The sequence below is a fragment of the Dolichospermum heterosporum TAC447 genome (genome assembly GCF_024584745.1).
Taxonomy (GTDB): domain Bacteria; phylum Cyanobacteriota; class Cyanobacteriia; order Cyanobacteriales; family Nostocaceae; genus Dolichospermum; species Dolichospermum heterosporum.
In genome coordinates this window covers 1,095,758-1,153,428 of the sequence record NZ_CP099464.1, presented here as the reverse complement: position 1 = coordinate 1,153,428, position 57,671 = coordinate 1,095,758, and the positions used below count along the sequence as shown (strand labels likewise).

The following is a 57,671-nucleotide window of genomic DNA, read 5'->3' as shown; positions in this document are numbered from 1 at the left end:
GAATGGTGATTGCGCCCAGTCAGCAAACAAGAACGGGTGGGAGAACACAGTGCCGTTGTGTGGAGATTATTGTAGCGCAATCCATTCGCGGCTAATGTGTCTAGGTTGGGTGTTTTGATGGGACTTCCGTAACTGCCAAATTGTCCAAATCCTGTATCATCAAAAACGATAAATAGGACGTTTGGTGTATTTTCTTTTGCTCGCAATGGTTCTGGCCAAGCTGGACTGGATTTATCAACTGTCCTACCGATGACTCCAGGGAAGGTAGTTCCAGGTTTGTATTCACGCAGAGACATAAATCTAAACTCTTGAGAATATTTAATTTTTAACAAAAACCCTGAAGTTCTATATCCTCTTTAGGAGGGGGTAATTTATAAATTCATGGACTGAATTACCATACTGAGAAAACTAATTAAGGGACTTCCAGTAAATAAATTATCCCATCTCAATAAATGAACAAACGAACCACAGAGGCACAGAGAACACAGAGAGAGAAGAAATAGAGAGGGTTTTTGGCAAAAAGGGCTATTTAGTTATGAAAAACATCACTCAATTAACTCAGCTAGAATTTGTTTTACTCAAAATAGTTGACAAACGAACAGCTCATGTGTAAAATGAAATTACATAACCTAAGATAGCCCAACTATACAAAATGCTTTCAGAAGACCAGCCTAGGACTAATACTGAGTTTGGGGATATTTTAATCAAGATAATTAAGAATCCTTGTATCCCTGAATCAAAAGACCTGCTTATACACGAAAAACCAGCATTTGGCTATAGATTACAGAAAAGCAAACTCTCCGATAAAGAATATTCCTTAGAGTTCATAAAACTGCTATATGAGGATACGGATAGCTGAAATGTCGGTTTTTGATTCAGATTCCTCTCTAATTATCCAAGGATGATCAGCTAAAACATAATCCCACTTTTTTTAACTCAGGAATCACTAAAATCACTGATTCTTTTTTTTCGTCAGACACTGATGGTACTGGAGATGCAGACTGTATTAGCCTAGCCATTTTGTCTAGTAAAATATTTTTTTCTTATTTCTTTGAAAATTTTAATAACATATGTTATCCTCTAGAGGAGGGGTTAAAACAGCCTAAAATGTTTGGTTCATGTGTGGTTATGGCAACCAATGGATCTCAAGGTAGCTTTAATTCTGATGAACTTAGAGATTTTGGGAAATCCTGTTTTTTACAACTGATAGACCACCTCCGAGGGAGGGAAGGTTTGACTACAGACCAACGCATCAAGTAAGACAATCACCCATTGAAACAAATCACCTAATTGGAGTAAAATACAATGACCACAGACCAACCAAAAGAAACAGAATTTGGTGAGTTATTAGTCAAAATAATAAAAAAACCATATATTCCTGTTTCAAAAGAAGTATTGGTACATCCCAGTCCAACACCTAATAAACCTGGACAACCTCACAGACTAAGACAAAGCAAGCTGTCCAATCATGCCTATGCAGAAGCTAGGGAAAAATGGACTAAAATAATTGCTGAACGTAACTTATACCCTGACTCTCATGGACTATCTTATGATCTGTTCATGAAGATGTTACGTGACTTATATGGCTGTGACGACGTTCGAGATCCTGAAATGCCTATAACACGCGAAGCTGTGAATCATCTAGTCCATACTGGCAATCCTTGGATTAAATCTAAAGCCGCTGCTACCGTTCAGGATTATAATTTGCAATTTATTTGCTGCTTTACTCAGGAACATAGTTTTGCTGAGTTAAAAGCATTAGGTGAGAACGTAGTGGCGGAATATCATAATCTGCGACACACTACTAAAATTGTTGAACCCGTGAAGCCCAGTTTAGATTTTTCACTACCGCAGAACAATATATCCGAAGAAGACCTTTATATGAGCCATAAAGGTAAAATAACAGATGATAAAGAGAGTGCAAATAGTTTGCGATCACTTATCTGGAATACTTTGATAGAAAAAGGAAGAGATTATTTTCTATGCGCTGGTATTTCAGCAGAAGAAATTTTAACTTTGATTGCAGAAAAAGACCCACCAATCCGTTCTTCAACTATGAGAAGTCTGTCATCACTTCTAGGCTTGTCTTTAGAAGAAGTATTAAACTTACTTACTAAGGATACAGATAATCTAAATGTCGGTTTCTAATTTTTTAACCCAAGGATGACCATTTAGAATAGAGTCCCACATAACTTTCTAGAGGCTATGAACCTGTAATCATTTGTAATCCTGAATAACTTATAGAGAGGTAAAATTTATGTGGGAAGATCCAATTGTGGAAGAAATTCGTCAAACGATGGAAGCACATTCTCAACAATTTAACTACGATTTAAAGGCAATTTATCAAGATTTAAAAGCACAAGAAAAGAAAAGCAAGAGACAATTTGTGTCTTATACTCCCAAAAAGATTAGTTTAGTTTAATCAGAACAAGGAATTACAGGATTAAATCAGGAGCAATAAAAATGCAAATAACCAAAGATGGAAGCATTACAATCCCACTGGATATTCAAGAAGAGCTAGGATTTTTACCGGGTACTGAGGTTGAGTTAAAAATTATGGGGAATAAATTACAACTTCAGAAAAAAAATAGTCCCACCAGAGAGGAGACTTTAATCAATCTTATGCGAGGAAAAGCCACCACCCATCTAACCACTGACGAAATTATGGAAATCACTCGCTCCACTTGTGACTGATATTTTAGTTGATAGCAATATTATTCTCGATATTATTACCGAAGACCCAAATTGGTTTGAATGGTCATCCCTGCACCTCATAGAATGTGAAAGTAGAGGAAATCTCCTCATCAACCCCATCATCTATGCAGAAGTCTCTATTGGTTTTGTCCAACTAGACGAACTTGATAGCGTCATCCCCCCAAACTTCTTTCAGCGCGAACCCTTACCTTGGGAAGCTGCTTTTCTTGCAGGTAAAGCATTTCAGCAATATCGTCAGAGTAAAGGCGATCGCCGTTCCCCTCTACCAGATCTTTATATTGGCGCTCATGCAGTCATCCGACAAATTCCCTTACTAACTAGAGATGCAAAGCGAGAACCTATTTTCCTAACTTACAGCTAATTGCACCCTAAATCTTTATAAATTTATTGCCCGAATTAGTACACCAATAAAACTAACTAAGCCAATTACCAGTAAAGCCACTCCGATAATTTCCACACTGTGAGAGGTTTCGTAGGTATAGCGATTATTTTGAATTTGTTTAAGTAACTGACGGTGTTCTCTCAAGCCTAAAACCATTCCCAACATTCCTGTCACAATAAAAGACAGTCCCACAATCACTGAAAATCTGACTGGGTTAAGATGATGACTAATGTGAGTATTTTCGATCGCCCTAACGATAGTGGGAATACCAAAACCAAAACCAATTAAGGAAAGACAGGTGCGTATCCACGCCATTAATGTGCGATCTGCGGCTGCCCGACTGCGGTATTTAGCTAGTTCTGTTCTATCTGCTGCTAAATCATTGGTAGACAACTGTTCAGGTGTTTCTGGGTTTATGGGTGGCTGACTCATTGTGGTAAGATGTGCCTGTAAATTACTTCTGAATAATTACTTTTATTGTTGTTTATTGAGTTCTTGACTCAGAAAATAATTAAGGAAAGTTCTAATTAAGGCAACTATTCCTAGTTTTCCTAGAGACTCAAAGGTTGAATGGTAGGTTGTAGAAAGAATATCTGCTCCTAATTGAAACTCTAATGCCAGCACTAGCCAAATTCCAAAGTTGAGCCGGATTTGCAGAAATCGGTTTTGACCATAATTATGGTTTCGAGTAATCGCTATTTTTCCGGTTTTTAATACACCCAATAAAATACAAAAGACAGAAATTAATTCTAGTAAGAATTTGAGCAAAGTCACGAAAAATGCTAACCCGCTCTCTAGCTGTTCAAATAATACCATAATTTAGCTTTTTTCTCACTTAGAACCCACATTCCGCACCCTAAACTGTCATATAACGAAAATTGGTCGTTTGGGGATTTGGGATTGGCGAACTGCTTGCAGCAGCGCTTCGCTATCGCTATCTGAAATTTCCCAAATTCTGCATAAAAACTGTCCTCTAAGGTATTCAAAAATCCGATAGCGGAGCGTGGCGTTAGCCATAATTACCGATTGTAACACCAGGGGGTGCGGAAGGTGGGTTGAAAAATTGCATTTATTAAGAGGATGTTTGAAAAGTCGTATCCCGTAATTTTCATCACATTGTTACCCCCTTTCCCCTTATAAAGGGGGGTAACAATAAAAATCCAGTTCCCTCCCCTTACTAAGGGGAGGGTTAGGGTGGGGTAAAAAATATTTGATACATCAACCATAACTTTTAAAACACCCTCTAAGTAGCCATCATGAACTTCATACACCAGGACACATGAAAAAAACTTCTTATTCCCCTCCTCGCTTGCGGGGAGGGGTTAGGGGTGGGGTCTTATTTTCATGTCAGGTTGTTTCTCTAATTTGCGTTTATTCCAAATTGAGTAAAAACCACCTAGAACTGCTCCTACAATTACATAAGCTATGATTGTGGGAATTACTTGTTGTTGTACGTCATTCAAAATAGCGATAAACAAGGCTAATCCGACATTACGAGCAATACAGGAAATTGCTAAAATTGGTTGTGTATCATCATTATAATCTCCTAAACTGTGTCCTATTGCTAGGGAAACAATTATCATGATGGTAATCACAACCATTGGTAATCCCCAAACTTTAAAAAATAGGGGAATCCCTAAAATACCAGCCAAAACAACCAGCAGTAATAAAAGAATATCAGCAATAAAATTTAAAGGTTGGGCGATATTTTCGGCAAATTTAGGAGTAAATCTTTGCAGCAACAGACCGATACTGACAGGCAACAACTGTACCATGATCACCTGTCTAGCGACTTCTAAAATTGTCACTTTTTCTACAAGATGCTGAAATAGGCTGAAAAAAATGCCCAAGGTGACGGGAGTAACGCAGACTGCAAGTATGGCGAGGGTTAATTGAAGACTGGCTGCGTAACAGAATCTGCCTCCAGCCTTTTGCGCTCTTTTTGTGGTCAGAGGCGCACCTGGAGAAGCCGCTAACAAGGCTAATCCTGTGATTACTTCGGGGGGTAAGTTAAACAGTTTTAGCAGGACAATAACCACTAAAGGAACTAGCACGACAACGGCTAAAAGCGCGCGGAGTAGTAAAGCCGGTTTTCGCCACAGGGAGAGCATTTCTTCAAAACAGAGATTGCTGCCTATGGCTAACATTAGAGAAAAAATCGTGATTTTAACGAAAATCAGCAATAAAGGATGGTGCATGGCTTTCACTACATAACTTGCTCCCTAGAAAGATATGAAACGAAATAAGTAGGTGAACACAATAAAACCAAACTGTGTAAAGAAACGTAAAATCTCCCAAACCCTCTTCACTCTTGCCTCTTGCCTCTTGCCTTTTGCCTTGCCATAACGACAATTTTCAACGCCAACCTACTTAAAGCGATCGCCAGGATTTAAAAAGCGGTTAAAACCTCATGAGTCGCTTTCCTCTCAGCACTAAGGGACTTCCAATTAAAAAAATCCCCAAAAGTTTCTTGTGTTGCGGGCATCTTGCCCGCTAATTACCAAGGACAGGCAGGATGCCCATCCCACAAAATTGGGTAATTTATTTTTTGGTGATCCCTAAAGTGACTGAGTTTCCCACTTACCACGAGGTCTTATGATATCTCTAAACACAACCCCTATTACTATCTCTGGTAATAAGCTTTATTGCTGTAAATATTTTTGTCCAATTACTTAATAAAGCCACCTTCAAGCCCGCAGGTTTTAATCTGTAGGTGAAAGTGGCTTTAAAAATCAGCTTATTAACAGGTTGTTATGGCGATGCACTGACAACCCATCTATTCTCTAACTGTCGGTAAACCTAACTTTTGGTTACTAGGACTAGGAGAAGATTCATGGTGAGTGATTTTCAACTTGGGTTTAGGACTACCGCCACCGCTGCTGCGTCTGTCGTCGTTGCCTTTACCTTCTTTTGACCAAGAGGAACGACCACTGCGACCACCACCGGAACTGCGTTCACGTTCGCCACTATCACCACGTTTGTTGATTCTGGGTTTGGGAGTTGGGCTTTCCTCAACGGGTAGGTCTACTCCTGATAGTAACCAAGCGGGGCGGGTTTGATCGTAGGCGATTTGTAAAGCAGCAGCAGCGATCGCATGAGCATCATATTCCTCAATCATTTCGCTGATAATTGGCAAGAAGGAAGCTAACCGTTCCCCAGTTAAAGCTTCAGCAACTTGTCCTCTTAACTTCTGAATATGTTGGGCTTCAATCTGTGCCTTGGTAGGAATAGACAGAATTTGCCAAGTTTGACGGTTATGGCGTTCAAATGCCTGTTGTTTGCGGCGTTCAAATGCCTGAACTAAGGAAATTGCCGTTCCTTCTTTTCCAGCCCGACCAGTCCGACCAATCCGGTGAACATAAGTTTCCACGCTATCGGGTAAATCAAAGTTGATCACGTGGGATAGTTGGTCAACATCCAAACCACGCGCTACAATATCAGTAGCTACCACCCAACGTACTTGACGGTTACGGAAACGGATTAATAGGCGTTCCCGGGCTTGTTGGGACAAATCACCATGATATTCATCCACACTATGACCAGCAGATTGTAATTGACTGGTTAATTCGGCGGCTGTGCGGCGGGTGCGAACAAAGATTAAAGCTGTTTCTGGATCTTCCATTTCCAGAATTGGTTGTAAAGCTTTAGCTTTTGTCCAATGACGGGGAATCATGTAAGCCACTTGATTGATTTTATTCGGTGCGGCTTTGGGTTGTTCAACGGTGACAGTTACCGGTGAATTCAAAAATTTATTTACCAACATCCGAATTGACGGTGGCATTGTCGCTGAGAATAAGGCTGTTTGTCTTTCTTCAGGTGCTTGAGAAAGAATTCTCTCTACATCGTCAATGAAGCCCATGCTTAACATTTCATCAGCTTCATCTAAGACAAACCATCTGACTTGATCTAATTTTAAGTTACCACGATCTAGTAAGTCTATGACCCGTCCTGGTGTACCAACAACGACTTGCGCCCCACGTCTGAGTTGCATAATTTGGCGGTCAATTGATTGACCACCATAAATAGCCGCTGCTTTCAAGTAACTGTTACCAATAAATTGGGAAATAGCCGCATGAACTTGAATTGCTAACTCACGGGTTGGGGTTAAAACTATTGCTTGTACAGCTTTTAAGTTGGGATCTAGTTTTTCTAAAATTGGTAGAGAAAAAGCTGCGGTTTTACCTGTTCCTGTTTGGGATTGACCAACTACATCCCGACCATTTAATAGTTGAGGAATTGCTTGGGTTTGAATATTTGTAGGTTCAGAAAAACCCATGTTTGCTAACAGTTCAGCCCGTTCTTGGGAAATGCCTAATTCTTGAAATGATAAATTCATTAACGCTCCTAGATTTGATTGTAAATTTTGAACTTGTGAGCCGATACTTATTTGTAAATTAAGTCTTATACAACAGCAGATAGCAGATAGGAAGATAATCTATCACTATTGATAACTTGACCATAGAGGTCATACTCATCGGCACTTTGAATTGCTACTTTGACGATGGTTCCTAGCCTAGCCTCTCCTTTAACATAGACTTGACCATCAACTTCGGGAGAAAATCTGCCGGAACGACCGATTAATTCTCCACCTTCAGGATTTTCTTGCTCAATCAGGACATCAACTATTTTGCCGATTTCCTGTTGATTTTTCTGGAAGGAAATTGGCTGTTGTAATTCCATTAGTTGATTACGGCGTTCCGTCATCACTTCTGCGGGAATTTGATTGGGTAGATTGTAGGCGGGAGTTCCTTCTTCTGGTGAGAAGGTGAAGACACCAACATGATCAAATTTATGTCGTTGGGTAAACTCTAATAAATGTTGAAAATGCTCTTGAGTTTCTCCAGGAAAACCAACTATAAATGTGGTTCTGAACACTGCTGATGGTAGGGCGATTTTCAGCCGTTCCATAATCCCATCATTGATTTGCCCTTGCCAAGGACGATTCATGGCCCGGAGAATTTCTGGATGGGAATGCTGTAGAGGCAAATCCAAATATGGTAAACAGTTGGGGGTTTCTTGGATGGCAGCAATTACATCCGGTGTGAGTCCAGTGGGATAGGCGTAGTGCATCCTAATCCAAGGGATATCTACTTTGCCTAATGCCCGTAGCAATTCGGCTAATTTGGGTTTCCCGTAAATATCTAAGCCGTAATTGGTGGTGATTTGGGAAATGAGAATTATTTCTTTGACACCTTGACTTGCCAGTTGTTGGGCTTCGGCGACTATTGATTCAATGGTACGCGATCGCTGGTTTCCTCGCAAATGGGGAATAATACAAAATGCACACCGATAATCACAGCCTTCTGCCACCCGTAGGTAAGCTACCCCTTCAGTGGTTGTCCGATAACGGGGTGTGGTTTCATCGGCAATATAGGTAGGTTCGGCAGTAATTTCTTTAACTCGCTCTCCCTGTTCTACTCGCTCGATGACATCAACGATTTTGTGATAATCGCCTGTCCCTACTACCGCTACTGCTTCCGGCAATTCTTCCAATAATTGTTCTTGAAAGTGTTGCGCCATGCAGCCAGTAATGACGATTTTTTTATTGGCTTCCGCTAGTTCTACTAGGGTTCTTACTGATTCCTGTCGAGCCGCTTCAATAAAACTACAGGTATTGACAATTACGTAATCTGCTAATTCTTCGTTACTATCTACACCATAGCCTGCATTTACTAGCAGCCCTAGCATATGTTCTGTATCAATTCGATTTTTCTCGCAGCCCAGGTGAGAAATGGCAATCGTTGGCTTTTCAACCATATTTTGAATAGATCTTCCGTTTTTCCTTGTTAATTAACATTCAAGCGTTGGGTTAGGAATATACAATCACCAAAAGACAGCAGGTAAATGAAGCACGAAACTTCAATCAAAAATCAATCGGGTTTTACTCGGTGATTTCTGACTGGGCGCAGTCCCTGCTCCCCTACCTCCTGAATTCTGTTGTCTTTTCCACCCAACTACCCGCTACTAATTACCAGATTTAACCTATATAACTAGCAACTTTAACTAGTAAAAGCCAAATTACGACCTTCAGCTATCATGTTGATAGGATCATGGCATGATACTTCTACTAATTTGTTTCCCAGGGTAATCTCAAGTGTCTTTGGGTAAGTCCGACACTCATTATATTTTTAACGATTCGCTTAATGGTATTTTGCATTACCGCAGCGTGGGCGTTGTTAATTTACCCGTTGGGAAGCCGACCAAGAGGTCTGTTGTGAGAAGCCGCTACCCAACTGGGGAAATCGCATTGGCGACTACGCCTATCAAGCAGTAATGCTACTCGGACATTTGCAATTAAATGCCGGGAAGCTGCCTTGCATCTTGTGAGTGGCAAACTCCTCTTGTCATTAGATTCTATCTTAACATATCTTATGGAAGGTTGAAAGTTAATTTATATCTTCAGGAGGAGGCAATAATTTGACCATGAAAAAGGTGGGTTCATGGGCAGGGAGATGGGAAAAATTACTAAATTACCCATTCCTAATCATCCATTCCCTGTTTTCTGTTCCCTAAAGCAACTTATATTATTAGTATAAAAGGCAGAAGGCTGTAATGCCTAAAGAATCTGCATTTTTTTGTGTGATTCTTCCTGTCTAGTTATTGATGCCATTTTGTTACCCCCTCGTCTGGAGAGTGGGGATAGACAATAACTCCAGACTGTGACAAGTAAATTAAAGACGTGGACTTACATCAGTTATTTAAAACCCGAACACCAATTATTGGCGTAGTACATCTGCTCCCTCTTCCGACTTCAGCCCGTTGGGGAGGTAGTCTCAAAGCAGTGATTGACCGCGCCGAACAAGAAGCCACAGCCCTTGCCAGTGGAGGTGTAGATGGGATTATCGTTGAGAATTTTTTTGATGCCCCATTTACGAAAAATCAAGTTGACCCCGCAGTTGTGAGTGCTATGACTGTGGTTGTGCAACGCATCCAGAATTTGGTGACTGTGCCTTTGGGCTTAAATGTCTTACGTAATGATGGTAGAAGTGCGATCGCTATTGCTAGTTGTGTTAATGCCCAATTTGTCAGAATTAATGTTCTTACGGGTGTGATGGCAACGGATCAAGGTTTAATTGAAGGGGAAGCTCATCAATTATTACGATATCGTCGGGAATTAGGATCTGATGTGAAAATTTTTGCTGATGTTTTGGTCAAACACGCCCGTCCTTTGAGTTCTCCTAATCTGACGGTTGCTGTTAAAGATACTATTGAAAGAGGTTTGGCTGATGCGGTAATTTTATCTGGTTGGGCTACTGGTAGTCCTCCTGACCAAGAGGATTTGGAACTAGCTAGTGCTGCGGCGGCTGGTACTCCCGTTTTTATCGGTAGTGGTGCAAGTTGGGACAATGTGGGTACTTTGTTACAAGCCGCAGATGGGGTGATTGTTTCTAGTTCTCTCAAACGTCATGGTCAAATTCAGCAACCCATAGATCCGATTCGCGTCAGTCAATTTGTAGAAGCTGCCCGCAGACCTCTATTGTCTAAACTATGATTCTTTTGATTTTCTTGATTAGAAATTGTCTAAACTATGATTCTTTTGATTTTCTTGATTAGAAATTGTCTAAACTATGATTCTTTTGATTTTCTTGATTAGAAATTGTCTAAACTATGATTCTTTTGATTTTCTTGATTAGAAATTGTCTAAACTATGATTCTTTTGATTTTCTTGATTTAGATGATTAGGAGGATCTTGAGATTCTTGTCACCAATTACCAATTACCAATTACCCATTACCCATTACCCATTACCCATTACCCATTACCCATTACCCATTACCAATATTATGATTCGTCGTCGTTCTACTCCTTGGATTCATAAATGGTCGCGTTCGGCGATCGCAACTATTGCTGGTTTTGGTATCCTAAATACAGGTTATCTCACCTATGAAAAGCTGACTGGCAGCACTCCGGTTTGTACTACCCCAGAAAATGTTAAAGGTTGTGTGGATGTCCTTTCTAGTCCCTGGGCTACGGTTTTAGGTCAACCATTACCTGTATTTGGTCTATTGGCATACATGGGGATGTTGATATTGGCTTTAGCTCCCTTAGCATTGAACGCAGGGGAAAATCACAAAAGTCAGAAACAACTAGAAAATTTAACTTGGTGGTTGCTGTTTGTGGGAGCGATCGCTATGTCAGTTTTCAGTGGATACTTAATGTATGTCCTGGCATTTCAACTCAAAGCTATTTGTCTGTACTGTATTGCCTCTGCCTTGTTTGCATTAACTATGTTAGTGTTAACCATCATGGGTAGAGACTGGGAAGACATCGGACAACTTTTATTTACGGCTGTGATTGTGGCAATGGTGACGCTAATTGGGACTTTAGGAATTTATTCTCAAGTAAATCCATCAGGTAACATTACTGAATCAAATGATGGTAAACCAACAGCAATTACCTTTACTCCTAAAGAACAACCCAATCCTCAATTTGGCTGGGAAATTACCACTAAATCTGGTGCAGCCGAAATAGCCCTAGCCCAACATCTTGTCAAATCTGGTGCTAAGGAATATGTAGCCTATTGGTGTCCCCACTGTCACGAACAAAAGCTACTTTTTGGTAAAGAGGCTTATCAAATCATTAATGATAATTCTAAGGTAGAGTGCGCTGGCGATAGTCCCAATGTTAAACCAGAATTATGTAAAGCTGCAAAAATTGAAGGTTTCCCCACTTGGATTATTAATGGTAAAAGTTATAGCGGAGTCCAGACTTTAGAGGAACTAGGAAAGATCACTGGTTACACAGGTCCGAGAAACTTTAAATATTTCCGCTAGAGATTAAGACTAAGGAATGTGAATTAAATAAACTGCAAAAGTCAAAAAGTAGGGTGTGTTAGCGACAGCGTAGCGCACCATTCCACATCAGAATTAATTGCAGGTTATTAAATTTGCGTTCCTAAATCCAAAAAATCATTAATCAAGCATCGAGAGTAGTGGGTTAGCATTGCGCTTTACCCCTACTGGATATTTATGTATGTAAATCATTCACAAAACCTCCTTTTTGTCAAGCCGCAAGGCATCCCGGATATTTATTGCGGAAAAATTGGGTTTAAAGCCCCGGTAGTATGTAAATTAGTTGTCTATTTCACTCGAATAACCCACAGTCCCCCTGATTTGGGTTTTTTTTAATTTCTCTTTTTCAACTTTCTCAACTTGCCGGGGAGCTTCCGCCGCTGTAAATAATATTATGGCTTCATCAAAATTGATCTGACTATTTTTAAAGTCACCCATTTTCTGATATGTTAAACCTAGTTGAAAGTAAGCTTCTGCTAAATCACATCTGTTACTGCTAATTTTATAAAATATTTCTATTGATTGTGAATGTTTGAAAAGTGCTTCTTCAAAATTATCTTGGATTCGATAAAGTTCTGCTAAACCAGTTAAAATCTTAGCTACAGGGGGATTATAGTGAGAATTGTAGTTAAGTTCCTTAGCAGATTCTATCCATCCATAGGAACTTTCTTTTTGAGAGAATTCTATCGCTGTATTATATATTTTAAAAGATTTTTCAATGTTCCCTAAATTTTTGTAAATTAGACCTAACTTTAATAAAGCATATATTTTACGCCATGTGCAAAAATTCACTTCAGTTCCTAATCCTGCATTAATCAAGAAAGTTTCTAAATTAACTATAATATAATATACCATTTCAGCAAAAATTCTTGTGAAAAACGAATAATATACTTTTTTAGCAAAAGATTTAGGAAAAGTGTATTTTTCTCCTGCATTAAAGTATGAGTATAACAAAGCTAAATGTAGCCACACGGTTACTTGATATTTTTCTATTTTTAACTTTAAATTTTTATCTCCCTTTTGTACTATGGTTTCTATCCATGATTTGGTCGGTTCTAAAATATCTATGGCTGCTTCCAGTTCCCAACTGTCTATATAGTAAAAGGATGAATGGATTTGATTTTTGACTATCAATAATATAATCTCATCATAACTTATATCTATTTGATGATTTTCAAAATTATTTAAAATACAATTTGCTATTGCTAGTGATTGATTCAGATAATTAATCCCTATACGCATATTTCCTGACACTAAATTTATTATGCCTTCAATACTATAAATACTTGCTAGTAGATATTCAGATTCTACCTTTTCTTTGAGGAAATTCAGGATAGATATTACTTGTGTTAATGCTCCCATTCGGTAGTAAGAAAAAGCCAGCATTTCATCAAATGACCAGCAACCATTTCTCCGTTCTATAACTATATATCCAGATTGTTCAAAGTCATGAATACATTCATAATGATAATAGGCTTCAAACGCTTTCTTAGCATCCTCCATTGTGCGAATATTTTTCACACTACCTCTCCAAAATTCGGCTGCTTTTCGGTTAACTTCTTCCCATTCTTGACTTGATTTCAACCTTTTTATGCTCTCTTCTTTAATCAGTGTATGCAGCCAATACTTCCCCTTAGCAAATTCAAACAAACGCAAACTTTTTAAACTTCTAATTACATACATACACTGTTGCTGGTCAGGAATATCCCACAACAAAGCCAGTAAGGCATCTTCAGTAACTTGCGGTATATCTTGATAGCGATAACACCCTAACCGACACAGTAATTTATAAGCATTTGGATTTAAACTTTGCAATCGGTTAAATTGGTTAACAACTAAATTTTTTAATCCTCTTTCCACCAAAGTACAATTTTCTTGCCAATAAGCAGTTGCATCTCCTTGATAATCTGTTTTTATTGATCCAACTAGGACGTGCATAGCTTTTGCATTACCCCCATATTTTATGTGCATTTCTTCTAGTAAAGAAATATCAACCTCAACTTCGTGAAATGCAAAAAATTCTTGCCACGTTGATACACTTAATTCACTTAAATAATAATGATAAATTATATCAACACGGTCATCAAATAAATGTTCTCTACTAGTAATTATCGTAAATGACTGGACAGTTACATCAGCTAAAACCCTGAATAATTCTAGATAAAGACTATGATTTTGAATGAATCTACCATGTTTATCTAGTGCGGGTTCTAAGTTATCAATTAATATCCCGACTTGGCGATTTTGCAAGTGTTTTTTTAATCTTGCGAGTGTAATACCAAATTCCCTTCCTGGTTCTTGTTCAAAGTATTGTTGCAGCCATTCTTCAACTACGCTTTCTACGCTAGTGATGTTCTCTGCCTCCCTAGCCATTTCTAGGGATAAAACTAAATCAAACCCTTGATTATCTAAGTATTGCCTAGCTAAAGTTGTTTTACCTAGTCCTCCTGGTCCCTGAATAACAATCATTTTTTGATGTTGATTGATTAGAGTATTAAGCTTTGCTACGTCATCATCTCTGCCAAAAAAATTAGGACTTTTGTTTTCAAAAGACAAGAAGTTTTGATAGCAACTCTTCGCACTACTTATATCTTTTGAAACTAGAATGCTGTCTACGTGACGCTTGTATGATATTTTCAATGCCTTAAATACGGACTGAATTACATATTCTTCAACACTCTGCTTTGTTAAAATTTTACGAATCGTATTGCTACTTATACTTTCACCAGTGTTTTCCACCTGTTTCTGTATCCATGTAATTCTATTGCGTAGATTAACGTAGTTTTTACTAAGGGTATTAATTATTTTTTCCTCACCTGACTCGGTTAATAAGTATGTCTGGCGATTTCTGGGGATTTTCATAATTTATACTCAAAACGGCTTATTCATTTGATCTGTGGGTAAGGGTTTAGCAGTGCTAAACCCCTACAAATTAAGGTTTTTCGTAATTTCGTCAAAGTCCATGTCCCAACCGTGTTGAGTATAACTAAAAAAAAATAATGAATTTAAGGAAGTTAAGGACTGATTATAGTAGATTTATTTTTTCTTTATAAATAGCTACAACCAAATTATAAAGCGATTTCCAGAACTATTATTAATGACCTTTACTTAACTTTCTTAAATATACGCATACCATTCAGAAATAGTGGGTTAATAACAATCTCATTAGTGGTTATACTCAAAACGGCTAGAAGCTGGACTTTTTTATCATACAAAGAACAAGTTCAAAGCCTCTCCAGTATTAAATATTATTCCTTTTCCCTCTCCTCTTATAGGGAGAGGTGCAAAGGAGAGGTTTACCAGAGGGAGAGGGGTTTAGCCACCAATAAATAAATTATACACACTAAAAATCTAGCTTTTTTATTATGTTTAAAAAGCTAAGTAGGTGAACACAATAAAACCAAACTGTGTAAAGAAACGTAAAATCGCCCAAACCCTCTTCACTTTTGCCTTGCCATAACGACAATTTTCAACGCCAACCTACTTAGAGGTTGTTTGAAAAAGCCTAATTTTAAGTAATTGGACAAAAATATTTACAGTCATTGCGAGGGAAGGGAAGCAATCACAACCCTTGGAATTGCTTCATTTCACTTCGTTCCCTATGGCTAACGCCACGCTACGCTAACGCAATGACATTGTGTAATTAATTCTGTCTCACTGCCCAGGAACTAGAAGTCACGGCTATACAGGCGAAACCCACCTACGTTAATAACCTTGATTTTTTATTAGTCCACGAAGGTGGACTCTGTTTGTGTAGTAGCGTATCCCTGGCGGGAGCTAGAGGCATCTTTACTAATCGCCATAAACTTTTAAAACATCCTTTTGGCATACTTTTTAAGTAACAGGATTACCCATTACCCATTGCTGATTTTGGACAAGAGTATGCACTTGCCAATTAGGATCAGTTTGGGGATAATCTAAACGGTAATGTCCACCCCGGCTTTCAGTTCTAAAAACAGCACTTTTAAGAATTAATTCCGCCACATCTAATAAATTATGAGTTTCTGCCCACAGCCGCAATTCCTTTTCAATTTGTGGTTGTTGAAAACTAACTGATTGTCTAGGTTTTAAACTCAATAACAATTGACTTAGGGGTAAAGCAGCAAAGTCTTCTTGCCAAGATGCAACTTGAGAAATGGCATTTTCTAAACTTGATTTTTCTCGACAAATACCTGCACTTTGCCAAACTACACGGGGTAAGTTTTGGCGAATTTCTGCTAATTGTCTTTGTTGATTTTCCCACTCGATTAGAGATGGGTTAACTGCCAAACTTTCAGTTTCAATAATATTAGTAGATTCCTGTTTTTCCAGGTGCAATTTTTCATAGTCAACATTAGCCATTTGCGCCCCAAAGACAATACATTCCAACAACGAATTACTAGCTAAACGATTAGCACCATGTACTCCCGTACTGGCAGTTTCTCCAATGGCGTATAAACCGGGAATATTCGTGGCATTCATGACATCCGTGAGGATACCACCCATCCAATAATGGGCAGCAGGTGACACAGGAATGGGTTGAGTAAAGACATCAATCCCCCAATGTTGACAAACGGCGATGATATTCGGGAAACGATGGCGAATTTTGTCAGGGGGAATGGGGCGCATATCTAACCAGACATTCGCTGTAGCCGGGTCAGCAGCCGTTTTTTGTAAATGACTGAAAATCGCTCGACTGACCACATCACGGGGTGCTAGTTCCCCTGCTGGGTGGTAATCAAAGGCAAAACGTCGCCCGGTGTCATCCACCAAATGCGCCCCTTCTCCACGCACAGCTTCACTAATGAGAAAACGTCCTGGTTTACTCAGGGCTGTGGGGTGAAATTGGACAAATTCTAAATCACGGAGAATTGCCCCCACCCGCCAGGCAATAGCCACACCATCACCTGTACTCACTGCTGGATTAGTGGTTTGGGCAAATACTTGACCACCGCCACCAGTAGCTAAAATCACTGCCCCGGCTCTAATCCAGGTAATTTTCCCTTGATAAAATAGGCTTGTTCCCAAACATTGACCGGTTTGGGGTTCTATCCATAAACTCAAAGCCAATGCCTGCTGAATGACTTTGATATTCTCACGACGGAGAACTTGATCTGTGAGGGTGGTGGTAACTTCCCTGCCTGTGGTATCGGCTGCATGAAGCACGCGAGGACGAGAATGGGCTGCTTCTAGGGTTAAAGCCAAGTTACTGTCATGACGATCAAAAGCTACGCCCAGGTCAACGAGGGATTGAATACAACTGGGGGCTTGTTCGGCTAGGAATTTGACAGCGGCGATATCACATAAACCAGCCCCTGCTTTTAATGTGTCTTCAATATGCAGTTTTGGCGAATCTTCTGGGGCGACGGCTGCGGCTATGCCACCTTGCGCCCAATCACTGGCAGAGAGTGAGACTGTTTCTTTAGTAATTAAGCCGACTCGTAAGGATGTTGGTAGACATAGGGCTGTATATAGTCCTGCTGCACCGGCACCGACTACTAAAACATCGAATTGGTTAGGAATATTTATATCAGGCAAGATGGGGTGATGGGTGATGGGTGATGGGTAATGGGTGATTGGTAATGGGTGATGGGTGATGGGTAATAGGTAATAGGTAATGGGTAATGGGTAATGGGTAATGGGTGATGGGTAATGGGTAATAGGGATATTTATTAGATATCTTGCTTTTTGCTTCCACCAATCACCAATCACCAATCACCAATCACCAATCACCAATTACCAATTACCAACTAGGGTTATCTGTAGATACCGTTATTGATGCGATCGTCGCCTTCGTTGAAGTTAGGCTCTAATTCTGTCACGGTGAAATAATCCAAGTTAGCTTGCAAACGTTCTTTTTGGCTATCGGTCAATCCTGGCAGATTTAATACATCTTCTACTTTTTCGTAGGGAGCATTTTTGACAATCTTCTTAGCCAAGGTGGGATAAAGTCCTGGATATTGTTGGAAAGCCCGCATATTGGTATTATTCAAATCAATTTTCTTACCAAAATCTGTTCCTAGCTTCTGATCTGCTTTGTTTTGACGGGCAAGTGCTAAAACTGGAACTTGATTTCCCACAAAGCTATTGAAACTAACAGCTTGGGCTGTTTGAGTAGTTCCCAGTATTCCCCAGCAACCTAGCAACAATGTAAACACAGTAAATAAACGCACCAATCCTTTCACGATTTTTACCTCTTTTTTTCCAGGAATAATAAAATTTTGCAGCCAAAAGCCATGAACTATAGGGCATAAGCCAGAAGTTGCAGGGTGTTAGAGCAGTTTTTTTCTAACTTAATCCTGGCTTCTTCATGGTTTAAGCTTGAGAGCTTGCACAACAGTCATCAAAAACTAATATACAGCGTATCAATATCCATAATATTTACGACTATTTGGTTTGACTTGACTTTTGCCAAAAATCTGACCTCATAGCACCTCCGATCCCATTTTTCGGTGTTTACCTGAATTGATGGGAATTTCACGCCAGGACTGCTGCTAATAAGAAGAGACTGTCTACTAGAATTGTACTCAAAACCGCCCCCCCAAAGGCATACCAATGGGATTGCTTATGGAGTAAAGAGACTGTTCCTACTGTCATCAGCATCAGGGCAAGAATGACTGCCCAGCCTTCTCCCCAAGGGGTTTGGACTTGTGCTAGGGCATTTTGTAAGATTTGTGAAGCACCTGATGGATCTGTTCTCATAATTTGTCGCCAATAAGGCATCAAATCCACCAAATAAAAATAAATATCGGTTAAAACCGTTCCTAGTAAAGAACCGAGGTAAAACCAATTGCCGACCTTACCCCAATTTTTCGCTAAACACCACACAGCAAAAGGTAATCCTAATGCTTCTATTGGTATATGCCAGATTGGTTCATATCTTAACCAACCCCAATAAATCGCTCCTGTTAACCAAGTCCAGCTAAAGCCAAAGAGTAAATCTCCCCACAAGTAGGTTTGTGAACGTGACATTAATCTCATACTGATCCACACCCAAAAGCCTGTCATTAATACACTAAGAATGGGAGAAGAGCGCACCAATGGAGCTTCTACAAACACTGGTACTGATACTAAGAATACTGATGCTAAAAATATTAACCAATTTTGTCGGGAAGTTAGGAAATTTGGTAAATGATGATTTTTCAGGCTGTGATTGATATCTACAGTCGGGTTAGTAGCTGTGTAGGCGGAGAATGTATGATTAATCAAAGTTTTTAATATTTGTTACTAAACTTTACTTATTTCACAATATCATAACTTAAAATCCCCCAGGGGGGCATATTGATTATACATAATATTTATGGAGGTATGCACTCAATCGGCAAAGGAATATGACCATGACCTTGGCTAAGTTTTCAGAAGCGATCACTTTGGAGTAAGCCACAAAATAAATGATCCTGTTTTGTCATGCTGAGTGTAGCGTTCGCGGAGCGTGGCGTTAGCCATAGCAAAACGAAGCATCTCAAGAGATTCTTCACTACACTTGGTTTCGTAATGCCTCTGGCACGCTGCGCGAACAGAATGACATTGGGCATTTCTTTTTGTGGAGTTCTCTTGGCGACTTGGTATTGATAAATCACCAGATTAATCAGAGAAATTGTGAATTTTGTGATTGAGTTATAAGTTATTTGTATAAGATTCTAGTAAAAAAGGACTTTCTCAATTATTGGGGGTCTATTCTCAATAATAATGAGAATTTTATCAATAATCAAACGATTTTTGGTGATTTCAGCTAGGGGGCTTGACAGTGTTCCGAGTTTTTGGTAGGATTGTGTCATTGGTGGAAAATTGTGCGCTCATATACATAAGGCTTTTATTTATCAAGATAATTATTTCCCATATAAATTCCAGAACTAGGGAAATAAAAAAATCATAAGAACACCCGGTAAGTGGGAAACGAGCGCGTCTTTAGACCTGAGAGGGAAACGACACGAGCAGTTCGACAATCTCACTGACCACGGTTTTAACCGCTGTGGATATTAAAATTGAAACCAGATTTTTGATTGGAATCTGGAAACCAACTCCCATTTCTGGGGTAATGTTAGCCTGGACCTGTTATAAGAGCTTGTTGGGCTTGCAACACTGTTCCTGTTACCTTAGAACTGTTTAATCACAAGCGACAGAGCAGGGAACTGGCAACGCATTCGGTAGGTGTCGTGACTCAAATAACGGCTACCCTTTGACTCCCTTCGACATCGCTACCTCGACTTCGCTCGGCACAAGTCAGGGCAAGTCGCTCAGGGTGGTCTGGTCAGTACGGCTTGCTTGATTACTCTTGCAACCCCAGTCCCTTTAGGGCTGGGTTACTGACATTTGTCTTCATAGCCAAAATACCAAGACGTTATCTTGGATCTTACGGTTTGCTGATAGCGTAGCGTAAGCCATAAAAGTTGTCTGTGAGGGCAGGGAACTCTTAACAGGAAACAGGGAACAGAAAAAACTCATGTTTAAAAACATGAGATTGAAATAATGATACTGTTTTTTTCCTGCTACGCATCTTGTAAAAACATCTCTTTTTTGACTGAAGATCTAAACTCTGAAACTTTAGTTTTTTAGGCTCTTGAGTACATAGGCGTAGCCATATTGAGGTATGAAATTCCCAAATTGAACCTTTAAAACTCAAACCTCAGTGCGTCTATTCTTCGAGATCACGAAGCGTGATTGCGCCTTTGCGTGAGACTAAAATTCATACCCTTAATCAGCAACGCCAGCTTATCAACAAGAATTGATTAATAGTGGGAGAATTAAACGAATTTATTTAGATGAATTACCACCGGGTTCAATTGGTATGGGGTTAATTGAGTTAATTGTTAGTAAGGAAGCACAAGCACTGGAATTAGTTAAAACCCTTATGGCAAGAACTAAGACGGAGATTGATAATGACAGAGAAAAACAAGGTATTATAGAGTTGTTGGAGACTGTTTTATTGTCCAAATTTTCACAATTAAGCCGTCAGGAGATAGAAGCAATGTTTTTAGTGAGTGATATTAAGCAAACACGGGTATATCAAGAAGCAAAGCAGGAAGGCAGACAGGAAGGTAAAAAAGATGCAGCAACAAACCTATTGCTAAGGATATTATCTAAACGGTTTGGAAAGCTGGAAGATAGTTATACTCAAAATATCAAAAGTTTGAACATAGAACAATTGGAAAGGCTAGGAGAAACATTATTAGATTTTACAGATATTAATGATTTGGAAATATGGTTAAAATCTGAGATAAACAAGTAATTTGGGTGCATGGTTTATTTAAGAGTTAAGTAGGTGAACACAATAAAACCAAACTGTGTAAAGAAACGTAAAATCGCTGAAAACTTCTTCACTCTTGCCTCTTGCCTTTTGCCTTGCCATAACGATAATTTTCAACGCCAACCTACTTACTGCGCTGATAAGATTTTGTCTAAACAGACTGACAACAACCAAGTAAAGTTGGATAGTTTGCTAGAATTACGCATTGATTTTGGGAGTTTTGTTAATGACAACAATCTTAGAAGTGAATAGTATAAATTTACTATCATGGCAACTGTTACAGGTAGGAGTACCGGAAGGGAATCTGATTCAGTTAATTTTTCAGGCTTTTATTTTGGGTATAGTTCAAGGGATTACAGAGTTTTTACCCATTAGCAGTACGGCTCATTTAGAAGTGTTTACCAAGGTTTTTCATTGGCAGGAATTGAGTTCAAAAGCTTTTCTGGCAACAATTCAATTTGGTAGTGTCATAGCGGTATTAATTTATTTTTGGACAGATATTAAACAGATATTAACTGGAGGTTTCAAGGCTTTTCAACAAAAAGACTGGGAACAGGAAGAATGGAAATTGTTAGTAGGCATAGCTATAGGAACTTTACCTGCTGTAATCGGCGGATTTGTCCTGAAAAAAGCATTAAATAGCGAAGATTCGGCTATTAACAGTATGACTTCTATTGCAATAGTATCAATTGTTATGTCGCTGTTATTAGGTGCATCGGAAAAACTGGGCAGTCATAAGCGAGATTTTAGCACCCTAACAATTCGTGATGGTTTGTTGATTGGGATCGGACAAATGATGGCTTTAGCCCCTGGTGCGTCTCGTTCGGGTTCAACTTTAACTACAGCCTTGTTTCTCGGCTTAGAAAGGCAAACAGCCGCTAGATTTTCTTTTCTTTTAGGTATTCCGACTTTAACACTTGCTACTGTGTATCAGTTTTTGAAGGAGGCACTGGGGAAAATTGACCTGGTTGTGGTAGGTGTAGGGACATTATCTGCGTTTGTTTTTTCTTATATCTCTATTGCTTGGCTGTTGCGTTATCTGCAAACCAAGAATACTTGGATATTTGTTTGGTATCGGTTGGCATTTGGAGCAACAATATTAAGTGCGATCGCTGCGGGAATGTTAAAAAATAGTTAGAGTAGTTGAAATCTGGAAAATAGGGGACAAGGGACTTCTAAATAAATTCCTTCTGTCCTCCAAGCTTTCCCGACAACTGACAACTGACTAATGACTAATGACTAATGACTACCATTCAACCTGCGAAAATTACCAAGGTGCTACCTGACTCAATTGCGGAGGAAATTGGCTTTACAGCCGGTGATGCGATTGTGGCTATTAATGGCACACAACCCCGTGATTTAATTGATTATCAATTTTTATGTGCTGATGAAATTCTCGAATTGGAAGTTTTAGATGCGACAGGGAAAACCCATCATGTCGAAATTGAAAAGGATTATGATGATGATTTAGGACTGGAATTTGCTACAGCTTTATTTGATGGGTTGATTCAGTGCAATAACCGTTGTCCCTTTTGCTTTATTGATCAACAACCACCAGGAAAACGAACTAGTTTATATTTAAAAGATGACGATTACCGATTAAGCTTTTTATATGGTTCTTATCTAACTTTAACGAATTTAACCGCGAGAGAATGGCAAAGAATTGAACAAATGCGGTTATCACCTCTCTATGTTTCCGTGCATTCCACGGAACCAGATGTGAGAATTAGACTTTTAAAAAATAATCGTGCCGGGGAAATATTATCACAAATTAAATGGTTTCAAAAACGAAGATTGCAAATTCATGCTCAAGTTGTTGTCTGTCCTGGGATAAATGATGGTAAACATTTAGAGAGGACATTGCGGGATTTAACATCTTTTCATACTGGAGAATTACCAACGGTAGCATCAATAGCAGTTGTCCCGTTGGGTTTGACGCGGTTTCGTCCCCAGGAAGATGAACTCGTACCTGTGACGCGGGAAAAAGCCCAAGAGGTAATCTATCAAGTTAAATTACTCTCCCAGGAATTTCGCCAAGAATATAATTCTAGTGTCGTCTGGTTAGCTGATGAATGGTTTTTAATTGCTGGGGAAGAATTACCTACTGAAGCTGAATATGAAGAATATCCGCAAATTGATAATGGTGTAGGTTCAATTCGCTTATTTATTAAACAGTTTACCCAAACTGCAACTGAGTTATTACCACCAAAAATTACCAATCAACGCAGATTAACTTGGGTTGTCGGTAATGCAGTGGAAACAGCATTTCAACCCTTGGTAGAACAGTTAAACACTGTCACGGGTTTAGAAGTGAATATGCGAGCTTTATCTAGCGATTATTGGGGACAAAGTATCAGTGTGACTGGTTTATTAACCGGACATGATTTACTTTTAAACTTAAAAGGGCAAGATTTAGGAGAGGGAATTTTATTACCTAGCGTCATGCTGAAGCATGGGGAATTGGTATTTTTAGATGATATGACGGTTGCAGAAGTATCTCAAAAATTAAATGTCAGTATTTTCCCTGTAGCGGGAGTTGAGGAATTAATCAATACTTGTCTTCAAGCGGACTAATAATCAGGCTTTGCTGAAAAAGTTATCTGTGAGGGCTAGTACCGCAAGGCGGAAGTCAAAAGTCAAAAGTCAAAAGTCAAAATGAAGACAGTATAGGCTTTTGGAGGATTTAGAATGGTTGGTTTATTTACGCCGTTTTGTACTAGAAGTATGGCTAACGCCACGCTACGCTATCAGCAAACCCTAATTAACAAAATTCTTTCCTATCCTTAACCAACTAAAAACTAACAACTATACTGCAAACGGTTCATAGTTTAACCAAATATGAAACCCCTCTGGTAAACCTCTCCTTTGCACCCCTCCCTAACCCTCCCCTTACTAAGGGCCTACAAGGGAGGGAAAAGGAGCAGCTTTTATAATTGGAGAGGCTTTGAACTTGTTCTTTGTATGATAAAAAAGTCCAGCTTCTAGCCGTTTTGAGTATAACAACTAACAACTGACAACTGACAACTGACTAATGAATAAAAAGACAGTCGGATTCGTTATTTTAAATATTAACTTGTTCCTGTTTAATATCTGGGGAGTATTGCCTGTAAAAGCTATTAATGATTCTCCTGTATTCAGTGTGGTTAATAGCCAGAATAATCCTGAAGAATGGCAAAGAATTAGCAACCGCTTACAGAAGTTAAATGTGAAATATTGTGTGATTCCGCTGAGTCAAGTTAAAGATAAGACTGATTGGGGTAAACCATCGGTATTATTTTTGCCCAATGTAGAGGTATTGACAACGGAACAGGCGATCGCCTTAGATCAATGGGTAAGTCAAGGTGGATATTTAATAGCTAGTGGACCAGTGGGTAATTTATCCACACCTGGAGTTCGTCAATTATTACGAAAACTGCTAGGAGGTTATTGGGGATTTAGCTTCAACACCATTGAAAATTTGCAACCCACAAATACGAATATTCCTGATTGGATAAATCAAAAAGAATTATTTGGTGCAATTCGAGGTGGTGTGATTATTCCTAATAATTCTACTAGTCAAACTCCTGTAAGTTGGGACTCCCAAGATCATCCACCAGCAATATTAACAACTGAAAAATCTACCCTATTAGGTTGGTATTGGGGAAAAGATACATCTGTAGGATTAGACATTGCTTGGTTAAAAGCATCCTTAAATCGTTATTTAAGATTACCAGGTAATAGCAAAAGTAAACTTACAAATCCGGCTTCAAACTGTCAGCCAACAATAGCTACTGGACCCACGCAACCGCAAATTCTAGAAAAATTACCGATTGTTTCCCAATCCCCACCTCCTAAAAAAATTCCCAAAAAACCCATTGCTACCTCCAAGTTAAAACCCACCAAAAAAATCTTCAAAAAAAGCACCCTTACCTCCCAATCCAAACCTCTTAAAAAAACCACTATTAATTCTCATGTAAAACCTGCTAAAAAGATTGCTAAAAAAACCACAGTTATTTCCCGGCTAAAACCTACTCCAAAAATAACTGTTACTTCCCAATTACAACCAAATCCAAAAAATACAGGATCATTAGTAGTTTCTAAAATTACTAATGAAAATTTTATTGATCCAATTAATCAACTAGAAGAAAATGTCCGCTTAGATGTTATACCTAATTCTAATCAGCCGATTGATCAAAAAGAAGGTATAGCCCTGCAAAAAGAATTAGAAAGTCTGATTGGTAGATTAGAAAGTACCCATATAGCAGTATTAGCTTATAATTCTGCCAAAAATATCAACAATAATGGCACTAATTCCTCACTGGAAAAAGCAGAATCAATTAAAACAGCATTTTCCCACCCAGAAACATCAGCATCAAACTTAGCAGAAACATTAGTACAAGCGAGAGAAACAGTTAAAAGTATCCCCTTATTAATTCAACAAAAAAACTATGCAACAGTTAGACAGAAATGGTTACAAGCTAAAGCAAATCTATGGCAGCAATTTCCCGTCAATCAACGATTAGCACAACCAGAAATTCGGGCAATGTGGTTAGATAGAGGTACTATTGTCAAAGCCGGCAATGAAGTCGAATTAGCCAAAATTTTTGATAAACTAGCAAAAGCCGGAATTAATACCATTTTTTTGGAAACCGTCAATGCCAGTTATCCCATTTATCCTAGTCAGGTAGCACCTCAACAAAACCCCCTGATTCGTGACTGGGACCCCCTAGAGAGTGCGGTTAAACTAGCTCATGAACGGGGAATGGAATTGCACGCTTGGGTGTGGGTATTCGCCGCTGGAAATAACCGTCATAATGAAATTATTAATATTAGTCCTGATTATTTGGGACCAGTATTAGCCGCAAATCCCGATTGGGCTAATTATGACAATCGAGGTAATATTATTCCCATTGGTCAAACTAAGCCTTTTTTAGATCCAGCTAATCCCCAGGTAAGAGAATATTTAACTAAATTATATACCGAAATTGTTACTCGCTATCAAGTAGATGGTATTCATTTGGATTATATTCGTTATCCTTTTCAAGACTCTCTTGTTGGTCGTAGCTATGGTTATGGTAAAGCTGCAAGGGAGCAATTTAAACAGCAGACTGGTATTGACCCCTTGGATATTTCTCCCAGTCAACGGGATTTGTGGCAACAATGGACAGCATTCCGCACCCAAAAGGTGGATAGCTTTGTGGCTGAATTATCACAGACCTTGCGAGAAAAACGAAACACTCTTCTTCTCTCAGTAGCCGTTTTTCCCTTACCGGAATATGAACGCATAGAAAAAATTCAGCAACATTGGGAAGTATGGGCAAGAAGAGGAGATATAGATTTAATTGTGCCGATGACCTATGCTTTGGATACACCTCGGTTTCAAGGATTAGCTCAACCGTGGATTACTTCTACAAAATTAGGTGCTACCCTATTAGTTCCAGGAATCCGTCTGAAGTCATTACCAACTATGGGTGCATTTGATCAATTGCAACTTTTGCGAGACTTGCCAGTGAACGGTTATGCCTTGTTTGCAGCGGAAAATTTTCATCCTGAACTAGAACAAATATTTAATAGTACCCAAGGAATTAAAAACGAACCTATACCCCAGCGTCAACCTTTTCGCACGGCGGCGTTTCGTTATGCAGCTTTGCAGAGAGAATGGCGTGTGGTGGAAAAAAATGGTCAGTTACATAAGTCTGCAATCACCAATGCTGAGTTTGAGAAATTAGATCAGGAGTTAAAAGATGCGTTGAATCAACTGGCATCTGTACCGTCTGCTCTTAATTTAATTACAGCCAGAAAAGCCCTCAACCAGGTTCAATTGCAATTTTCACAGATACCGGGGAAAAATCAAGCCAATCTCTATCAAGTTAAAGTTTGGGAAAACCGTCTTCTGGCTATTGAACGACTCATCCGTTTTGGCGAAAGAAGATTAAATATGCGTCAAAGGAATGGATAAATCCTAAATAGGGTTTGCTGGATAAGTTGTCTGTGAGGGCAGGGAAAATTGGTAATTGGTAATTGGTAATTGGTAATTGGTAATTGGTAATTGGTAATTGGTAATTGGTAATTGGTAATCTTTTTTACTGACTACTGACTACTGACTACTGATTACTGACTCTAAAACCATCCTTCTTGTTCTAGGGTTTCGATTAATTGTAAGCCGCGAGGATCGCCAACGCCCAGTAGTGAGGCTTTGGTGTCTGCTCTCACTCCTAAGTCCTGGTCTTCGGCAAAGGCTTGAATTAATGCGTCTATGGCTGTGGCGTATATAACATTGGAAGGTAGTTCTTTACAAAGTTGACCGATTGTCCAAGCGGAGTTACTGCGGACGGCGGAGATAGGATCTTTGACTAGGGCTTCGATCAGGGCGGGCATTGCACCGACGATGGCTTCATATCCTACTTCTGTCATCTGTGCTAGGGCGCTGGCTGCCCAGAGACGGACGGCGGGAATGTCGGTTCTTAGGGCATCGGTGAGGGGTGCTAGAGAACGGCGATCGCGGCAATTACCTAAAGCCCAGACTATGCCTTTGCGAACATAACCATTAAAATCGCGGTTGAGTTGCATAATTAATGGTTCTACGGCTTCTTTGGCTGGGTTACGTCCGATACCATAAGCAGCACTAACTCGCACTAGGGGACAATTATCTGTTAAAAGATGGATGAGATGAGGTGTTGCTCGTTCATCTTGAATATCACAAAAAGCACGCGCTGCTAACATCCGTTGTTGAGGCTGGGTGTTTTCTAGGAGTACCAGCATTAATTCCGCATCAGGTTTTTCCACTTCTGACTCATCAGTAAGTGGTTCTATTTTATCTAATGGGCTTTCTAGCTCAACTTCAGCATCGAGTAGGCTTAGTTCGTATTCGTCGTACATAATTATTCAACTGTAACCTGTTCCCTGTAACCTGTTCCCCAATTAAGTAGGTGAACACAATAAAACCAAACTGTGTAAAGAAACGTAAAATCGCCCAAACCCTCTTCACTCTTGCCTCTTGCCTCTTGCCTTTTGCCTTGCCATAACGACAATTTTCCACGCCAACCTACTTAGAGTGATTTTACCATCCAGAGGGATTGTTCTTGATAACCAAGTTGATGATAAAGATTTAATGCGGGTGTGTTGGAGACAAATACTTGTAGTCCGATTTGGCGATAGCTGGGCTTGCCGGAGACATCACGTTTTTGTGTAGCCCAATTTTCTACATAAGCCATTAATCCTTTACCAATGCCTTTGCGCCTATATTCTGGGATGACGTACAGGAGAAAGATGTGCGGATGGCGATCGCCACTAACCTGATCTATAGCATTCCCCACCCATAAACAAGCTACGGGTGATTGGTAATCGGTGATTGGTAATTGGTGAAGAATTTCCGTCCCTACCTCCCCTACCTCCCCTACCTCTTTATAGACCCACCATAGGGGGGTATCACGACAGAAGTATTGTTCAACTGTATGTGCTAAGTGGGAAAAGTCTTGATCAGGGAATTGTTCTTGGTAAGTGCGCTGCATGAACTTAACCAAGAGGGCTTTATCGAGGGTGGAACCTTGGCGAAGAGAATAGCCGGGGATGAAATTCAAAATAGACTTATTCCCTAATTACCTAATAATCATGCCAATGGGAGCGGGAGCTACCATATCCGAGGGTAAAAAGATGCGAGCGCTGACTGCTACCAAAGCCAGGGTAAATATCAACACTGCAATCAAAGGGGCAATATATTGACGAAAAATAGCCATGTTTTTGTTTATGAATAAATAGCAACAGTATTAATTCTAGCGAATTCTCAACAATAAATTAGCCAACTTGCACTAAGCAAAATGAATTTGTCTTTTTCTGCCCTAATATTAAGGCTGATCCTGGTCTAATTCATTTAAGACTTTTTCACAGTACCAATTTTCGGGCATTCCGGGAACATTTTGTTTGGCTTGTTCAATTAGTCTTTCCGCTGCTGCTACGTCTCCAGATAATCTAGCGATGAGCCGATTTTTGAGGTAGTTGCCGGTCACTTCTTCATCTGGTTGGTTAGGGATGCTGGGATTGAGTGCTTGCAGGGGTTCGCGTCGCAGTTGCCAAAATAGGACGTAATAAAGTGTCCCAAAAATTAGGATCAGGCTGATAGTTCCCAGGAGTGTGACGGGGTTAAAAGGCAGATTTTGCAGAACTAATTGTGAGAGGACATAGCCTAGTAATAGACCTGTAACTATTAGAACGAATGTACCGACAAGAATAACTACTTGTGTTCCCATATATCTTCTTCTTGTAGTCCTGGTCTGGTGGTTGCCAATACCTTGGGATGCCAAGGGGCAACAATAGGTAATAGTAGCAAACCAGGTAACGCCGCTACAAGAGAGAGTAAGAAAAATGTCGGCCAACCTGTGGCTGTAGCCCAACTACCTGCGGGGGCGGAAAGTACGTCTCGACTAATGGCCATGAGGCTGGAGAATAAAGCAAACTGGGTGGTTGTGAATCGGTGGTTACAGAGACTCATTAAAAAGGCGACTGTAGCGACTGTGACTAATCCAGCAGAGAAGTTTTCGATGTTTACGGCGATGACTAGTAGGGAATAATCTTTTTTATTAGCCACAGCTAGGGCATAATAACCTAAGTTACTGAGTAATTGCAGCGCTCCAAATACCCACAAACTGCGATTTAAGTTAATTTTGGTCATGATTACACCCCCAGCTAATACGCCGACGGTGGTGGCAAGAAATCCCATTCCTGCCTGGATTGCGCCGATTTCGGTTTTGGTAAAGTCTATTTCTCGTAAAAATAAGTTGGCTGTAATGCCGACGAGGGAATCACCTAGTTTATAGAGGAGAATAAAACTGAGTGTTAAGCTGGCTTGTTTAATGCCAAAGCGGTGAAAAAATTCTTTAAAGGGTAGGAAAATAGCTGTTTGTAAGTTTTCAGGCGGACTATCTTCCCTAACTTCATTTAATAGGGAGTTTGGTAATAATACGGATGTAGTTATCCAAGCTACTAATAATCCTGCTAATAACCAATAAAATACAGGTTGGGCAATGAAACCGACAAAAACGCCGGCAATTAACCCTGCTACTAGTGAGGTAATCAGGACTATAAAAATCACGTCTTTGGCAGAAATGGGGGCTAATTGTCTTTTATCTGGGAATTTGTGTTCTGCGGGCGACCACAAGGTGGTAAATATACTTCCTGCCATAATCACTGCCATGAGCAAATATACGACATTCCAAGGTAAGTAATCTGCTAAGACTAAGGCGAGGGAACTGGTAATAAATAGGGCGATTCGGTAGCCTAATACCCACACAGATGCCCCTGGCTGCGCCTCTAGGGGGTTTAAAATGTCGGTACGGTAGGCATCACCAGCTATATCCTGGGTGGCACTGAGGAAGGTAATAATCAGGCAGTTGATGGCGAGGATTTGTAATATTTGCTCGCTTTGGGCTGGTTGTTGAATGGCAAGGGCGGCGATCGCTAATACTAACCCAATTTGGGTGATAATTAACCATCCTCGTCTTCCACCTAACAATGGTGGTGTAAATCTATCTAATAGGGGCGACCACAGGAATTTTAAGGAATAAGGTAAACTTAATAACCCAAATAAGGTGATTTTGGCAATATCAACTTTGGCATCTTGCATCCATAGTTGTAGGGTTCTACTGGTCAGAAATAGGGGTAAACCTGATGCAAAACCTAGTAATAATAAAGCACCCATTTTCTGGCTTTGGAACGCCTGTCTGAGTGCTTGAATTTCTTTCATAAGATTATTATCTTGCCATGCTGGCACAAGAAGTGCAAAATCAGGATTTTACTTTCTTTGTGGCTAGTTCAATTAAATCTTCAATTTTCTTAATATTCTGATCTCCGGCTAAGTAACCAATACCGCGATGTAGATGTAAGCGAAATTGCGTAATTAGGGTTTCTCTATCTGTATCTAAGCCGTCGTTGTAGCAGCGTTGTTTGAGGGCTAAAAGTAAAATATCGGACATTTCTCCCCCAAAAACCCGCCATGTCATTTCGAGGTTGCTATCTTGGGGGATAGGTACGGGGGAAGGTGCGGCAGCTTCTGCAAGGGAACGACAAAACGCCCACCGGCATAATATATTCCATTGTTCGATTTTTGTGCTGCGTTTGAGTTTGAGTAGTTGTTCTTTGGCTGTTTGGGAGAGTTTGATTCTTTCTATTGGTGATTCCATGATTTTGGTGATTGGTGATAATAAATTTAAGTCTCACGCAAAGGCGCAAAGACGCAAAGGAAGAAATAAATCAGAAGTTTAAAATTTGCTAATTTTATATAGTTTGTTTATTTTGATTGTGGGCTAGATTACGGACTATGCGATTTAGAAAAATCAGATAATCATCTATTTCTTCATAACTATCTAATTCTTGTTCTTCTTCTGATGTGAGTTGAGAATTTTGTTGTTTAAAAAGTAATGTTTCAATGCGATTCTGGACATTACTAGAAGCACGAAAGATAGGTGTTCCTTCTTGTAACTCGATTGTGACAGCACCTTCTAAGGGTAAGGTAGCAGGTAAATTATGTAAAGTTGGTAGTAGAGGAATTGTCATATTTAAATCCATGAAATACTAAATAACATTTTACCAAAAATAACCAGGTTTGATTGTGGTTTCTCTTTTACCTGAGTTGTATTGAAGTAGGTATTCGCGGGCTATGGCTTCGGTTTCTTGCAGGTTTTGATATTCTTTTTTGCCGATTTCGGTGTCGGTGGAAAGGAGGATTACTTGATGGCTGGCTGAGGGGAAGTATCTTTCTACTAGGTTGTTACGGTGGGAGGAGTCTAGTCTTCCTAATGGGGTGTCTATGGCGATAGGTAAGCGTCTTCCTGATACTTTGGCTAATCCCCACAAAAATGCGATCGCTAATAGTTGTTTTTCACCAGCGGAAAGCCGATGTTTGGGGACTGGTTTTCCGTTTAAATCATATAATGATAAGCCGAAGGTTTTACTATCAATAGCTATGCGATGTACTAAGTCTGATTTGTGTAATAAATATAGAAAACAGTTTTTTACTTCTTCTTCTAATTTATTTAATTTTCTTAAAGTTAATCTTTCTCGAAACACTTTTAATGTTTGTTGAACTTTTAACGCCGAATCAATAATATGTTCACTATTTTGATATTTGAGATTGTCTACTGTATATTCATTGAGTTCTTGTCTCAATTTTTTAGTTTCTGTATCTAATTCTATCAGTTTTTGAGTCATTATGTCTGACTGAGATTTAATTTTATTAAATTCAGTTTGTGCTTCTTTTACTGCTTTCTGCAATTTTGTATATTCTTCCGGTGCAGCCGCAGTTTGTACTTGTCTTTCTAAGGTGAGAATTTCTTCTTCATAATTAGTTAATTCATCTAATTGCTTTTGGGCGTTATTTTGGGAAACTTGTAACCGATAGGTTATATTGTCAAGTAAACTTAAACTTTCTTCATCTCCATTTAACCAAGTATTTTCTGTTGATAAGTTATTAGTATATAAGTTATTGATATCTTCAGCTAAAAAAGATTGAATATTAGTAAGTTTATTAGTTTCTAGATTTAATTGTTGTAACCAATTTAGTAATCTTTCATCTCTAGCAATTAATACATCTTTCGCTAATTGGATTTGTTGAGTTTTCAGTTCCTTTTCTCCCTGTCTTTGCACTTGAGATAATAAAGGACTAATTAAGGCTAAAGGTAAAACATCAGCAGCTAATTCACACAAAGATTCACGGACGTTATTAGCAACTTTGATTTTTTCTTCTCTTTGTTGTTCTAATTGGCTACGTTCAGCGGCAATTTTACCACCTTCATTCACAAATCTATCTAAAGCTTCTTCATGAATTTTTTCTAATTCTGTAACTTGAGTATTTATATCTTCTAGTTTTATCTGATTGTTTTTGTATTCTTCCTGTTTTTCATGGATTCGGGTTTCAATTACTTCTAATTTTGCTAAATCTTTAGTATCTGCAAATTCTCGTCTTTTACGATTTACTAATATTTCTAAATCAATTGCTAATTTATCGGCTAATTCTAAACCCAAAAGTCCGTTAATCGCATCTACAACTATGGGCGGCGGTATTTCCTGTTCTGCAAGTTCTTTAACTTGTTCACCGTCAAAGAGAAATAAATTGGAAATGCCTATAGGTAAGATATTTTCTATATATTCATCCCAAATATTTACTAATGAATCAATTGGCCATGTTTCATCATCTCCTAATATTCCTAAATGGTCTTTTCCGTCTTTGGGATTTTTTTCCCAAGTCCTGACAACCCGATATTTTATGGGTCTATCTTCTTCGATATGTTCAAAAACTAATTCAATTCTAGTCTTTTCTGTGGGGGTACTTTTACTATTCACGCATTGGGTAAGAAAATCACTATAACTCAAATTTCCCCTGGTTGAACATTGGGCGCGTTGTCCATATAATGCGAGGCGAATGGCATCCATAAGGGTAGTTTTTCCGCCGCCGTTCATTCCTCCTAATAAAATAATTGGGCGGGTGTTGTCTTCGTCAATTTGGGGGTTGAGGTTGATGATTTGTTTTCCAGCATAAGGACCGAAGTTTTGCAAGACCAATTCTAGGAAGATCATGGGTTTTTGGGTTGGGTATTCTAGTTTTTTTAAACGAACCACAGAGGCACAGAGGACACGGAGAAAGAGAGAAAGGAGATATTTATCTCGTTCCCTGTCTCTGACAGGGAATGCTGTCAAGAGGCTCTGCCTCGGTTATAATGAGTTGAGGTAGAACCTCAAGATTGGCATTCCCAGCCAGAGGCTAGGAACGAGGGTGGGGAGGATATTCTATTGGTCTGGGTTATCATCTGGGTCTTTTTGTGCATATTTGAAGTTAGCCCAAGTTTGTGGTTTAGACTCTTGTTTTTCGGCGGTATCTCCTAAACTTAATTGTCTGAATTTTTCCCGAATTGTGGCAACATCTCCTTCTAATGCTGCTTGTCTTAAATCCCGTTTTAAATGGGCATTTGCGATCGCTTTTTCTGGTGAACGGGAACTTGTATCAAAGCATTTTTCTAGGCTTTCGTAGATGCCAACACGGCGAGTTTTTTTCTTGAATTGTCTTTCTGTATCTAATAGTCTAGCCATTAATTCTAGGTGCATTCCGTCACCTTCACAAATTTCTTCTAATACTCCCCATTCATCACTACCAAGTATGCTTTGATCTGCACCAGGACGAGGATCTTTAAATACTTCTCCTGTGACTTCTTCATATATTCGGGGTAAGCTATCATCAAATTCGTGTTTTTCTTCTAACCAGATTCGGCGAATTTCACTCAATTCTGCTTGAGAAATAAGGGTAATATCCCGCATATTTTCTGGCGCATTTTCACGCATTTCTGTTTGCGCTGTTAATAATTTTCTTAGCCAATATTCTCGCCAATATTTGGTATAGGGACCATGTATAGGTTCAACAGATGTTTCACCATTTACATTACGTTCAAATAATTGAACTTCTCCCCGTAACCGACGAAAATCTCTTTTTTCGCGGTCACGGTCAACATCTAATTCAGCCCGAAAATCAACTAATGGTTGTAACCATTCTTTTTCTTCATCATTTTGAATCATTGCTTGCATAGATTTATCACTATTAACTAATGTACAAACCCAGCAACCAAATCGAGAACTACCACAGCTAGGAGTAGAAGTATCAACAACTAAAGGACATTCATTATCTGCTGTTGCACCTCTATACATAGTAAATAAATCTTTATTGCTATATCCCCAAGGATTTGAAAACTGCATTAAATACATCCAAACTTCATCAGTTCGCCAATCTTCAATAGGTGTGTAAAGTAGAGAATTTATTAAATTAGGATGAGGACAAAGGCGCTCTCTGACCCGGCCTATTTCACGTTTTATCATAATCAAACCGCGAGTTATGCTTTCAGTCTTGCGAGTTCCTAAAATAACAATTGTTTCACCATTAGCTCTCACAACGTCACGAATAAAAAGATTAGAAGGCTCAATTTTTAGCCGTCCAGTACACCAGCGGAATTTATTGCGTGGCGCTGGGTAGCCTTTACCAATTAAACCTGCCCAATATGTTTGTTTAGTTTCTGGTTGTAGCAAATGAGGTTGTATTGGCATTTTTTGCTCTTCAGCCGCTACTTCCATTTGTTTTAATGAACTTTTTACCCAAGCAGAAACATAGGGATTTTCTACCCCTGTATCTGTTGTAATTACATGAATTGGTTTAGTTCTTTTTTCCACTGGAAGTCCAGAAATTGCATTCCAAATAAGCTGTGAAGTAGCAGTGCTGTCTTTTCCACCTGAATAGCCTACTACCCAAGGTATCTCATCTAAACAATACAATTCTTGAATTTCTGTCGTCAAAGCTTGGATATACTCCACTAACTCTGGTACAGTACGATTCGGCTGATTTTTATTTTCTGGCTGTTGTGTTGTCGTCATTTTTCCTTACCTGTGGATATATGAACATAGAATCAATACTTCCCTTTGTGGGAACGGAATCATCTAGTGTATAAATAAACTTAAGCTATGAGTGCAACGTATTTTTAAAAATTGCATCCCTAGTATCCATTTTTTTGGACAATAAAGCAAGAGTTCATCACTAAGTTTTCAAAAATTAACATGAATGATAGTACAAATACACTAAATAATCAACTCGCTAACGAGTATTTAGAACGGGAAAATCAGGATAAACAGGTATTAGCTTTACTGCTAGACAGGTTTTTAGAGAAGAAAGACCAAATTCTTGTCCAAAAGACAGAAATGGGTGGTACTGAGGCTTATGTAGGTTCTGTGACATTGGAATGGTTTGCGGGACGGGTACATTTTGCGTCTGGTTTACCCCTGCTGCAAAAAAAGTACAACCCAGAGACAGAGAATATTGAAATTGATGCTGATAGTATTGATGACATTCAACAACGTCCTGTTGACTGGTCGCGTCAAGCACCGTTAGTACAGTATTTAGCAGCGAGGAAAAATCATAAATTTCCGGCTGTACTAGTAGTAATTAATCAACCTTGGGTAGATAACCCCAAAGCAGCAGAGTGGGATAGTCAAGGACGGGCTAAAAAAGCGACTACTGATTTTATACCTTTAGACAAAGATGGTAAAGTCGGTTTACTGAATATTTCTGAAGACAATGTGACAATTTATGCTTTAGATGGTCAGCATAGATTAATGGGTGTCCAAGGTTTGATGGAGTTAATTAAATCTGGTAAACTGCAACGTTATAAAAAGGATAAAACTGCTGATGAAAGTTTTATTACTCTATCTGATTTGATTGAGAAATATCAAGTAGAACCTGCTTATTTACAAAATTTATCTAAAGAAAAAATTGGCATTGAATTTATTTGTGCTGTGAATACTGGGGAAACTCATACAGAAGCAAAACGACGGGTAAGATCAATTTTCGTTCATGTGAATTTGATGGCTGCACCTTTAACTAAAGGTCAGTTAGCACAATTAAATGAAGATGATGGTTTTGCTATTGTAGCGCGAAAGATTGCGGTTACACATCCACTTTTAGAACAAAAACCCAATCGCAATCCCCGTGTTAATTGGAATAGTGCCACAGTAGCTGCTAATTCTACGGTTTTGACGACCTTGCAAGCCTTACAAGATATGTCCGAAAGGTATTTGGGTCAAAAGTTCCCCCACTGGAAACCTTTGGAAAAAGGGTTAATTCCCATGCGTCCAGAAAATGAAGAAATTCAGGAAGGAATTGCCGATTTTAGACTACTTTTTGATAATTTAGCGAATCTTCCGAGTTATAAAATATTGGAACATGAAGATACTACTGTTTTGCGGCGCTTCCATTTTGAGAAAGACGGAGGTGAGGGAAATATGTTATTTCGTCCAGTTTCTCAAGTTGCTTTAGCGCAAGCTTTGGGAACTTTGGTATTTAAAAAAGATTTTGCTTTGACGGATATTTTTAAGAAGTTGGAGAAATTTGACCGTCAAGGGGGTTTTAGCAGTATGGAATATCCTCAATCTATATGGTATGGGGTTTTATATGACCCCAATAAAAAGCGGGTACAGGTAGTAGGAAAAGATTTAGCTGTGAAGTTATTCATTTATATGTTGGGAGGAATGACTGAAAAAATGGAAGTTACTGCTTTACGTAAAGCTTTAGCTAATGCTAGGACAATGGAAGAACAAACTATAGGTTTTGATGGTAAGTTAGTAAAACCGCAGGAGGTAGGACTTCCTGTTATTTTATAATTAGGGCTGAAATATATGATCACGATGCCATTGCAAAGCTTCAATATCTGGAAAATATTTCTCCACTTTCGGTAATATAAGTATTTCCCCATGAAATTCTGTTATTGTTTTAGCGTGGGGAGATACTTCTTCTAATTCTTTGCTGACGATAATTTTGTACTTATCATCAACAGCAAACCAACCCCTATCAAAAGCCCAATGATGATTTTTACAAAGTGCTATTCCGTTATGTATTCTACTGTCATAAAAAGCAGAAAATGGCTTTATATGTGCGCCGTCAACAATATTTTGATTACCAGTTTTAGTAACTTTTAACCCACAAAAAGCGCATTGACAATCATATACAGAAACAACCGCTTTTCTAAAAAAAGCATTTCTAATTAGTGTTTTTTTTAAACTCCATTGAGGGTTGTTGGGTAAATTTCCAATATCATCTAGTTTTTCTACTTCTGGATAATCTTGAAATGTTTGATTAATTTGTAGAAATTCCTCAATTTCATCTTCATTATCCGAGAAAAAAGCAGCTACAAGTGCATCAATTAATTCTTTGCGAGAAGATTCATCTTGTAAGTAGTTAAATAATTCACTGTCTAAATATGCGTATTCAACAGCCTGTTTTAATTGGTTAGTTGTTTTTGGTTGTAAATTATTAAAACCTGCTTTAATTTCTACGTGCCAAAATCCCTCATTTTGCAGATGAAAAAATGGATAGTGTAAACCCCCTTTATAAGATTGTGAGCCAATAACATTCCAATATTTATTAAAAGCTTGAATTAATTCCTCTGAGACAAAAATTTGATTATTGGTAATAACTCCTCTCATAATCAAATCAATTACGGTTAAAACTAATATTGGTTTATATTGAGCATTACCACGTTTTCGGCTATTACTTACTCTTAACTTAGAAAACTTTTCACAATAAAAACGAAGATTATTCATATTTCACTACTTGGTAAAAAACACAAACAAAATGGATTATTTTAAAAATCTAGTTAAATTAAATTCTCCTTCTATATTATTTTCTTGATAATCTATTGCTTTTCTTAAAATCAATAGAAATTGTATTTCATAATCAACAATTCCTCGTAATTCAGTTTGTAATATTTCTAATCCCCCATTAGCATACTCTTCAAATACTTGAGTCCGTTTATCCTCATATTCATCTTCCCTAGAAACAAGTATTTGGATATCACTTGTCTCAACAATTCCTAATAATTTGATAATTTTGTCATAACCCAGTGAAGCAAAATTTTCTTGTGGAATTGGAGAAGGCTCTCTTTTTGTAGTATCTCCTAAAGGAACACTTTTTTTATACTTTACTCCTAATGCTGCTGCAAATATCATCACCTCCACATAAGTTTGGAAAACTCCCGGTGTTTCTTTAGAAGCTAGTAACGATTTGACCAACTCAGCCTTATCTTGAGCAATTTTGATTCTATTTGCCGCCATAATTATAAAATATATACCCTTAACATCATAAACCAAACTTAACCTACTAATACCACAAATTCGCGCTCTTCTCCGCGCCTCTGCGACTCTGCGTGATAAAAAAATCCATCAGACTCACGCAAAATATCTTTGAAACCTTCTCTCCTTCCTGTCCTTCGCTTCTATCCCTTCGGGACGCTACGCGAACGTGGTTCATTCCTTCATAACCTGCGCGAAACAAAAAATCAAAAAATATCCTCATAAACCAGAGAAAGAGGAAACGTAAAATCAACACTAACTAAATGTACATTATCACCCTCAACAAAAGGATGTAACTCCCATAAACCCCTATCATTTAAGCGAAAACAATCCAAACTGATTTTATCAGCACTAATTAAAACATATTCTTGCAAAGATTCAATCCGTCTATACTGCTGAAACTTTCCCCCCCTATCATAAGCTTCCGTACTTGGAGAAAGCACCTCAACAATTAAGCAAGGAAATTGAATAAACTTAATAGCTTGTTTATCCCGTTCATCACAACTTACCATGACATCAGGATAATGAAACGGACCATTTTCCGATATACCCACTTTAGCATCTGCCATAAAAGGACGACAATTACCACCCCGCAAATGATTTTTTAACCCAGAAGCCAAATTTAAAGCAATAGTAGTATGGGGAATAGTTCCCCCAGTCATAGCAAAAACTTCACCATTGATATATTCATATTTAATATTTTGCTGTTCCTCCCACTCCAAATACTCCAAAGGACTCATATAACTTTTCTCAAAATTAGCAACCATAACATTTACCTCCTGATTTTGCGTAAAACTAATTAACTAAAAATTTGCAACAACCAGCGATTAACTTCACCATCATCTTGAGTTAAACTGCGTTGAATAGCTTCTTGAACAGTAGATATTTGCAAACCTGGTAAAACCTTTGAATCCTCAATTCTCCTACTTCCACCATCAATAATTTCAAAAGCAATAATATCATTATTATTAGCATCCATAACCCAATATTCCTTTACCCCCAACCGTTCATAGAGTAATCGCTTAAAACCCAAATCATCATTAATAGAAGAAACAGCAACTTCCACAACTAAAGTCGGTGCTGTTAACTCATTAATATTGACAGGAGAATTATTCAAAGGTGGAAATGTTATCTTATCCCCAATATAAAAAGCTAAATCAGGTTGACATTCTCCCTCACTTGTTCTGCGAAAACTGGTATTTACCCAGCCTTTAATCTTAATATTTTTCAATGTCGCATAAAAATTCACAACATTTGCAACAACATTATTATTATTTCCATGAATTGAACCAACAGGTGACATTTCTACCCTCATATAATTTTGATAAAAATAAAATCTTCCTTGCTGATAATCAGAATGTTCAGCAACCTCCATAAACTCATCCCAACTCACACTTACCCACGTATCCGTCACCAAACTTAAAGAACTAACAACCATTTCTTTCTTCCTTTGCGCCTTTGCGTGAGATATATTAATTTCGTTCAACCTCAACAATTTCCGTATATTCAAAACCATTCAAACTCTGTCGAACCAAAGCATATCTTTCTCTCCCCAACTCAATAAAATCCTGTTCACAATTAGGCTTAGAAGAATAATAAACCAAAACATATTCCTTCCCCACCTTATCAGCAATTTCCTCCTCAACCTCAACCCGCCACTGAGTCTTAGTCACCAACACAACCAACTGATTTGCTAACTTAGGAATAGTTCGCGCAATGTGACGACGAGAATTAACATCTAAACTCCCAAAAGGAGAATCCATAACAATCGGAAAAGTGCTACTTTCAGGAAGCATAATCATTTTTCGCTTCTCACTCCAGTCACGCACCTTATCAATAATACTAGCGATAAAAGATAAACTGAGAACTTGATTTTCCCCCGTCGAAGCTGCGACTGGTGCTTCAATTCCCGTCGTATTTTCCACCAAACTTAATTCATACTTTTCGCTAATTTTAGGAACATAAGGAGTAAAAGACATATCCGAAAAAATTTCCTGTACTCGCTGTTCTAATTGCAGACGAAATTGATTTTCTTGACGGTTTTTAACTTCTGATAACCGTTCAATAGCATCTTGAGTAGCATTAATCCGACGCTGTGCTAAAGATTGTTTTTCCTCATTTTGTTTTTGCTTAGATATTTGTTTTATCAAAGCATCAATATCAGTTTTTAGGTGAGAAACTTCCTGTTGATTTGCACCCTGTTCTCGATTTAATTCATCAATTTTGGCTTCAATTTCATCAAGACGTTTTTGTAAACTGCTAATTTCCTCATTGGGATCTTTTCGCAGTTGTTCTTGAATAGTCGCTAATTCCAATTCAACTTGATTGAGATTTTCCCTTAACTGTTGAATTCTGGCTTGTTCCCTGTCTGCTTCTTCCCAAAAATCAACTGCTTGTTTATCAATTTCATCAACTTGTGCGCTCATTCTAATTGCGGTTTCTTCCACAGTTGAAGAACCTGCTTTTCTCATTAAATTCTTCACATGAAAATGAGTATGAGTTCCTTCCCTTAAATCTGCACCACAAATACAACGTCCACTATTGAGTAAATCATTGACAAATTCCCGGGAAATTCCTGCTGTTAATTCACCCTTTTGTTTTAAATCTGTAAATATTTCCCGAAACTTAGCCGTAGTTTCCGATAACAGAACAGTATAACCCCGTGCGGAAATAGTCTTTTTCAAATTCTCCCGTGTTTTCTTCAACTCTTCCCGTAAACTATCTTTTTGCGATTCTAAACTTTGCTTTCTTTCCTGTAATTCCTTAACAGCACTCAAATCTCGTAACTTATTACTAACTTCCTTTTTAAAAGTTTGCTGATATTCCAACTCTTGATTTATTTCCGTTTGACGTTTATTAATGTTTTCAATTTCCAGTTCTTGCTTTTCTTGCTGAGTTAATAACTGTTTAGTTTCCGCGTCGCCAATATGTTTTAACTCAGTTTCTAAACTCTTTTTAGCATCTTTCAAATGTTTAATCGACAGTTCAATAACTTCCACACCCAAAAAAGTTCTAATTGCTTCGGAAATTTCCGCTTTATTATCAGAACGGACAATTTCTTCAATCCGTTCACCGTCAAAGAAAAAATATTGATGTAAACTTGCTGGTAAAATCTGAGTAATGATTTCCTCAGCTTGCTGAAGTGGGAAATACCATTTTCCGTCATCTCCAGCAACTTGAATTTTTAACTGAGTTTTCCCAGCTTCGATTACATCACTTTCATTTTTGTAAACCCGACAACCACGAGTAGCGCGATAACGATTACCTTCATGTTCCCAACCAACTTCCACCCAACATTCCACCGGTTGACTAGGTTGAGATTCTGCGATCGCGCGTTTATTTACTAACTGTTCAGTTGACGCAAAAGCCGCACTAAACTTTTCATATAAAACCCAAGTAAATGCATTCAAAATACTAGTTTTACCTGCGCCATTACTACCATAAATCATAGTAGTATTGCGAACATCTCCACCAGCTAAAGTTATTTCTGGTGTCTTCCCATAAAAAGAACGAAAATTACATAATTTAATCGAAGTTAGCTTCATTGCACCGCTTCCTTCACAATAGTGAGAATATCATCATTAATATGACCCTTACTCTTTCTATCTAATCGGCTTTTCTCCAATCTCCACACCTTCTCAATAATTTGCTTTACCTCCGGTGGTGCGGTGGTAATTGGTTCTTGAACATCTTCAATATTTGCTTCTGGTATCATTTTTAAAACAGCGGTAGATTTATTTTCTATTTTAACCAGTTCTGATACTATAGACATAACCCACGCAAAAATTCTCTAAAACCCTTCTTTTCTTCCTTAGTGTCCTTCGCTTCTTCGTGGTTCATTTCTCATAATTCCTATATAAATACAAGTATAAATTGATATTTAAGTAGAAAAAAATTCTTTTTTTTGGGTTTTAGGGGTTGACTCGCGCCGCCAGGCGTGATATTCTGATAATGGAAATGCGTGCCTAAATAAAAATTTTATCACCACTCCATTATATTAATATAGCACATCGCCAGCGATGTTGCAAACCAACTTCCCAAAAAAAAATTTCGCGCCTAACGCAAAACTGAGAAATTGTGTAGAATTGCTAGGTGTAACGTTCAAGCTAGATAATGGATTTTAATCTGCAAGCGCCTTTTGTTCCCACTGGTGATCAACCACAAGCGATCGCACAACTTTCTGCTAGTATTCAAAAAGGAAATCATTATCAAACATTACTGGGTGCGACAGGAACTGGGAAGACATTCTCCATAGCCGCAGTCATTGAAAAAGTCGGTAGACCTACCCTAGTATTAGCACATAATAAGACATTAGCTGCCCAGTTGTGTAACGAACTGCGGGAGTTTTTTCCTGATAATGCAGTTGAGTATTTTGTCAGTTATTACGATTACTATCAACCGGAAGCATACATTCCTGTTACTGATACTTATATAGAAAAAACATCAGCGATTAATGAAGAAATAGATATGTTACGACATTCCGCCACTCGTTCCTTATTTGAACGCAAGGATGTGATTGTCGTCGCCTCAATTAGTTGTATTTACGGTTTAGGAATGCCGGCGGAATACCTCAAAGCCGCAATTCGGTTACAATTGGGAATGGAAATTGATCCGCGTCAAGTTTTACGAGATTTAACCGCAGTTCAATATACTCGGAATGATATCGAAATGGGGAGAGGAAAATTTCGAGTTCGTGGTGATGTTTTAGAAATTTCTCCTGCTTATGAAGATAGAATTATTAGAGTTGAATTCTTTGGTGATGAAATTGATGCAATTAGGTATGTAGATCCTGTTAGTGGGGAAATTCTCCACAGTTTAGAAGTCGTAAATATCTACCCAGCGCGTCACTTTGTTACGCCCAAAGAAAGAGTAGAAATAGCTTGTGAAGATATAGCTACAGAATTAAAACAGCAACAATTAACATTAGAATCAATGGGGAAATTAGTTGAAGCGCAACGCATTGATCAACGCACCCGTTATGATTTGGAAATGTTACGAGAAGTGGGATATTGTAACGGCGTAGAAAATTATTCTCGTCATTTAGCAGGAAGACAAGCGGGAGAACCACCAGAATGTTTAATTGATTATTTTCCCAAAGATTGGTTATTAGTAATAGATGAATCTCATGTTACCGTTCCCCAAATTCGCGGAATGTATAATGGAGATCAAGCGAGGAAAAAAGTATTAATAGATCATGGTTTTCGGCTTCCCAGTGCTGCGGATAATCGTCCTTTACAAGCCGAAGAATTTTGGCAAAAAGTCAATCAATGTATTTTCGTTTCTGCGACTCCAGGAAATTGGGAATTAGAAATTTCGGAAGAGAATATTATTGAACAAGTAATTAGACCGACGGGAGTAATTGACCCAGAAATATTTGTGCGTCCTACAGAAGGACAAATTGATGATTTATTAGGAGAAATAAAAGATCGAGTTGACCGTCAAGAAAGAACTTTAGTAACAACATTAACTAAACGCATGGCGGAGGATTTGACTGAATATTTAGAAGAGAGAGGAATTAGAATCAGATATTTGCATTCAGAAATTAATTCCATTCAACGGATTGAGATTTTACAAGATTTGCGAAATGGTGTTTTTGATGTGTTAGTCGGTGTCAATTTATTGCGGGAAGGTTTAGATTTACCCGAAGTTTCTTTAGTTGCAATTATGGACGCAGATAAGGAAGGATTTTTGCGGACTGAACGTTCTTTAATTCAAACTATTGGCCGGGCGGCGCGTCACATTAGAGGAAAGGCAATTTTATATGCTGATAAATTAACAGGGAGTATGATTAAAGCCATTGATGAAACTGATAGAAGAAGAGGAATTCAAACGGCTTATAATAAATTGCACGGAATTACGCCGCAACCGATTATTAAAAAACAAACTAATTCGATTTTATCATTTTTAGATGCTTCTCGGCGATTAAATGCCACTGATTTAAAAATGGTTGATGAACATCTAGATGAATTATCTTTGGAAGATATTCCAGAGTTAATTACCCTGTTAGAAAAACAGATGAAGGAAGCGGCGAAGAAGATGGAATTTGAAGAAGCTGCAAAATTACGCGATCGCATTAAACATCTGCGCGATAAAATGTTAGGAAGATAACATAAATGTATAATTAACGCCTTACTAACTTCTTTTGCATAGCAGCATCTTGAATAACATATTTATTGCTAGTGAACACCTGAATACCTGGAACAACACTATAATCCATATCATCAGTAATAATCTTAACTGTTCCTGCTCCTGCTATGCTAATAGCTTCGAGCATCAGCAAATCATAACCATCAACTGCTTGGGTGGTAAATAGCTTAATAGCAGCATCAGTAGTAGCATCATCTACTGTTAGTTTAATAGGAATAGCGATCGCTTTAACCTGACTCCAAACCCATTTAACTTCAGTAACTAAATTAGCCCGTTCTTCTGGATAATCATGACGGTATTTCTTAAAGTGTAAACCCGGATGAGATTGGACATAAATGTCATATTCTGTTTTCTCTATGATATGAGCAAGTTCTGCTAAAGTGAGTCCAGAGTAGGTGAGAGTAGCTCCATTTTGCAGCGTTTTGTTGATATAGTTGGGATAATCTGTAATTTGGTAAGGTTTAGCAGTAAATGCAGCGTTGGTATAAGTTTGCCAAAACCAGACATTGGTATCTACAAAGAAAATGTCACTCTGCTGTGGAGTGTCAGTTTTAATATCTATGATATCAGCTTGAATAATCGCCATACTTCAAAAACTTGCAGCCATATCTGTTATCACCGTATCCACAGCATTACGATATTTTTCATCAGAGTAATAACGTTTAGCTCTAGTCATTACGTGATTAATAACATCCCATCCATCAGCATTGAGAGAAGTAAATTCAAGCAATTGATTCAACTTCTCAGATGGGATATCTTTTAACAATTGACCAAATGCAAAATTCACAAATGGAGATGCAAAAACCTTCACTCCTGCAAAATCTAACTCCACAGTTTCATCAGTTAGTAAACATGGATGAATCTGATCATATAACTTTTGTCCACCATCAGGAGTGATGGCATACTCGCCAACTATATCGTAAACTTTATACATCATGTCCTTATCTCCCTCTCTCTAAAGCTTCAGCTTCTTGAGTTTAGGAACTTCTGAAGCTAAACAGTAGTATTTTTAATCACATCGAAAAGCCATATTGACTAGCGTTTCCGAAAAGTTAGTACAAATGTTTTCATATTTAATTCCATTATCCCCTATATTGACATAGCTGTCATTACTGAAAATCATCAGAGTTCCATGATTTTTTCTGACAAATTCCTGTAGTATGTGTAAACCTTCACCCTGTCGGATACCTTGCCGTTTGGTACTATTTCCTGGCTTAAATGCCCACTCTAGAGCCTCAATAGCTGTCATGTCCGCATTTTCGGGTAAAGTGCGAACACTATTCGGTATACCAATCCCAAAGTCGACCACCCCAACCATTTATATCCTAAGGAATGAGGATTAAATAAAGTGCAAATCTTGATGGATGTAATTTAACATTAGGTTAGACGGTCGTTATCAAGAATCGTAAGTTAATAAATCCACATTCCTACGTAGTCAGCAATGGCTATCGGGTCGTGTTGAAGATCGCTTCGATAAGGTACTGAATTACCATCCCAAGGTTTCTGATTGTAGCCAAAATCATAGAGGAACCCATTTTGAGCCAAATTCATCCGAATTTTGTCTATAAGTGTATTCCAGTGAAAAATGACATTTCCACCCCTGTATGCAAATAGGCGAACTATTCCCCCTAAAAAGGTAACACCGATGTGTCCAAGGAATTCGCAATAGTGGAAATCAATTATCAGTTCCAAGCAGTCTTCAGGGAGTTGCAATATCTCATCCCAGTCTTTCAAAAGCATCTCTACATGACGCGGATAGTCTTTTATTGTATCCACATACAGAACGGGTGGTTGATTTTTGGTAATTACTAATGACAAAACAACTCCAAATAATTATGATTCTCTATAATTTTGACAATTAGAGCCAATAATACTAGATTTCATAACCTCATTGGTTATTTTTGGCTAGAGTAGTATATTTTTATTCTTCGCATTAAGCATCTTCGAGATAAAATGTTGGGACGTTAATATATAGCATTTATGTACAAGATTTTTTTTAACGAACCACAGAGGCACAGAGAACACAGAGAAAGAGAGAAAGGAGATGTTTGTATTTTATTAGGATTGCTATATATTATCATCACAGTAATAGCATCGTGATTATTCTGTAATTTTTCCTCTAGTTAACTTAATTTGTCCCCGCTTGTTTTTACTATCAAGACGTTTTCTTTGAGAACTGCGACTTGGTTTTGTCCGTTTGCGTTTTCGAGGTAACACAGATACACTTTTAATCAGTTCTTGAAGTCGTCTGAAAGCTTCCTCTTTGTTCTGTTCTTGACTGCGGTATTCCTGCGCTTTAATCACCACAACTCCCTCAAGAGTAATGCGGTTATCTTTCAACTTTAAAAGCCGTTCTTTATAGATTTCTGGTAAAGAAGAAGCCCCAATATCAAAGCGCAAATGAATAGCAGTAGCCACCTTATTGACATTTTGACCACCTGCACCCTGAGAACGAATTGCACTAATTTCAATATCGCTATCAGGAATAATTACTGTCTGGGAAATTTCTATCATTTATATGCAGTAATTCATATCTATAATCCCACATTATAACATACACCAGTTTTCATATAACTGTAAACAATTATCAGCAAGAACAACAAAAAAGAGGAAGTTTTTACTTCCTCGGAGATAAGCGGTGGTGTGTAAAGAAAAAACAACCACCTAATAATTGTTCACAATACTAAATAGACAGCACTTCTAGCCAGATCAAGAGTAAAAATTTTATTATCGTAGAAACTCAATGGACCACGATATGCTGTTTCTAAGTTATTTATACCATCATAAACAGTCGTTAAGGCAACATCAGCACCCCGTCCACCTAAGAAGGGTAAGGGTAAAGGTATAATACCAGTACCTAAAATTTGTTGTATTTGCCCTGAATTTAAGTCATCCAAAAATATCTTTTCCTGTAAGTCAGAAATTATGATTGTAGCCATGATCTTATTTCCCTATTAAACAGTGAACAGTTTTGGTAAATGTGACAAAATCGCCCTTGAATCTGCGGAAATAACTAACGATTTACCCAAGCATTAACTGTCCGAGCATAATCTATCGTATTAAATTTATTATCATGAAAGCTACCGGCTCCTTCATAAGTTGTTGAGATGGTATTTACACCATCATAAACAGTGGTTACAAAAACATTAGGACTTAGCCCTAGAGGGGGATAAAACCCTCCTAAACCTCTTCCTAATAAAACATACAATTCTGGTGGCATTAAATCATCAATAAAGGTTAACAAATGACTAGGATATAGGTCATTTATCACTATTTTCTTCATTGTCTTACCCTCTCATCTTTAGTAATTTCAACTATTTCATTCTGACATTTTTCTCTTAAAAATAATCAAAAAGTTGCATATTAAAGCCTTTAAAAAAAGACATAACTTATTAAATTATGTCTTCGATACTAATTTTATTTAAAGCTCTAAACCACTCTTTTGCAACTTCTTAAATGGATCTAAGATAAAGTCAATAACATGACGCTGACGAATGATTACTTCCGCACTTGCTGTTTGTCCAGGGGTAATAGGAATCCGTTTGTTACCGACTTGAATATAAGGATTTTCTAAAGCGATATCTAATTCATAAGTTTCTATGCGGTTAGAACTATTTTCTTGAACTCTAGAGTTAGGTGAAATCCAACTAATACGTCCTGACACAATTCCGTATTCTTGGAAAGGATAAGCATCAAATTTAATTTTGACTGGCATTCCTGCCTTGACAAAACCACTATTTTGACTAGGCATACGTGCCTTCAAGATCAAGGGAGCATTTTCGGGAGCAATTTGAGCAATCATTTGTCCTACTTGGACAACAGAACCAGATTTTTTAATAGGTAATTCAAAAATTATTCCATCAATGGGAGAACGGATAGTTCGCTGTTTTAGTTGTAAATTTAAGGCTGTAATCTGTCCTTTTGTCTGCATCATTTCTGATTTAAGGGAAATGATTTGATTTTGAATGTCTTTAAACTGTTCTTGACTTTTCAATAAAATTAATTCTCCGCCTTTTAGAGAACTTTTATAACGACTTTCTTCTTCTTCTAACCGTAGTCTTGCCTGTTCAATATCTGATCTAACTTGATTCATTAGTGACTGATAACGACTGACTTCTTCCTTTAGTTTTAACTTTGCTGTTTGCAGATTAAATTTTGCTTCTTCTTGAGAACGTTGACTTTCTTCAGCAATTTTTTCTAATTCTATTATTTTAGTTTGAGCAATTATTCCTTCCTTTAATAGCAGACGATAACGTTGAACTTCCGAAATATCTCGACGTAAGCGACTTGTAGCTAATCTGTAGTTAGTTTGATTAGATTGTATATTCTGTTTTGCCTGATCAATTTGAGCTAATTTTTCCAAATCTTGGAAATCATAAGCACTTTTTTTAGTCTCAAATGTTTGTTTAGCTTGATTAAGTTGAGCAATTTTTTCTAATGATTGAGATTGGTTTTGCTGACGTTGAATATTAATTGACATTAAGACTTGATTCTTTAATATCTCTAGTTGAGATTGGCGATTAATTAACCCCTCTAATTTAGATTGTGCTTGTTGAATTTCTGTTTGTAAAACATCAGATTCCATTGCTAATAAAACTTGTCCAGCTTTAACAGTTGCTCCTTCTTTAACATTGACATTAACAACACTACCAGTTACCGCACTATCTAATTTTTGTGTTGCTCCTTTGGGTTCTATTCTCCCACTAGCATTACCCGTTTCATCAACTTTAGTTAACATTGCCCAAGGCAAAATAACGGTAGCAAAACTAACTAGTAAATACAACATGGAACGAGTCCATGCTTTTGGTAAAGCATCTAATAATTCCTCTGTGCCATAAAACCAATCCTTGGCTTTATCTAATATCTGGATTTGCTGGTTTGTTATTACAGCATTAGATTCAGGTTGACGCTGCGGCTTTATAGTAGTAGTTGGTTGGGTGTAAACTGACTGTGGCATAAATAATTAGAGAATTTTGGTTATATATCCCCGACTTCTTGAAGAAGTCGGGGATATGGTGAAAATTAATTTTTTTGTGCTAATTGTTGTTGATTAAGATAGAAATAATGTCCTCTTTTGGCGATTAATTGTTCATGTGTACCGCTTTCTACTAAAACACCACGATCTAAGACTAAAATTAGATCAGCATGACGAACTGTGGAAAGACGGTGAGCAATAATTACACTTGTACGTCCTTGCAGGATTTTTTTGAGGTTGTTCTGAATAATCCGTTCTGATTCGGCATCCAGGTGACTTGTGGCTTCATCTAATATTAAAAGTCGGGGATTTCCTAATAATGCGCGGGCAATTGCTAACCGTTGGCGTTGTCCTCCAGATAACATTCCTCCCCCTTCACCAATTTGAGTTTCATAACCCATTGGCATTCTTTTAATAAACTCATCTGCACCTGCAAGTCTGGCTGCTTCCATAATCTCTTCTAAAGAGGCTTCTGGATGAGCAATTGTGATATTTTCCCGAATTGTTCCTCCAAATAAAAAGGTATCTTGATCAACAACTCCAATTTGCGATCGCAAGGAATTTAAGGAAATACTAGTAACATCTTGATTGTCAATCAGAACTCTTCCATCTGTCGCTAGATATAAACCCAAAATCAACTTAGAAAGTGTTGTTTTTCCAGAACCACTGCGACCAACAACTGCTACAGTTTGTTCAGGCAAGATTTCAAAACTGAGATTTTCTAAAATATTAATCTCACTTTCAGGATGATAGCGAAAGGTAACATTATTAAAACTAATTCTCCCCATTAATCTTGGTAAAAATTGCCGAGGTTTATGTTCTAAATCTTCCTCTGGTTGTGCTTCTAAGACATCATTAATTCGTTCTGTGGCAACAATTACTTCCTGTAACTGATTCCACAAAATAATTAATCTTTGGAAAGGCTGAATAATATTGCCTAATAACATATTAAAGGCAACTAATTGACCAATGGTAAGTTGATTTTGAATAACCAACCAAGCTCCAAACCATAATAATCCTGTACTTGCCAAAGATTGAATAGTAGAACTAACTAATTGCAGTTGATTACCAATTACTTGACCACTAAAGTTCTTTTTGATTAAATTATTTAGCAATTCTTCCCAATGCCAACGCACCGTTTGTTCAATAGCCATTGAGCGAATCGAAGAAATGCCAGTCAAGCTTTGAATTAAATAACTATTTTCCAGTGTTCCTGCTGTAAATACCTCCCGACTAATCCGCCGCAAAAATGGTGTAGCAAAGAATGTTAAAATCACAAATGGCGGCACAATTGCTAATGTCATTAATGCCATTGGTGGACTATACCAAAACATTAATCCCACATAAATAAAGACTGTTAGTAAATCCAATCCAATGGAAAGAGCTTCACCAGTTAAAAAACGTTGAATTTTTTGATTTTCTTGGACACGGGAAACAATATCCCCGACATAACGAGATTCAAAAAATGCCAGCGGTAGACTAAATGTATGTTTAATAAAACCTACCATCAAGGCGATACTAATGCGGTTGGCTGTGTGATCTAGTAAATATTGTCTTAAGCCATTAATGGCAACCCGAAACAAGCCGAAAATTAACAATCCAAACCCGACAGTATTTAAAGTTAAAACACTGCCTTGAACAATAACTCTATCTAATAGGAGTTGAGTAAATAAAGGCGTGATTAATCCAAATATCTGAATTAATACCGAAGCCAGAAAGACTTCTAGGAGAACCTGAAAATGAGGTTTAACTAAATCCAATAACTGCCAAAATGGCGTGTTAGCTTCTGGCGTTTTTTTGAGGGAAGCTGTAGGTTGTAATAGTAAAGCGTAACCAGTCCAACCTGTGAGAAATTCCTTGGTAGTCAGCCGACGTTGACCAATGGCAGGATCGGCAATAATTACCTGTTTTTTGGTAATTTCATAGACAACAATGTAATGTTTACCTTGCCAATGAGCGATCGCTGGTAAAGGCTGTTGGGCAAATTTATCCAAACTGGCTTTTACCGGACGGGTAGCAAAACCAAGGCTTTCCGCCGCTGCACTCAAACTTCGCATAGATGCACCACTCCGGCTAATATTAGCCAGATCCCGCAGCCGATTAATACTCAGGTTTTTCCCCCAATAACGACCAATCATAACTAAGCAAGCAGCACCACAATCCGCAGCACTTTGTTGTTCAAAAAATGGGTAGCGTTTAGTAAATTTCCGCCACCAATTGCCAGCAATAACAGTAGGAACAGGAAAATATTGAGAGGGTTTCTTTGTTGATGTTGGTGGGGGAATAATTGGTTGAGAGAAATTAACAACTTTGCCATTTCTTGGCAATTCAACAATCGGTATATCTGGAGACTTAGGACTGTTAATTAACTCTGCCTTATTCAGCAAAAAATTATAAACAGGAGGAAATTCTCCCATGACCTTTTTTACCGTTTTTTCGGGAAGATAGGCAACCTTTAAATTCACAGAGGCTCTAGCAACATAACTGCTAAAATCTTGGTCTGGAAATAAAGTTAACTCCCCAAATGATAATCCTGGCGTGAGAGTATTAATTAAATTGTTGGAGCTATCAAGCAATCTTACCTTACCCGACAGCACAATATAAATTCCCGGCTTGGCTGTAGTCGCTTGCCAAAATTGCTTTGCTACAGGTGGCTCAATAATTTCTAAAGCCTGGATACAATCTTTAACTACTTGATCTGATAATCCATCACCCAAGACTTGCTTAATATATGTAGCTAATTGTTCCTGAGAAAACGCTGATAGCACTTCCTAACCTCCAAAACACTATTATTTATTGGTCTGCATGAGATTAAATGACCAATGAAAACTAGGTTCAGGTAGAGAATGCAAATCACTAATTTTAATTGCTAAATCCTGATTTTCAGTAGTTATCAATGGGGAACTTTTGCGTTTAGTAGACAGTCCCATTTGTTTAAGGAGGCGATTAATATGGCGATCGCTAATTTGAATTCCCAACTCCTTCGCCAAATGTTTACTCAACCATTGAGCCGTCCAATCACCAAAAGCATAGCCATATTCACGGGGACTACAATTAACTAATTCCTTTAATCTTTCAATATATTCATCATTAACAATCTTTGGTCTACCCAATGGTCGCTGATTCCATTTATGCGCCATCCCCGCCTCAGCAATACCGATCCAGTATCTCGCCATCTCCTGAGAACAACCAATCATTTCACAAATATGAGTTTGTGACTTTCCCATATCTGCTAACAACATAATCTCAATTCGTCGCCGATATTCTGGTTGCGAATTATTTTGTAAATTTTTTAGCAACACCTTTCGCTGAAAAGGTGTTAAAAACTTACTTTCATAATTATCGTAAATATTCACAACCTGATCTTGATGAGAATAAGATGACATAATTCTTACCAGTTGCTTTCTACTTTCAGATTCGGGCAAATTCATCTATTACATCTATTCCTAAAATCCAGATGCAAAAACTTTCACAGATATGCAATATTTAATCTGTAGGATGTTTCCTGAATATTCATTTAATTTTCAATATCTATGTAACAGGCATAGCTGTTGTGTCCCCCCAATAAACAGCATTGTCTGGCAAAACACCCATAAACAAACTCCCAAGATTTAGCTTGCTAATGCCAAAAATCTACATAGGGAATGATATTACCCCTAATTGAGATGGGAGTCTATTGATAAACACTGGTATTTCAGTTAATTAATTTATGCAGTTATAACTAACTAACAATTACGTAACTTTTCAAAAATTGTAGCCTCACACTAAATAAACTTAAGCAGGATGTAATCTATCTCTTACACTATCCTAAAAATAGAAAACTCTCATCAGCAAACTTTCTTAAATATGAAATTGGTTGTCTGATAGCATGGCGTTAGTCATTTAGTTTAGATAAAAAAGTGACAAAGCTTTAGTTCTTATCTTTAAATTCTGCTACATCTTCTTCTAAAATTTATATAAAAAATAAAATCTTCATCTAAACTTCATGAAGACTTTATAGAAAATTCATATTAACTTAAAGTTGATAAAAATATATCGAGTAAGTAGATTGGCGTTGAAAATTGTCGTTATAGCAAGGCGAGAGGTAAGAGGAGGCAAGAGGCAAGAGTGAAGAGGGTTTGGGCGATTTTACTTTTCTTTACACCAATACCTTGTCCATTTTTTGTAGGTCAGGTTAAGCGACAGCGCAACCCGACGCATTTGTTGGGTTATGGCTATGGCTCCTACGTCGCCACGCAAGCTATCGCCACACTATGGCTAACACCCTCCCGTCAGGGATACGTGAACGTACCTCAATCCAACCTACAAATCAAGACTTTTTTCGATTTGGACAAGGTATCGTTACACAGATTGGTTTTATTGTGTTCACCTACTTAGTAGTCTGTCAAGAACTAATTGACGGGTAAATAAATTTTTCTTCTTCCTTCTTCCTTCGCGCTCTTTGCGCCCTAATGCCTACGGCACGCTCCGCGAACGTGGTTCATTTTTTCTTTATCCGTCAAAATTTATTTGACAGACTACTAGGATTAAGTTCTACTGAAATCAGTAGAGGCGCATTGATATCGGCATTAAGATTATTTATTTGGTTTTAAGAATCCCCGTCTCTTTAGAGAGCGGGGAGTGTCAACGTTATATCAATTGCCAATTGACATAACAGTAAAAATTTGTAAGTAAGAGCATGATTTGACCATAATCCTTCCCTTTCCTCACCTACCTTAATAACTAAAGTTAGCCAAACCTCAGTTACAGAAAATTTGGTAGTAGAAGTTATCTAGCCATATCAATTTTATTAGGGTAATCCACCACCCTAATTGAAAAGCATTCAGACTTCTTAGGAAAAAGAACCACCTTTAGTTATGGTTCATCAGTCTTAATGAAGAATTTATTTAATTAATCAGGAACTGAATGCCAAAACAATCAGACCCTATCTTTCATGTGGTGCAGACGCAAACAGTTTTTGGGAAAAATGCAATTAGTCTGCTCTTTCATGAGCAAACGCAAACAGTTTTTTGGGAAAACCGCAATTAGTCTGCTCTTTCATGGGCAAACGCAAACAGTTTTTGGGAAAAATGCAATTAGTCTGCCATGAATCTTTGTTTAGGTTGCTATTTCTAATCTATAGGATGTTATCAGTGTGTATTTGCCATTCTGGCAGATTTTTACAACAAGTCAGTAATTGCAGTTACTCACATTGCCGATCAACTGATCTGAGTAACAAGCAATTACGAGATTATCAGCAACTATGCCGACTTTTTTTCTCTACCGTTGGCGCGTGATTCAGCATGATGTTTTCCTCCCACTTCCATATAGGCTATATCTATATCCTTAATCTTACTTAAACAGTTAGATGCCAGATTACCTTCGGATCTTTTCTCTGTGGTGGAGTTAGCAATTTTTAGAGTTTCATTATTTTGGGGATGGGAGCGACTCATACGAGCATTTTCTTTGAGAATGCGGTTATAAGTCCGATAAGGGATATAGTGCATTGGATTATAGCCCACGAATCGTAACATTAAAACACAAGCCCAAGAATACTTCCCTGCTAAAATCGCTTCCACTACTTGGTCTAACTGTTCGGGATGGATTTTTGGTTCTAAGTTGTTACCACTGCCAGCAATATCTTGATTCATGATCTTAGTTATTTTTGAATTGAGTAAATAAATTAGTCCAGTTTCTGCAAATGCGATGGTCTTCAGCCAAATTGCGGTTGCGGGAATGACCAGAACCTATAAATAATCAATTGGTGGCAGATGTGGAAAATAGTAACAACTTGTTGCAAAAATACGGTAATTGCCAACATGGATACCTGGATAGAACGGATTTTAGAGAACTGCATCTCTAAAACCACCCGTTGAACTGAGCTAAAAAACGCATTTGACCTGATGATTTTTTTCATAACCTGACCTGTGATTGAAAACCTGATTGTTTTTAATCAAGCCTCTGTACTACTGTGCTTGCCGTGTATACCCTGATTTTCTAGGAAGTTTTACAGTTTTCAATTAGTAATATCTATAGCTCACAGAGATAATATGTATTAATTGCGTCTGGGCTTCAGATTTATACTTACTAATGAATCAAAGGTAAAAATTTACCAAATTTTCTGATTTCTACCGAGAGGAATTGAGTTCGACATAGCTTTTCGTAGATGCCGTTGTTTACTGTTGAAACTTCCAAGTGGAAATTTTTGGCTTCACCCTAGTTACTGCTGTATAACTTCTTACCATTGATTCTGCCGCCTTTGCTGTAAAAGCTGACAATTGCACCAGTGGAATCAGGAAAACCATTAATTTCTCAATTTCAAAAGCCACATTTTTATTTATACTATTTTTTGTCGCTAATGTCATCTGCCAAGGTGGCAAGATTTAAGTTAAATTTACTGAACTTATCTAGATATTTACTTATGTCTTGTGCAAGTTTGGGTTTTGTCCCCACTTGGCAAAAAATGAGGGGTGTTACCCCCCACTTTAATCTCAATGGCAGATGTTATCATTGTCATACAAGACAAAAACACCACTAACATGGTCTACCTAATCTCCTAGTATATAAATAGTTTTAATGAACGTATGTACCCAAATGAATTAAATTTTTATCAGAAAAACAAATGCTTAAATTTACACTTATTTCAACCAAATCTCTTACTGTGTAAGCATTTTATGGATTTACGTTTTTTACAAATGGATACAAGTATCAATTAATAAATAATTCAAAAATTAGTAAAATATTTTCTTGTTAATAATCTAATATTGCTAACTAATTAATTTTATCAAGATAGTTATTTCTGGATAAAGAAGATATCCAGCTAGATGTGGATAACAAAAACCGTGTCACCATGAACATTTAACTATTATCTTATTTGGTTACTCATAGCTATTTATTTATTAGGCATTATTGCCATCAACTGGAATTAGTAACCTGCTAATTATATGTATACAATTTATTGCTATAAGTAAGATTACAGAATGTTCATTCAGCTAATTTGGTAGGAATAGCTATGATTATTTATTGTCAATGGCTGCTGATTCTTTTGGGTAAAGCCGATACTTCGGTATTGAGTCAGGATTGAGTCCCTGTGGCTAAGTAATTCTTAATAAATTAAATCGGCTAAAATTTCCAGATGTGAACTGCTGCTATTCAGGGTTAAGCAGGAATTACCAACTCGGATTTTCTGGATAATTTTCTGGATAACTTTCCCAAGAATTTCTGATGTAATTGCTTGACAGATAAAAATGAGGAGGTTATAGTGTAACTCCCAAGCTGTTTAAGCTGTTAAACAACAGGTGTATTTTTTCAAGCGATAGCGTTCGCGGAGCGTCCCGGAGGAAACTACTGCTGCTGCAAGCAGTTCGCTCTGAATCAAAATCTTTGAATATTTGCGAACTAACTGGGAACTTATCGCCAATACTGCCAGTCATAGATACCAACAACCGCATTTGAACCTGACCAACCTGACTAAATAGCTTGATAAAGCTCCTGCTGTCCTTGCTTTATTCAACTATCCTGCAACTGCTGATATTTTTACACTCATCTGTCGTCAACTAGATTGGGGAATTCTTTAGGGTAGGTAATTTCAATCTTTTAATCTACCATAGCCCTAAATCAAGTAGGGAATTGGTGATTGTCTTTACTGTGTCTGGGAAAAAAGTTACTTGAAGTGATTACCGTTTTAACGTGCTATCATTGCCACAGCCTCTACCCAACGCAATTACTGATGTGATTTATTAGCTAACTACTAACTTCTCATTTTCCAGTGGCTTTGCGAGCGCCAGTCAACCCCATGATACTTGAGCAGAAAATTTATCTATGTTTG

The 57,671-nt window shown here is 38.0% G+C and carries 50 protein-coding genes (1 of these 50 cut by a window edge); 13 read left to right on the top strand and 37 right to left on the bottom strand.

Going from position 1 to position 57,671, the window contains the following annotated elements; genetic code table 11:
* Positions 1 to 296, bottom strand: partial view of an arylsulfatase gene (locus NG743_RS05180; RefSeq protein ID WP_257121635.1) — the 5' end (the start) only. 2,059 nt of this gene lie to the left of the window's left edge; 296 of the gene's 2,355 nt are visible here — the first part of the coding sequence; its start codon is at positions 294 to 296; its stop codon lies off the left edge, out of view.
* A 1,009-nt stretch (positions 297 to 1,305) separates the two neighbouring features.
* Here NG743_RS05180 and NG743_RS05175 point away from each other — a divergent pair.
* The 4 genes from NG743_RS05175 (at position 1,306) to NG743_RS05160 (ending at position 3,076) form a co-directional block, all read left to right on the top strand.
* The gene (locus NG743_RS05175; protein WP_027404565.1) at positions 1,306 to 2,148 is read left to right on the top strand and encodes a hypothetical protein; all 843 of its coding nucleotides are present in this window, start codon (positions 1,306 to 1,308) and stop codon (positions 2,146 to 2,148) included.
* Between the two features lie 109 nt (positions 2,149 to 2,257).
* Positions 2,258 to 2,422: a hypothetical protein gene (locus tag NG743_RS05170; RefSeq protein WP_173401728.1), complete on the top strand. Its 165-nt coding sequence runs from the start codon at positions 2,258 to 2,260 to the stop codon at positions 2,420 to 2,422.
* 41 nt (positions 2,423 to 2,463) lie between these two features.
* The gene (locus tag NG743_RS05165; protein ID WP_027404566.1) at positions 2,464 to 2,694 is read left to right on the top strand and encodes an AbrB/MazE/SpoVT family DNA-binding domain-containing protein; all 231 of its coding nucleotides are present in this window, start codon (positions 2,464 to 2,466) and stop codon (positions 2,692 to 2,694) included.
* Positions 2,687 to 3,076 carry a type II toxin-antitoxin system VapC family toxin gene (locus tag NG743_RS05160; RefSeq protein WP_201769174.1) on the top strand — a complete coding sequence of 130 codons (390 nt, stop codon included), beginning with the start codon at positions 2,687 to 2,689 and terminating at the stop codon, positions 3,074 to 3,076. Before NG743_RS05165 ends, NG743_RS05160 begins: the two co-directional genes overlap by 8 nt.
* A gap of 15 nt (positions 3,077 to 3,091) precedes the next feature.
* Here NG743_RS05160 and NG743_RS05155 read toward each other — a convergent pair whose 3' ends face one another.
* From NG743_RS05155 to rimO, 5 genes are all read right to left on the bottom strand, one after another.
* On the bottom strand, positions 3,092 to 3,529 hold the full coding sequence (locus NG743_RS05155; protein WP_027404567.1) for a YidH family protein: 438 nt from the start codon (positions 3,527 to 3,529) through the stop codon (positions 3,092 to 3,094).
* 42 nt (positions 3,530 to 3,571) lie between these two features.
* Positions 3,572 to 3,913 carry a DUF1622 domain-containing protein gene (locus NG743_RS05150; RefSeq protein WP_027404568.1) on the bottom strand — a complete coding sequence of 114 codons (342 nt, stop codon included), beginning with the start codon at positions 3,911 to 3,913 and terminating at the stop codon, positions 3,572 to 3,574.
* Positions 3,914 to 4,419: 506 nt separating this feature from the next.
* Positions 4,420 to 5,295 (bottom strand): bile acid:sodium symporter family protein, encoded by an 876-nt coding sequence (locus NG743_RS05145; protein ID WP_193963514.1) that lies wholly within the window; start codon positions 5,293 to 5,295, stop codon positions 4,420 to 4,422.
* Positions 5,296 to 5,873: 578 nt separating this feature from the next.
* Positions 5,874 to 7,433 (bottom strand): DEAD/DEAH box helicase, encoded by a 1,560-nt coding sequence (locus NG743_RS05140; protein ID WP_257121634.1) that lies wholly within the window; start codon positions 7,431 to 7,433, stop codon positions 5,874 to 5,876.
* Positions 7,434 to 7,498: 65 nt separating this feature from the next.
* Positions 7,499 to 8,854, bottom strand: a complete 1,356-nt coding sequence (gene rimO, locus NG743_RS05135) for a 30S ribosomal protein S12 methylthiotransferase RimO (RefSeq protein WP_027404571.1) — start codon at positions 8,852 to 8,854, stop codon at positions 7,499 to 7,501.
* A gap of 922 nt (positions 8,855 to 9,776) precedes the next feature.
* Between rimO and btpA the strand changes: the two genes are divergently transcribed.
* Both btpA and NG743_RS05125 read left to right on the top strand, forming a co-directional pair.
* Positions 9,777 to 10,589 (top strand): photosystem I biogenesis protein BtpA, encoded by an 813-nt coding sequence (gene btpA, locus NG743_RS05130; protein WP_035083305.1) that lies wholly within the window; start codon positions 9,777 to 9,779, stop codon positions 10,587 to 10,589.
* A 291-nt stretch (positions 10,590 to 10,880) separates the two neighbouring features.
* Positions 10,881 to 11,870, top strand: a complete 990-nt coding sequence (locus tag NG743_RS05125) for a vitamin K epoxide reductase family protein (protein ID WP_027404572.1) — start codon at positions 10,881 to 10,883, stop codon at positions 11,868 to 11,870.
* Positions 11,871 to 12,167: 297 nt separating this feature from the next.
* On the opposite strand, the gene NG743_RS05120 is transcribed toward NG743_RS05125, so the two are convergent.
* The 4 genes from NG743_RS05120 to NG743_RS05105 all read right to left on the bottom strand — a co-directional run bounded on the left by NG743_RS05120 (position 12,168) and on the right by NG743_RS05105 (position 19,025).
* Positions 12,168 to 14,750, bottom strand: a complete 2,583-nt coding sequence (locus NG743_RS05120) for a tetratricopeptide repeat protein (RefSeq protein WP_257121633.1) — start codon at positions 14,748 to 14,750, stop codon at positions 12,168 to 12,170.
* Between the two features lie 972 nt (positions 14,751 to 15,722).
* Positions 15,723 to 17,405 carry an L-aspartate oxidase gene (gene nadB, locus NG743_RS05115; protein WP_027404573.1) on the bottom strand — a complete coding sequence of 561 codons (1,683 nt, stop codon included), beginning with the start codon at positions 17,403 to 17,405 and terminating at the stop codon, positions 15,723 to 15,725.
* A gap of 218 nt (positions 17,406 to 17,623) precedes the next feature.
* A complete protein-coding gene (gene psbU / locus NG743_RS05110; protein ID WP_027404574.1) occupies positions 17,624 to 18,052 on the bottom strand; it encodes a photosystem II complex extrinsic protein PsbU in 429 nt (142 codons plus the stop codon).
* A 292-nt stretch (positions 18,053 to 18,344) separates the two neighbouring features.
* On the bottom strand, positions 18,345 to 19,025 hold the full coding sequence (locus NG743_RS05105) for a DUF3120 domain-containing protein (RefSeq protein ID WP_371316527.1): 681 nt from the start codon (positions 19,023 to 19,025) through the stop codon (positions 18,345 to 18,347).
* A gap of 1,567 nt (positions 19,026 to 20,592) precedes the next feature.
* Between NG743_RS05105 and NG743_RS05100 the strand changes: the two genes are divergently transcribed.
* The 4 genes from NG743_RS05100 (at position 20,593) to NG743_RS05085 (ending at position 27,052) form a co-directional block, all read left to right on the top strand.
* Positions 20,593 to 21,096, top strand: coding sequence for a DUF2887 domain-containing protein (locus NG743_RS05100; protein ID WP_228043799.1), 504 nt, complete (start codon positions 20,593 to 20,595; stop codon positions 21,094 to 21,096).
* Positions 21,097 to 21,340: 244 nt separating this feature from the next.
* Positions 21,341 to 22,252: an undecaprenyl-diphosphate phosphatase gene (locus tag NG743_RS05095; RefSeq protein WP_027404576.1), complete on the top strand. Its 912-nt coding sequence runs from the start codon at positions 21,341 to 21,343 to the stop codon at positions 22,250 to 22,252.
* A gap of 104 nt (positions 22,253 to 22,356) precedes the next feature.
* The gene (locus NG743_RS05090; RefSeq protein ID WP_027404577.1) at positions 22,357 to 23,688 is read left to right on the top strand and encodes a TIGR03279 family radical SAM protein; all 1,332 of its coding nucleotides are present in this window, start codon (positions 22,357 to 22,359) and stop codon (positions 23,686 to 23,688) included.
* A gap of 457 nt (positions 23,689 to 24,145) precedes the next feature.
* Positions 24,146 to 27,052, top strand: a complete 2,907-nt coding sequence (locus tag NG743_RS05085; RefSeq protein WP_257121631.1) for a family 10 glycosylhydrolase — start codon at positions 24,146 to 24,148, stop codon at positions 27,050 to 27,052.
* 161 nt (positions 27,053 to 27,213) lie between these two features.
* Here NG743_RS05085 and NG743_RS05080 read toward each other — a convergent pair whose 3' ends face one another.
* The 9 genes from NG743_RS05080 to dndC all read right to left on the bottom strand — a co-directional run bounded on the left by NG743_RS05080 (position 27,214) and on the right by dndC (position 35,496).
* A complete protein-coding gene (locus tag NG743_RS05080; protein WP_027404578.1) occupies positions 27,214 to 27,972 on the bottom strand; it encodes a HEAT repeat domain-containing protein in 759 nt (252 codons plus the stop codon).
* A 170-nt stretch (positions 27,973 to 28,142) separates the two neighbouring features.
* A complete protein-coding gene (locus NG743_RS05075) occupies positions 28,143 to 28,673 on the bottom strand; it encodes a GNAT family N-acetyltransferase (protein WP_027404579.1) in 531 nt (176 codons plus the stop codon).
* Between the two features lie 18 nt (positions 28,674 to 28,691).
* A complete protein-coding gene (locus NG743_RS05070; RefSeq protein ID WP_168466401.1) occupies positions 28,692 to 28,829 on the bottom strand; it encodes a DUF8624 family small hydrophobic protein in 138 nt (45 codons plus the stop codon).
* 108 nt (positions 28,830 to 28,937) lie between these two features.
* Entirely contained in the window at positions 28,938 to 29,339 is a 402-nt protein-coding gene (locus NG743_RS05065; RefSeq protein ID WP_027404580.1) for a hypothetical protein, read from the bottom strand.
* A complete protein-coding gene (locus tag NG743_RS05060; RefSeq protein WP_027404581.1) occupies positions 29,324 to 30,832 on the bottom strand; it encodes an AmpG family muropeptide MFS transporter in 1,509 nt (502 codons plus the stop codon). The genes NG743_RS05065 and NG743_RS05060 overlap by 16 nt, the downstream gene beginning before the upstream one ends.
* A gap of 40 nt (positions 30,833 to 30,872) precedes the next feature.
* Entirely contained in the window at positions 30,873 to 31,268 is a 396-nt protein-coding gene (gene dndE, locus NG743_RS05055; RefSeq protein ID WP_027404582.1) for a DNA sulfur modification protein DndE, read from the bottom strand.
* A 94-nt stretch (positions 31,269 to 31,362) separates the two neighbouring features.
* Complete coding sequence (locus NG743_RS05050; protein WP_027404583.1) at positions 31,363 to 31,641, bottom strand: hypothetical protein; 279 nt, start codon at positions 31,639 to 31,641, stop codon at positions 31,363 to 31,365.
* Between the two features lie 30 nt (positions 31,642 to 31,671).
* Positions 31,672 to 33,660, bottom strand: coding sequence for a DNA sulfur modification protein DndD (dndD, locus tag NG743_RS05045; RefSeq protein WP_027404584.1), 1,989 nt, complete (start codon positions 33,658 to 33,660; stop codon positions 31,672 to 31,674).
* 210 nt (positions 33,661 to 33,870) lie between these two features.
* A complete protein-coding gene (dndC, locus tag NG743_RS05040) occupies positions 33,871 to 35,496 on the bottom strand; it encodes a DNA phosphorothioation system sulfurtransferase DndC (RefSeq protein ID WP_027404585.1) in 1,626 nt (541 codons plus the stop codon).
* 180 nt (positions 35,497 to 35,676) lie between these two features.
* Between dndC and NG743_RS05035 the strand changes: the two genes are divergently transcribed.
* A complete protein-coding gene (locus NG743_RS05035) occupies positions 35,677 to 37,275 on the top strand; it encodes a DGQHR domain-containing protein (protein WP_027404586.1) in 1,599 nt (532 codons plus the stop codon).
* Here the strand turns inward: NG743_RS05035 and NG743_RS05030 are convergent, their stop codons facing one another.
* From NG743_RS05030 to NG743_RS05005, 6 genes are all read right to left on the bottom strand, one after another.
* Positions 37,276 to 38,214: an HNH endonuclease gene (locus NG743_RS05030; RefSeq protein WP_027404587.1), complete on the bottom strand. Its 939-nt coding sequence runs from the start codon at positions 38,212 to 38,214 to the stop codon at positions 37,276 to 37,278.
* A 36-nt stretch (positions 38,215 to 38,250) separates the two neighbouring features.
* Entirely contained in the window at positions 38,251 to 38,724 is a 474-nt protein-coding gene (locus NG743_RS05025; RefSeq protein ID WP_027404588.1) for a DNA phosphorothioation-associated protein 4, read from the bottom strand.
* A gap of 224 nt (positions 38,725 to 38,948) precedes the next feature.
* On the bottom strand, positions 38,949 to 39,509 hold the full coding sequence (locus NG743_RS05020; RefSeq protein ID WP_027404590.1) for a Uma2 family endonuclease: 561 nt from the start codon (positions 39,507 to 39,509) through the stop codon (positions 38,949 to 38,951).
* Between the two features lie 32 nt (positions 39,510 to 39,541).
* The gene (locus NG743_RS05015) at positions 39,542 to 40,180 is read right to left on the bottom strand and encodes a Uma2 family endonuclease (RefSeq protein WP_027404591.1); all 639 of its coding nucleotides are present in this window, start codon (positions 40,178 to 40,180) and stop codon (positions 39,542 to 39,544) included.
* Between the two features lie 34 nt (positions 40,181 to 40,214).
* The gene (locus NG743_RS05010) at positions 40,215 to 42,287 is read right to left on the bottom strand and encodes an AAA family ATPase (RefSeq protein ID WP_257121630.1); all 2,073 of its coding nucleotides are present in this window, start codon (positions 42,285 to 42,287) and stop codon (positions 40,215 to 40,217) included.
* Positions 42,284 to 42,514 (bottom strand): hypothetical protein, encoded by a 231-nt coding sequence (locus NG743_RS05005; RefSeq protein WP_035083309.1) that lies wholly within the window; start codon positions 42,512 to 42,514, stop codon positions 42,284 to 42,286. Before NG743_RS05005 ends, NG743_RS05010 begins: the two co-directional genes overlap by 4 nt.
* Before the next feature lie 338 nt (positions 42,515 to 42,852).
* On the opposite strand from NG743_RS05005, the gene uvrB reads away from it, so the two are divergent.
* Positions 42,853 to 44,850, top strand: a complete 1,998-nt coding sequence (gene uvrB / locus NG743_RS05000; RefSeq protein ID WP_306459845.1) for an excinuclease ABC subunit UvrB — start codon at positions 42,853 to 42,855, stop codon at positions 44,848 to 44,850.
* Between the two features lie 13 nt (positions 44,851 to 44,863).
* Here uvrB and NG743_RS04995 read toward each other — a convergent pair whose 3' ends face one another.
* From NG743_RS04995 to NG743_RS04950, 10 genes are all read right to left on the bottom strand, one after another.
* A complete protein-coding gene (locus tag NG743_RS04995; protein WP_193962531.1) occupies positions 44,864 to 45,475 on the bottom strand; it encodes a hypothetical protein in 612 nt (203 codons plus the stop codon).
* Positions 45,476 to 45,478: 3 nt separating this feature from the next.
* Entirely contained in the window at positions 45,479 to 45,826 is a 348-nt protein-coding gene (locus NG743_RS04990) for an STAS-like domain-containing protein (RefSeq protein WP_027404595.1), read from the bottom strand.
* Between the two features lie 72 nt (positions 45,827 to 45,898).
* Positions 45,899 to 46,207 carry a HAMP domain-containing histidine kinase gene (locus tag NG743_RS04985; RefSeq protein WP_027404596.1) on the bottom strand — a complete coding sequence of 103 codons (309 nt, stop codon included), beginning with the start codon at positions 46,205 to 46,207 and terminating at the stop codon, positions 45,899 to 45,901.
* A gap of 92 nt (positions 46,208 to 46,299) precedes the next feature.
* Positions 46,300 to 46,707 (bottom strand): hypothetical protein, encoded by a 408-nt coding sequence (locus NG743_RS04980; RefSeq protein ID WP_051424450.1) that lies wholly within the window; start codon positions 46,705 to 46,707, stop codon positions 46,300 to 46,302.
* A gap of 282 nt (positions 46,708 to 46,989) precedes the next feature.
* Entirely contained in the window at positions 46,990 to 47,403 is a 414-nt protein-coding gene (gene arfB, locus NG743_RS04975; protein WP_027404598.1) for an alternative ribosome rescue aminoacyl-tRNA hydrolase ArfB, read from the bottom strand.
* 161 nt (positions 47,404 to 47,564) lie between these two features.
* Positions 47,565 to 47,828, bottom strand: coding sequence for a hypothetical protein (locus NG743_RS04970; RefSeq protein ID WP_027404599.1), 264 nt, complete (start codon positions 47,826 to 47,828; stop codon positions 47,565 to 47,567).
* Positions 47,829 to 47,902: 74 nt separating this feature from the next.
* On the bottom strand, positions 47,903 to 48,172 hold the full coding sequence (locus tag NG743_RS04965; RefSeq protein WP_027404600.1) for a hypothetical protein: 270 nt from the start codon (positions 48,170 to 48,172) through the stop codon (positions 47,903 to 47,905).
* Between the two features lie 138 nt (positions 48,173 to 48,310).
* Entirely contained in the window at positions 48,311 to 49,846 is a 1,536-nt protein-coding gene (locus NG743_RS04960) for a beta-barrel domain-containing protein (protein ID WP_257121628.1), read from the bottom strand.
* Between the two features lie 65 nt (positions 49,847 to 49,911).
* Positions 49,912 to 52,632: an ABC transporter transmembrane domain-containing protein gene (locus tag NG743_RS04955; protein ID WP_257121627.1), complete on the bottom strand. Its 2,721-nt coding sequence runs from the start codon at positions 52,630 to 52,632 to the stop codon at positions 49,912 to 49,914.
* A 21-nt stretch (positions 52,633 to 52,653) separates the two neighbouring features.
* A complete protein-coding gene (locus tag NG743_RS04950) occupies positions 52,654 to 53,250 on the bottom strand; it encodes a helix-turn-helix domain-containing protein (protein WP_027404603.1) in 597 nt (198 codons plus the stop codon).
* Between the two features lie 867 nt (positions 53,251 to 54,117).
* On the opposite strand from NG743_RS04950, the gene NG743_RS04945 reads away from it, so the two are divergent.
* Positions 54,118 to 54,270, top strand: coding sequence for a hypothetical protein (locus NG743_RS04945; RefSeq protein WP_257121626.1), 153 nt, complete (start codon positions 54,118 to 54,120; stop codon positions 54,268 to 54,270).
* Positions 54,271 to 55,104: 834 nt separating this feature from the next.
* Here NG743_RS04945 and NG743_RS04940 read toward each other — a convergent pair.
* Both NG743_RS04940 and NG743_RS04935 read right to left on the bottom strand, forming a co-directional pair.
* On the bottom strand, positions 55,105 to 55,494 hold the full coding sequence (locus tag NG743_RS04940) for a HetP family heterocyst commitment protein (RefSeq protein ID WP_257121625.1): 390 nt from the start codon (positions 55,492 to 55,494) through the stop codon (positions 55,105 to 55,107).
* A 525-nt stretch (positions 55,495 to 56,019) separates the two neighbouring features.
* Positions 56,020 to 56,223, bottom strand: coding sequence for a hypothetical protein (locus NG743_RS04935; protein ID WP_152540518.1), 204 nt, complete (start codon positions 56,221 to 56,223; stop codon positions 56,020 to 56,022).
* Positions 56,224 to 57,671 lie beyond the last annotated feature (1,448 nt).

Coding starts and splice junctions, on each gene's coding strand:
- NG743_RS05125 (WP_027404572.1), top strand. CDS start 10,881: ATGATTCGTCGTCGTTCTACTCCTTGGATTCATAAATGGTCGCGTTCG.
- NG743_RS05010 (WP_257121630.1), bottom strand. CDS start 42,287: ATGAAGCTAACTTCGATTAAATTATGTAATTTTCGTTCTTTTTATGGG.
- NG743_RS04945 (WP_257121626.1), top strand. CDS start 54,118: ATGGCTAACACCCTCCCGTCAGGGATACGTGAACGTACCTCAATCCAA.
- dndE (WP_027404582.1), bottom strand. CDS start 31,268: ATGGAATCACCAATAGAAAGAATCAAACTCTCCCAAACAGCCAAAGAA.
- NG743_RS04950 (WP_027404603.1), bottom strand. CDS start 53,250: ATGTCATCTTATTCTCATCAAGATCAGGTTGTGAATATTTACGATAAT.
- NG743_RS05030 (WP_027404587.1), bottom strand. CDS start 38,214: ATGAATAATCTTCGTTTTTATTGTGAAAAGTTTTCTAAGTTAAGAGTA.
- NG743_RS05145 (WP_193963514.1), bottom strand. CDS start 5,295: ATGCACCATCCTTTATTGCTGATTTTCGTTAAAATCACGATTTTTTCT.
- NG743_RS04990 (WP_027404595.1), bottom strand. CDS start 45,826: ATGATGTATAAAGTTTACGATATAGTTGGCGAGTATGCCATCACTCCT.
- NG743_RS05060 (WP_027404581.1), bottom strand. CDS start 30,832: ATGAAAGAAATTCAAGCACTCAGACAGGCGTTCCAAAGCCAGAAAATG.
- NG743_RS05120 (WP_257121633.1), bottom strand. CDS start 14,750: ATGAAAATCCCCAGAAATCGCCAGACATACTTATTAACCGAGTCAGGT.
- NG743_RS04960 (WP_257121628.1), bottom strand. CDS start 49,846: ATGCCACAGTCAGTTTACACCCAACCAACTACTACTATAAAGCCGCAG.
- NG743_RS05080 (WP_027404578.1), bottom strand. CDS start 27,972: ATGTACGACGAATACGAACTAAGCCTACTCGATGCTGAAGTTGAGCTA.
- NG743_RS05175 (WP_027404565.1), top strand. CDS start 1,306: ATGACCACAGACCAACCAAAAGAAACAGAATTTGGTGAGTTATTAGTC.
- NG743_RS05155 (WP_027404567.1), bottom strand. CDS start 3,529: ATGAGTCAGCCACCCATAAACCCAGAAACACCTGAACAGTTGTCTACC.
- NG743_RS05170 (WP_173401728.1), top strand. CDS start 2,258: ATGTGGGAAGATCCAATTGTGGAAGAAATTCGTCAAACGATGGAAGCA.
- dndC (WP_027404585.1), bottom strand. CDS start 35,496: ATGACGACAACACAACAGCCAGAAAATAAAAATCAGCCGAATCGTACT.
- NG743_RS05015 (WP_027404591.1), bottom strand. CDS start 40,180: ATGGTTGTTAGTTCTTTAAGTTTGGTGACGGATACGTGGGTAAGTGTG.
- NG743_RS05025 (WP_027404588.1), bottom strand. CDS start 38,724: ATGGCGGCAAATAGAATCAAAATTGCTCAAGATAAGGCTGAGTTGGTC.
- NG743_RS05065 (WP_027404580.1), bottom strand. CDS start 29,339: ATGGGAACACAAGTAGTTATTCTTGTCGGTACATTCGTTCTAATAGTT.
- NG743_RS04985 (WP_027404596.1), bottom strand. CDS start 46,207: ATGGTTGGGGTGGTCGACTTTGGGATTGGTATACCGAATAGTGTTCGC.
- NG743_RS04940 (WP_257121625.1), bottom strand. CDS start 55,494: ATGAATCAAGATATTGCTGGCAGTGGTAACAACTTAGAACCAAAAATC.
- rimO (WP_027404571.1), bottom strand. CDS start 8,854: ATGGTTGAAAAGCCAACGATTGCCATTTCTCACCTGGGCTGCGAGAAA.
- dndD (WP_027404584.1), bottom strand. CDS start 33,660: ATGATCTTCCTAGAATTGGTCTTGCAAAACTTCGGTCCTTATGCTGGA.
- NG743_RS05085 (WP_257121631.1), top strand. CDS start 24,146: ATGAATAAAAAGACAGTCGGATTCGTTATTTTAAATATTAACTTGTTC.
- arfB (WP_027404598.1), bottom strand. CDS start 47,403: ATGATAGAAATTTCCCAGACAGTAATTATTCCTGATAGCGATATTGAA.
- NG743_RS05005 (WP_035083309.1), bottom strand. CDS start 42,514: ATGTCTATAGTATCAGAACTGGTTAAAATAGAAAATAAATCTACCGCT.
- NG743_RS05020 (WP_027404590.1), bottom strand. CDS start 39,509: ATGGTTGCTAATTTTGAGAAAAGTTATATGAGTCCTTTGGAGTATTTG.
- NG743_RS05140 (WP_257121634.1), bottom strand. CDS start 7,433: ATGAATTTATCATTTCAAGAATTAGGCATTTCCCAAGAACGGGCTGAA.
- NG743_RS05095 (WP_027404576.1), top strand. CDS start 21,341: ATGACAACAATCTTAGAAGTGAATAGTATAAATTTACTATCATGGCAA.
- NG743_RS05035 (WP_027404586.1), top strand. CDS start 35,677: ATGAATGATAGTACAAATACACTAAATAATCAACTCGCTAACGAGTAT.
- NG743_RS05050 (WP_027404583.1), bottom strand. CDS start 31,641: ATGACAATTCCTCTACTACCAACTTTACATAATTTACCTGCTACCTTA.
- NG743_RS05165 (WP_027404566.1), top strand. CDS start 2,464: ATGCAAATAACCAAAGATGGAAGCATTACAATCCCACTGGATATTCAA.
- NG743_RS05090 (WP_027404577.1), top strand. CDS start 22,357: ATGACTACCATTCAACCTGCGAAAATTACCAAGGTGCTACCTGACTCA.
- NG743_RS04965 (WP_027404600.1), bottom strand. CDS start 48,172: ATGAAGAAAATAGTGATAAATGACCTATATCCTAGTCATTTGTTAACC.
- NG743_RS05070 (WP_168466401.1), bottom strand. CDS start 28,829: ATGGCTATTTTTCGTCAATATATTGCCCCTTTGATTGCAGTGTTGATA.
- NG743_RS04995 (WP_193962531.1), bottom strand. CDS start 45,475: ATGGCGATTATTCAAGCTGATATCATAGATATTAAAACTGACACTCCA.
- NG743_RS04970 (WP_027404599.1), bottom strand. CDS start 47,828: ATGGCTACAATCATAATTTCTGACTTACAGGAAAAGATATTTTTGGAT.
- NG743_RS05150 (WP_027404568.1), bottom strand. CDS start 3,913: ATGGTATTATTTGAACAGCTAGAGAGCGGGTTAGCATTTTTCGTGACT.